Source organism: Sphingomonas sp. S-NIH.Pt15_0812, assembly GCF_003951315.1.
In the GTDB taxonomy this organism is placed as follows: Bacteria; Pseudomonadota; Alphaproteobacteria; order Sphingomonadales; family Sphingomonadaceae; genus Sphingomonas.
The window spans coordinates 167498-223071 of record NZ_QLJH01000003.1 but is presented as its reverse complement, the minus strand read 5'-3'; the positions used below and the strand labels follow the sequence as shown (position 1 = coordinate 223071).

Here is a 55574-nt window from a genome sequence, read left to right as displayed (position 1 = left end):
GAAGCGAAATCCTGAAGGAAAAAGCGCAGTGCCGTCACCGGAAGACCTCTATCGCCGTGGCGAATTCTATCTCGATCGAGTCCGTGGCAAGGACGGCGAGGTCGTCAGCCCGAACCTCTACATCTGCTGGTACGACCCGGTCACCGGCCGGATGCAGCGGCGCAGCACGCGCACGGCTGATCTTCGCCTAGCGATCGAGGTGCTGGATCGTCACTATCTGGCGTTCCACCAGCCTGCGGACGACGACAAGGCGTCCTATACGGTTCATCAGGCGATGACGGACTATTGGACGCTGCACGGCGCCGAGCTGGCGAGCGCCGACGCGATCCATGCCCGGCTGAAACTGGTGAACCGGTTCATCGACCATGAGATCGCGATCGGTGTATTGCGTGAACCCGTGCTGCCGACGGTGCTGGACGCCGAATGGCTGATGCGTTTTCGAAAATGGGGGACCGAGATCGATCCCGTGACCCAGCGGCGACGTGACCCGGAGACCGGCGAATGGACCGTGTCTACCCGCAAGCGGGCGAAGTCGACGGTCGAGGAGAGCATCATCCAGCTGAAGGCAGCCTTGCGGTTCAACGTCAAGCGCATGGAGGCGGTGCCCGAGCTGAAGCACCTGCCCCGCGCTGCCGTGACGCCGGAGCGCAACTTCCGCCTCTCGCTCGACCAGATCGCCGAGATGCTCGACTATACGGCGGAAGGAGACCCGGAACTCAGCCCGGCGCATCCGGCACGATTGATGCCACTGCGCCGCTACCTGATCGGTGCGATCTGCACGCTAGCGCGGCCGGACGCGCTCTACGATATCTCGGTGCGGCCCGACCGGCAGCAATGGCACCGCGACGCCGGCGTGCTCGACCTCAACCCAGCGGGGCGGATCCAGACGCGCAAAAACCGACCGGCGCTCCCCGTCACATCGCTCTTGGCGAACTGGCTGGAGGCGACGGACGACCGGCTGGTCTGTCACGAGAGCGTGGCAGAGGAGGATGAGGACCGTTGGGTGGTTCAGCGGCCCGTGGCGGATGTCAAAAAGGCGTGGAGCGTCATGGCAAGGCGGTTCGGGGTACCGGTCGGCTTCGGTCCCAAGCTGATGCGCCACAGCATGGCGACCCTGATCGCACAGCGCGGCGTCTCGCAGCAGGAGATCCCGCTGGCGCTGGGGCACGTGGTGCTGCCCCCGTCGACGCGGCGCTACGTGATCTTCAGCCCGGCTTATCTCTCCGAGACCCGACAAGGGCTGGAGGACATTGCGTCCGAGTTGGCGCGGAAGATGGCGACGCCGCTTCACGCAAAACCCACGCAAGTCGGTCCCGATGGACGGCGGCGGCAGGTATGATGGCTAGTCGTTTTGACGCCATCGCTGCCGCTCCCAATCCGCTGGCGCAGCCGCCCTAACGCCTCCGAGGCCCCCGTGAGCCCGGATGTTCCACTCGGCATTACACGCAAAAGGCACGCAAAACCGTGACGCGCAACTCGGGGGCCGGAAAACCAAAAACCCCACTAAGCCGTTGGCCTAGCGGGGTTTTCGATGGTGGGCGTGGCAAGGATTGAACTTGCGACCCCTGCGATGTCAACACAGTGCTCTACCACTGAGCTACACGCCCGCCGGAGGTGGCCCTTTAGCCGGGGGTTTGGGGGCATGCAAGCCCCATTTTGCATCGAGGCTCAACTTAGGCCCGACGCGTCGTGGCGGTCGAACAGGCGATCGACCTCCAGAACCAGGTCGCGCAGGTGGAAGGGCTTGGACAAGACCCGCGCATTGGGCATCGCCTGGCCTACCTTGAGCGTCACCGCCGCGAAGCCGGTGATGAACATCACGCGCAGGTCGGGGGCCAGCTCGTTGGCGCGGCGCGCCAGCTCGATGCCGTCCATCTCCGGCATGACGATGTCGGTCAGCAGCAGGTCGAACCGTTGCTGTTCGAGCAGCGGCACCGCCGCCGTGCCGCGATCGACCGCCACCACGGCATAGCCGGACCGCTCCAGCGCGCGGGCCAGATATTCGCGCATCACCTGATCGTCTTCAGCCAATAATATTCGGATCATCACCTTGCCCCGCAATCGGACGCCGTCTTAGTCGATCCAGCTTAACAATTTCAGTCGAATTGGCGCGAAACCCGCTTTAGGATCGACAGGATGATGCCGTCGTTCGACGAATGGGGAAGCACGCCGCCGGCCGGGCCGGTGGTGCTGTCCGTATCGCACGCCGGTGCCGACTATCCTGCCGAACTGCGCGCTGCCCTGCGGGTTCCGCCGGCCGCGCTTCGGGGACTGGAGGACCGCCGCGTCGATGCGGTCGCCCATGCCGCCCGCCGCGACGAGCCGATGCTGGTCCAGCGGCTGGGGCGCGCCTGGATCGACCTCAACCGGTCGGAGCGCGAACGCGACCCGCGCGTCGACGAGGGCGCGCCACCGCTCTGCCGGCCGATCCTGTCGGCGAAGCTGCGCAGCGGCCTGGGTCTGGTGCCGCGGCGGGTGACGGGGGCGGGCGACCTGTGGGCGCGACGCTTCACCGCGGCCGAGATCGAGGCGCGGATCATCGCCGACCACCGGCCCTATCACGACCGGCTGGAGCTGCTGCTGCTCGCCGCCCGGGCCCGGTACGGCGTCGCGGTGCTGCTCGACCTGCATTCGATGCCGCCGCTGGCGGAGGATGGCCCGCAGGTGGTGATCGGCGACCGCTTCGGCCGCACCGCCGCCGGCCGCTTCGCGCGGACGCTGGAGGCGGAGACGCGCGCGGCCGGGATCCGGGTCACCCGCAACGCGCCCTATGCCGGCGGCTTCATCGTCGAGCGGCAGGGCGCGCCGGAGCGGAGCATCCATGCCGTGCAGGTCGAACTGGATCGTCGCCTCTATCTCGATGCCACACTGGACGCGCCGGGCGAGGGGCTGGCGGCGACGGCGGCGCTGGTCCGGCGGATGATCGATGCACTGGCGGCGGAAGCGCTGGCAGGGACGCTGCCCCAGGCCGCCGAGTGACATAAAAAAACCACCTCGCGCGGTGTCGCAGCGAGGTGGCCAAGGTTCAGGGAGGAGACACGCTGAAAGCGTGTCGTACGGCGCCGCGAAAGGGGGGACACGATGCCGTACAGGACCTAAATGGGTGACCCGCGATTTGGTTCAAGCATCGATTGCAAAAAATGTGCGGAACCCTGTCTTACCCGGATCAACCCCGCTGGGATGACCGGTCGAACCAGGGGGCCATCCGCCCCAGCACCCCGTCGCGCAACAGGAGATGATGGCGCAGCGCGGCGGCGGCATGGAGCACGACGAGCGCCAGCATCAGCCAGCCGAGCAGTTCATGCGCCTCATGCCCGAACCCGCCCGCCGCCCGCCCGACCGGCAGGGGCGGCACCTGCGCCAGCCCGAACCAGGAGGTCGGCCGGGGCGTCGGCCCGCCCGACACCATCAGCCAGCCGGTCAGCGGCATCGCGACCATCAGCAGATAGAGCGTCCAGTGCGTGGCATGGGCGGCGGCACGCTCCCAGGCCGGGGTATGCTTGGGCAGCGGCGGCGCCGGGTGCAGCAACCGCCAGCCGAGCCGCGCCGCCGTCAGCGCCAGCACGGTCAGCCCGATCGCCTTGTGCAGCGGCATGCCGCCGATCGCGTCGTGGAGCAGGCCGATCGTCAGGTTGACGATGACCAGCGCCGCGATCGTCCAGTGGAACAGCATCGCCACGCGGGAATAGCGGAGAGCGGCATCGCGGCGATCGTGCATGGACCGGCTCGGACATGGGCGGCGCGGGGATCGGGCCGGCGGGACCGCCAGTCTAGTCGCGCCGGGCGGGCAGGGGAAGGGCGGTGCCGACGACCGCGCCGCCTGGCCGCCGGCGCCGATGCCTCCCCCGGCCAGGCGGCGGGGGAGGCGGCAGGGATCAGAAGCTCGGCTGCATCTGCGGCGCGGCGACCTTGCCGGCCTGCGCCTGACGCGCGAAGATGTCGCGCATCAGCGACAGCGAGAAGAGGTGCGCATAGAGCAGCGGCAACATGCCCGACTGGCTCATCTTGCGCAACTGGTCGCCGCGCAGGTCGGCCAGCTTCTTCTCGTCGATCATCTGGAAGCCGCGATAGATGAAGGGCTGCTCGCCGCCGTCCATCTGGATGGTGACCTCGCCGTCCATCAACAGGCCCAGGTCCTTCAGTTCCTTCATGAACATCTGGGTGCGCTGGCCGGCTTGCTCGAACTGCTCGTTGAAGGCCAGGATGTCCTTGGTCAGCTGGCTGGGCTGGCCATCGGTGAACAGCGGCTCACCCTCGTCGAATGCGCCGATCGTGTCGCTGGTCGGGTCGAAGCAGAGCGACAGTTCCTGGCTGTCGGGCCGCAGCCGCGCCAGCATATAGGGATAGCGGCGGATATAGGCGGGGACGTAGAAGTTCGTCTCGGTCAGCTTGCCGGCATCGTCGACGAAGACGTTGACGCCCTCGTTCAGGCCCATCAGCGCCAGCGGGATCGCATCCTCGCCGACCGAGAAGACGATCGGCATGTGGCGCTGGATCAGCGGGAATTCCTCGATCGTCACCGGGATCGCATGCTGGCCGGCGAGGAAGGGCGCGGTCTCGGCCGGGCGGACCTTCCAGTCCGCATGCGTCTCGCTCGAAAGCGGTTCGAGGCCGTTGTAGAAGAGCGGCAGTTGCGGCGCGCTGGCCATTTTTCGATCACTCCGGGAACAAAAGAACGCCTTGCCCTATTCCGCCGGCCGGAGCGGCGCAAGCAGCTTGCCCGGGTTGAGCAGCCCGAGCGGGTCGAGCGCCGCCTTGATCGCGGCGAGCGCCGCCAGCCGGCCGGGCGGGGCGAGCCGCGCCAGCTCCGCCGACTTCATCTGGCCGATGCCGTGCTCGGCCGAAATCGTGCCGCCCGCCGCCGTCACCAGGTCATGGACGAAGCGGCTGACAATGGGTGCTTCTTCCGCATACCAGCGGGTGCGGTCGGCGTCGCCGGGCGCGCGGACGTGGAAGTGGATGTTGCCGTCGCCCAGATGGCCGAAGCCCGAGGCGCGGGTGCCCGGGAAGCGCGCGTCGCAGGCCGCCGCCGCCTCGACCATGAAGCGCGGCATCGCATCGACCGGCACCGCGATGTCGTGCTGTGCCGCCGGCCCCCGCGCCCGCTCGGCATCCGACAGCGAATCGCGGATCGCCCAGAAGGCATCGGCCTGGGCCTCGCTGGCGGCGATGGTCGCATCGGCGATCCGTCCGTCCGACAGCGCCTCGCCAAGCACGCGTTCGAGCAGCGCCTGCGGCGCCTCGGCGGCGGCGGAGGCGGCGGTCGCCTCGATCAGCAAGTGCCAGGCGTGGCGGCCGGCCAGCGGTGCGCGCGTCTGCGGCCGCCAGGCCAGCGCCGCGTCCAGCGTCTCGGCCGGCAGGATCTCGAAACTCTCCACCGCGTCGCTCGCCCGCTGGAAGCGACGGAGCAGCGCCAGCGCATCGGCGGGGTCGGCCACCCCCGCCCAGGCGACGCCGCGCGCCGCGACCGCCGGCACCAGCTTCAGCGTGGCGGCGGTGACGATGCCCAGCGTCCCCTCCGCGCCGATCATCAACTGGCCCAGGTCATAGCCGCGATTGTCCTTGCGCAGCGCCGCCAGCGTATCGATCACCGTGCCGTCGGCCAGCACCGCCTCCACGCCCAGCACCAGCCCGCGCATCGTGCCGAAGCGCAACACCTGCGTGCCGCCCGCATTGGTGGAGACCAGCCCGCCGATCGTCGCATTGCCGCGCGCGCCGAGCGTCAGCGGGAAGCGCCAGCCCGTCTCCAGCACCGCGTCGTTCAGCCGCTCCAGGATCACGCCGGCCTCCGCCACGGCATGGCCCGCCGCTGCGTCCAGCCGGCGGATGCGGTCCATGCGGCGCAACGAGAGCAGGAACGCCGCCCCGTCCGGCGGCGGCGTCGCGCCACCGACCATCGAGCTGTTGCCGCCCTGCGGCACCAGCGGCACGCGCGCCTCGGCGGCGGCGTGCAGGATCGCCACGACCTCGCCCGTATCGCGCGGCGCGAGCAGGGCGGGGGCATGGCCGCGATAGCGCCGCCGCCAATCCTCTTCCCAGGGGGCGATCAGGTCCCGGTCGGTGACGATCCCGCCCGGCGCGAGCCGGGGCTGGAGGCGGTCGAGCATGGCGGTCTGCGCGGGAGTCATGCCGCGCGGGCTAGACCGAGTTCATGGCGCGTTCAATCTTCGCCGCTAGACCAGAAGGCTGATCCAGCCATGCCGTTTCCCCGCTTTCCCTTCCCCGCGCGAGCGACGCGCCTCGGCCCTGGGCTGGTCCCGCTGGCCGGCTGGTCGTTCGCGACGGCGATGCTGGCCGCGCCGGTCGCCGCCGACCCGCCGGCGATCGTCACCGCGCAGGTGCTGATCCGCGAGCGCATCACCATCCGCCGGGTGCCGCGCATGCCGATGGCCGCCCCCACATTGGCGAGGCCGGTGCCGATGGTTCGCGGCTGGCGCGAGCGCAAGGGGCCGAAATGCGTCCCCGTCGACCGGCTGGCGGGCGCGAGCATCGTCGCGCCGATGGCGATCGACCTGCTGACCGTCGATGGCCGGCGGCTGCGCGCGCGGCTGGACCATGACTGCAGCTCGATGGACTATTATTCGGGCCTCTATATCCGGCCGGGCGAGGACGGGCAGGTCTGCGCGCGGCGCGACTCCATTCGGGTGCGGTCCGGCGCGCGGTGCGGTATCGCGGTGTTCCGCGCGCTCGAACCGGTGCGCTGAGCCGGTCGCCGGGGCGGCCGGGCGCGACCTTCCTTGACTTTTCGCGGTAAATACGACAGCGCCGGGGCGCCTCGACAACGGTCGGCGCACCTTTTACCCGGACATGTTCATGCCCTTTGCCGATCTCGGCCTTTCCGACGAACTTCTCCAGGCGGTCACCGACGCCGGCTATACCGAGCCGACGCCGATCCAGGCGGCCGCCATCCCCTCCGTATTGATGATGCGCGACCTGATCGGCATCGCCCAGACCGGCACCGGCAAGACTGCCGCCTTCGTGCTGCCGATGATCGACATCCTGGCGCATGGCCGCAGCCGCGCGCGGATGCCACGCAGCCTGATCCTGGAGCCGACGCGCGAGCTCGCGGCCCAGGTCGCCGAGAATTTCGAGAAATACGGCCTCGGCCACAAGCTGTCGATGGCGCTGCTGATCGGCGGCGTGTCGATGGGCGACCAGATCAAAGCGCTGGAAAAGGGCGTCGACGTGCTGATCGCGACGCCGGGCCGGCTGATGGACCTGTTCCAGCGCGGCAACATCCTGCTGACCGGCTGTTCGATGCTGGTGATCGACGAGGCGGACCGGATGCTCGACATGGGGTTCATCCCCGATATCGAGGAAATCTGCACCAAGCTGCCCAAGCAGCGCCAGACCCTGCTCTTCTCCGCGACGATGCCGCCGCCGATCAAGAAGCTGGCGGACAAGTTCCTCGACAATCCCAAGACGATCGAGGTGGCGCGCCCCGCCTCGACGAACATCAACATCACCCAATGGGTGGTGCCGGTGCCGGCCCAGTCGACCGAGAAGCGCAAGCGGCTGCGCCAGCTGCTGGGGCAGGACGAGGTACGCACCGCGATCATCTTCTGCAACCGCAAGACGACGGTGCGCGAGCTGAACAAGTCGCTGAAGCAGCACGGCTTCCGCTCGGGCGAGATCCATGGCGACATGGAACAGCCGCAGCGGCTCGCCGAGCTCGACCTGTTCAAGCGCGGCGACATCAACATCCTGGTCGCCTCCGACGTCGCGGCACGCGGGCTGGACATCAAGGGCGTCAGCCACGTCTTCAACTTCGACGCGCCCTGGCACCCGGACGATTATGTCCACCGCATCGGGCGTACGGGTCGCGGCGGCGCGACCGGTGTCGCCTTCACCTTCGTCGCGCCCGACGATGCCGAGAATATCGACAATATCGAGAAGCTGACCGGCCAGTCGATCGCCCGGCTCGAACTGCCGGTCGTCGAGGAGGAGCCGCGTCGCGGCCGCCGCGAGCGCCCCGCTCGCGCGGCGTCGAGCGAGCCGGTCGCGGCCGCCGAGCCGGTCGAGGCCGAAGCACCCCGCCGCGAGCGGTCGGAACGGCGCGAGCCGGCCCGCAGCGACCGCGACCGGCGCGAACAGGCTCCCCGCGAGCAGGCCCCCCGCGACTATGCTCCCCGCGAGCAGGCCAGTCGTGAGCAGGCCAGTCGCGAGCAGGACCGCCCGGCGCGGGGTCGCCGCGACGATCGTGGCTATGCCCGCGACCGCGACGATGGTCCGGATGTCGGTTGGAACGGCCCGATTCCGGCCTTCCTGAACGCCACCATACCGCTCTGAGCGAGGCGCGCGGGCCGCTGCCCGTACGTCGTCCTCAGCGGGGGGAGCGGTCGGGGGGCGGTGCCGAACGGTCCTCCAATGGTGGGCCGTTCGACGGTTCGGGACAGAGGCTGGCCTTGAACCGGGGCATCATCCCCGTGCGGTGCACGGCGCGGACATAGGCCCAGTCCTCGCAGGATGCCTCGCTTCGGTCGACATTGCCGGCACAGGCCGCGATGCCGCCATCCTTAGCCCGCGATAGCGCCTGATCGAGCCGGGCCCGGTCCCGCCGGTTCAGGTGCGCCCGGAAATCGTCGAGTTTCTGGAGCAGGTCGCCGGGGGCGATCGTGCTCCTGTCCGAGGTGGCACGGATCGCGGCCGTGTTGGCGACGTTGCGCGGGGCTTTGACGGCGATCGGCAACGGGACGGGAAGGACGGGCATCGGTGCCTCCGAGGCGATGGCGCATCAGTGATGGGCCGGTGCCCATCCTACGCGCCATCCCGTCTCATCCTACTGACAAGCATGTCATGGCGGCCGCCTGTCGAACAGACAGGGTGGCGGACCAGGGTGGTGGCCTGCCCCCTCCATTGGCGAGGAGGTCGATCTGGATTAAGGGCCCGGCTAGGAATGACCAACCCGGCGACATGCTATGTCCGGCATGGCCGGGCGGCGGAGGGATCGACATGAGGCGCGCGGGGATGGGAATCGGTGCGGCGCTATCGGCTCTTGCCTGCACCAGCCCCGCGCCCGCCGCGCCGCCGTCGCTCGACCTGATCGCCTCGACCGCGTTACCGCGGGGCAGCCGCTTCCAGGGCATCGCGGTCGGTGGCCTGTCGGGTCTCGACCGGCTGCCGAACGGCGATTACCTCGCCATTTCCGACGACAAGGGCGATGGGCGGCCGCCACGCTACTACCGGTTGGCGATCCGGATCGATGCGCCGCGTCATCGCATGCAGGTGCGGATCAAGCAGCAGGTCGTGTTGCGCGACGCCCGGGGCATCCCTTTCCCTACCGACCGGATGGTAATCGATCCCGAAGCCATTCGCCATCTGGCCGGTGGCCATGTCCTCTGGTCCTCGGAAGGGACATGGCGGTCCGATCCCGCAGACCGCACCCAGCCGGCCATGTATGAGGGCGACGCGAAGGGTCGCATCCTCCACGGTTTCGCATTGCCCGACGCCTATCTCCATGCCGACAACCGCACGCGCGGCGCGGAATCCAACGGCGTGCTGGAAGGGCTGGCGGTCACGCCGGACGGCGGGATATTCGCGCTCAACGAGGTGCCGGCCTTCGAGGATCGCCCCGTCGCCGGCGGCGCCACCGCGCCGGCGCTCCATCGCCTGACCCGGTTCGATCCCACGACCCGGCGGCCGACCGGACAATATGTCTATGCCGAGCCGGACTCGCGCTACAGCGTGTCGGAACTGCTGGCGGTCGACGACCACCGTTTCCTGACGATCGAGCGTGCCACGCCGTTCGACATGAAACAGGGCGTTCATGCGCGCATCGTGCTGTCGACCCTCGCGCCGGATACGAGCGACGTGCTGGCCTGTCCGGCCTTGCCGCGCTGCGCTGCCGTGCCGATGCGGCGCGAGGTGCTGCTCGACCTGCCGGGCCGCTACCGTGGCATCATGATCGACAATCTGGAGGGGCTGGCCTGGGGACCGAGGCTGGTGGACGGCCGTCGCACGCTGATCGCCGAGGCGGACGATAATTTCAGCAAGGAGGAACGCTCGCAGTTCCTCGCCTTCGCTTGGTCCGAGCCGAAGGGGTAGGCGGGACCGTCAGGCCCGCGCGCGTTGCAGCAGTTCGTCCCAATCCAGGCCAAGCAGGTCGACCGCCTCCTGGATGCGCGGCCAGTGGGTGGTCATGAAGGTCGCGCGCTCGGCCAAGCGCAGCCGCTCCGCCGCGCCGGGCAGCACGAACATGCCGACGCCGCGCCGCACCTCGACATAGCCGTCGTCCTGGAAACCCTGATAGGCCTTGGCGACGGTCAGCGGATTGGCGCCATGTTCGGCGGCGAAGGCGCGGACCGAGGGCAACTGGTCGCCCGACCGATAGTCGCCACGCAATATGCCCGCCGCGATCGCGCCGCGGAGGCGGAGATAGACCGGGCTGTCCTCGCCGCTAAATGCTGTCATGGTGACTTAATACACCATGAGGCACGCTTGTCGACTCACCAATGTGAAACGATTGCACCCAGATCGGGACGGGGCCGTTCGTCCAGCGGCCGCGATGGCGTGCCGATGAAGACGAAGCCGACGATCCGCTCCGGCGCCGCGCCGAATCCGTCGCGCACCGCCTCCGACATGCTGGGCCAGCCGGTCAGCCAGCCGGCGGCATAGCCATGCGCATTGGCGGCGTGGAGCAGGTTCATGCACGCCGCGCCTGCCGACATCTCCTGCTCCCAGACCGGGATCGGCCGGCCCGGCTGCGGCGTGGACAGGACCACGACCAGGGCGGGGGCCTGGCGCGCGAACTGGTCCAGCCCGGCCAGCTCCGCCTCGGTCGGCGGCGGCGTGGCGGCGCGGCGGGCACCCAGGATCAGCGCGGACAGCCGGTCGCGATCCTCGACGATCACGAACCGCCAGGGGGCCAGCTTGCCATGGTCGGGCGTGCGCGCGGCGATGCCGATCATCGCCGTCAGTTCGTCGGTCGAGGGGCCGGGCGCGACCAGATCGCGCGGCTTGCCCGAACGGCGGGTGGCGAGGAAGGCGAGCGGCGTCGAGCGATCGTTGAGCATCACCGCCCCAGATAGCGTGCCGTCGCCGATATCCTAGGGTCGATCGACCATGGCGGCGATGCCGGTGCGGGGCGGGCATCGCTTCACCCCGCCGGCAGCGTCACGGTCGCGGTCAGGCCTCCGCCCGGCGCGGTGGACAGGGTCAGCGTGCCGCCATGCAGTTCGGCCAGCTCCCGCGCGATCGGCAGACCAAAGCCATGGCCTTCCCCCGCTTCGTCCAGCCGGACGCCGGGGCGCAGCGCCTGGGGGATCGCGTCGGCGGCGATGCCGGGGCCGTCATCGGTGATCGCGATCCGCACCGCCGCATCGTGGCGCTCCGCCCTGATCCGCACCGCCTGCCGCGCCCAACGCCATCCATTGTCGATCAGATTGCCCAGGATCTCCGCCAGATCCTGCGCATCGCAGCGCACGGCCATGTCGTCCGCCACCGCGACCTGGCTGCGGATGCCGCGATCGGCATGGATACGCGCCAGCGCCGCGACCAGATCGGCGACGATCGGCGCGACCGCGATCCGGTCCGCCCCGGCCGGACCATCGCTGGCGGCGCGGGCGCGGCCGAGATGGTGGCGGATCTGCCGCTCGGCCCGGTCGAGCTGCGCGGCCAGCCGCCCGTCCGGATCATGCCCGGCGAGATCGAGGCGCAACGTGGCCAAGGGCGTCTTCAACCCATGCGCCAGATTGGCGACATGGCCGCGCGCCTGCTTCAGTTGCGCGGCATTGTCGTCGATCAGCGCGTTGAGCCGCTCGACCAGCGGGAGCAATTCGGTGGGCGAATCGACCGTGACATGGCGGCGGCGGCCGGCGCGCACCTCCGCCAGCATCGCCGCGATCGTCGCCAGCGGCCGCAGGCCCAGGCGAAGCTGCACCAGGGTCGCGACGCCGAGCAGGCCACCGAGCAGCGCCAGCATCGCCAGCAAGGGGGCCAGCGCCGCCTCCACCGGGCGGGTGATCGCGCGGCGCGGGACGGCCACCGCCACGCGTGCCGGCCCGGCGGCGGTGGGTATCGTCGCCCAGCGGCCATGCACGCCGCCGGTGCCGGTCCGCTGATCGAACGGATGGCCCGCGCCCGGCGATGGCGGCGGCGCGCGATCGGCCGGCGGCGGCTGGCGGCCGGGATGCGGCGGCGGTGGCGGCTTCGGGGGTTCAAAGCCCTCCGGCGGTACCACCGGGGTAGGCGGCGTCCCGCCGGTGGCCAGCGGATCGAGCCATGCCATGCCGGCGCGGGCGCGCGGCGTCACGATCCGCCAGGGCTGGTCGCTTTCCCTCGCCAGCCGCGCCAGCAGCGCCGTATCGAGCGTGCCGTCCTCGCGCACCGCCGCGCCGTACGCCAGCAGCCGGTCGTCCAGCCGTGCGTCGATCGTGCCCGTGACATAGCGGTCGAGGATGCCGGCGATCGCCACCCCCGCCACCGCCAGCGCGACCAGCGTCGCGGCCGCCGCGACCAGCGCCAGCCGTCCGCGCAGCGACCGGGGCACCCGTATCATGCCGCCCCCGCCGTCAGGCGATAGCCGCGCCCGCGCACCGTCTCGATCCGCTCCGCCCCGATCTTGCGGCGCAGGCGGCCGACGATCACCTCCAGCGAGTTGGAATCGACATCGGCATCGCCTTCATAGACCCGCTCCAGCAGGTCGAGCCGCTCCACCACCACCTCGCGGCGCAGGATCAGCGCCGACAGCACGCGCCATTCGAAGGCGGTCAGCTTCAGCGGGAGGCCGTCCAGCTCGACCTGCCCGGTCTGCGCGTCGAAGCTGAGCGGCCCGCAGCGGATCACGCTGGCGGCATGGCCGGCGGCCCGGCGGACCAGCGCGCGCAGCCGCATCACCAGCTCCTCGGTGCGGAACGGCTTGGTCAGGTAATCGTCGGCCCCGGCCTTGAAGCCCTGCACCTTCTCCGCCCAGGCGTCGCGCGCGGTCAGGATCAGGACGGGCAGGGTGCGGCCCTCGGCGCGCCAGCCCGCCAGCACCGACAGGCCGTCGCGACCCGGCAACCCCAGGTCGAGCACCGCGACGTCGTAATTCTCGGTACTGCCCAGATGGCCGCCATCGATGCCGTCCGTGGCCAGGTCGACGGCGAAATGCTCGGCCCGCAGCGCACGCGCGATCCCAGCGCCCAGCGCCGCATCATCCTCCACCAGCAGCACCCGCATCGCATCCCTTTCCATGATCGGCCCTATGCCCCGGGTCTAAACCGAAACTGAACCGCGCGGTTCAGTGGGGGTCGGGGGCGAATCGGTAGAAGGGGTCATCAACAAGGAGACGACCCCATGCCCCCCATCTTCCGCAACAATCTGCGCACCGGCCTGGCCGGCGTCGCGCTGCTCGCCGCCGGCATCACCGGCGGCGCGGTGGTTGCCCGCTCGTTCGAGCCGGCGGTCGAGATGGCGCCGATGCGCGCCACCCCGATCCGATCGCTGACCGCCGGCGACTCGGTCGTCACGGTCAAGGGCCGCGTCGCCGAGGTGTTCGGCAACAAGTTCGTGCTGGACGACGGCAGCGGCCATGCGCTGGTCGATACCGGCCCCAAGGGCGATGACGCCGGGCTGGTCGCTACCGGTGCGCCGGTGACGGTGCAGGGCCGGTTCGACCGGGGCATGATGCATGCCTCGTTCCTGGTCGACGGGTCGGGCAAGGTGGTGGCGCTGGCCCCGCTCGCGCCGCCGCCGCATGGTCCGGGCGGCCCCGGTGGCCCCGGTGGCCCCGGTGGCCCCGGTGGCCCCGGCGGTCCGGGTGGTCCGGGTGGTCCGCGTGACCGCAACGCGCCGCCCCCCCCGCCGCCGGCTGGCGCACCGGCTCCGGCTGGCGCACCGGCTCCGGCTCCGGCCGCAGCGGCCCCCGCGCCGGCTCCCGCCACGGCGGGCTGACCGGAAACCCAGTGATCGTTCGGCGCGTTTCGGGGCTTCACCGCCCTGGAGCGCGCCGATCGTCATGTCGTCCATCCCCACCGTTCCCGTCCAGCGCCTGCCCGTGAAGCTCGGGCCCGACCCGCAGCGGACCGTGATCCGCCCCTTCCTGCCCTCCGATCCCGCCGGCTTTGCCATACCGGGCCATCCGCGCCCCGGTCGCATCATCGCCCGCGTCCTGTCCCTGCCCGAATCGGCGCTGGACGACGAACTGGCCCGCGTCCGGGCCTCGCTCGACGAGCGGCACCGCGATGTCGATGCGGTGCTGCTCCGCCAGTTCGACGCGGTGCGCGACCAGCTGCCCGATCCCGATGCCGTCACCCTTTCGCACCGGCTGCTGATCGGGGCCTATCTGAGTGCGGAATATGCCTTCGAATCGGCGGCGCTGTTCAACCCCAGCATCGTCGGCATGGGCGAGGAGGCGGACGGCGCGATCCGCTTCGTCCTGTCGCTGCGCGGGATCGGCGAGGGCCATCTGTCCTCCGTCGCCTTCCGCACCGGCTGCTGGCAGGCGGACGGCACGCTGGTGCTCGACCCGGCCAGCGAGACGGCCGTGCCGCCGATCGTCGGCCCCGCCAGCGGATGGCACGACCAGGATACGGTGCAGCTCGATTGCCGGGGGAGCCGCGAGCCGTCCGAGACCGTGCTCTTCCCCGTCCTCGACAGCCAGGCGCGCGGGATCGAGGATCTGCGCCTCACCCCGTTCCGCCGCAAGACCGGCGAGACCACCTATGTCGGCACCTATACGGCAGTGGGCACCGACGCGGTGCGGCAGGAGCTGCTCCAGACCGACGACTTCCGCAACTTCAAGATGCATCCGGTGCGCGGCGCGCTGGCGGGCGCGAAGGGCATGGCGCTGTTCCCGCGCCGGGTCGGCGGCCGCTTCTTGGCGATCGGGCGGCAGGACAACGAGAATCTGTGGCTGTTCGAATCGGACGATCCCTTCACCTGGAACGGTGGCCGCAAGATCCTGGAGCCCCGCTACCCCTGGGAATTCGTGCAGATCGGCAATTGCGGCTCGCCGATCGAGATCGACGAGGGCTGGCTGCTGCTGACCCATGGCGTCGGGGTCGTCCGCAACTATTGCATGGGCGCGGTGCTGCTCGACAAGGACGATCCGTCGCGCGTGCTGGGCCGCCTGTCGATGCCGCTGCTGGAGCCGGGGCCGGAGGATCGCGACGGCTATGTGCCCAATGTCGTCTATAGCTGCGGGGCGCTGGTACGCGGGCGGACGATGCTGCTTCCCTATGGGATAGCGGACGAATATACCCGTTTTGCCACGGTCCCCATCGATCCGCTGCTGGCGGCGATGGATAATCAGGCTTTATAACAGCGGATTAACCCGTGTGCTGTAGGATGCGCCGTGGTGATGGAATCAGGGCGAATCGAGGCGGACGGGGTGGCGGGGCGACCGATCAGGACGATATCGGCCGCCGCCCTGGCCTATTGGGCGGTGACGTCGCTGTCGCTCGTCGCGACCGGCGGTCTCGACGGCGCGGCCGCGATGTGGCCGGCGAGCGGCGTTCTGCTGGCGGCGCTGCTGCTGGTGCCGGCCGGCTTCGCGCCTGCGACCCTGCTCGCCTGCGCCGCCGGCAGCACCCTGGCCAATCTGGGCATGGGCACCAACCTGCCGATGGCGGCGGGCATCACCGGCGCCGACCTGGTCGGCGGCTGGCTGGGCGCGGTGCTGATCCGCCGCTGGGGCATCGCGCGACCGTCCTTCATCAAGCCCCGCGATGTCGCGCGCTTCACCACCGCGACCGTGATCGGGGGGGTGGTGAACGCCGCGATCTGGGCGGTGGTCGGCGGCCCCGGATGGCAGTCGATCCTGTCCTGGTTCACCACCGACACATTGGGGATGCTGATCGTCGCGCCGATGGTGCTGACCACGGCGGCCTTGTACGATCCGGCGGAGGCGCGGGCGGGTCGCCCCCGCTCGGGTGGCGAGGCGATCGCCCTGCTGGCGCTGGTCGCGGCGGTGACGTTGGCGGTATTCGCGCAAGACCGCTTCCCTCTATTGTTTCTGCCGATGGTCGCGCTGCTGATCGCGACCTATCGGCTGGGGCCGTTCGGCGCCGCCGGCGGGGTCACGATCGTCGCGACCGTCGCGACGCTGGCGATCAGCCGGGGACTGCATCCGGCGCACCTCCTGGCCGGTTCGCCGGCCGCGACCGCCTTCTTCCTGCAATTCTATCTGCTGGTGCTGTTCGCGACCGCGCTGCCCTTCGCCGCGATCCAGTCGGCGCGGGCGCGACTGACGGCCGAGCGCGCGGAAAGCGAGCGGCACCACCGGCTGCTGGCCGAATGGTCGAGCGACATCATCGGCCGAATCTCGGTCGATGGCGTCGTCGTCTATGCCTCGCCTGCCGTCCAGCGGGTGCTGGGTTTCACCCCGGACGAGGTGCTGTCGCAGGGGCCGATAGACCTGATCCATCCCGACGATCGCGAGACCGTGCTCGCCAACTGGCGGGGCCTGGTGGCCGGCCGCCCCGGCCATGACGTCTGCGTCTATCGCCAGCGCCGCCGCGACGGCGCCTATGTCTGGCTGGAGGCGGCCTATCGGCTGGTCCCGGTCCAGCAGACCGAGGGCCGGCCGGCGGACGGGCAGGGGGCGGAGGTGATCGTGTCGGTTCGCGACATCAGCCGGCGTCGCCAGGCCGAACTGCGCGCCGATGCGGCGATGCACGAACTGCGCGACGCCAACCGCCTGCTGGAGATGGCGGCGCGGATCGCGGGCGTGGGGCATTGGCGCTATTCGATCGCCACGGGGACGTTGGCGTGGAGCGCGGAGGTGTTCCGCCTGCACGGCCTGAACGTCACCGATCCGCAGCCGACGCTGGAGCAGGCGATCGCCTTCTACCACCCGGACGACATGGTGCAGGTGCGATCGGTGGTCCATGCGGCGATGGTCGAGGGCGGCGAGTTCGAATGCGCCGCACGCGTCTGCGGCGGCGATGGCCTGGTCCACCATGTCGTGGTCCGTGGCCGGGGCGAGATGGCGGCGGATGGATCGCCCGCCGCCTTGTTCGGCATCATCCGCGACGTGACCGAGCAGGTCGAATCCGAAGCCGCGCTGCGCGCCGCGCATCTCGCCGCCGAGCAACTGGCCGAGCGCGCACAGCGACTGGTCGACATCGACGCGTTGACCGGCGTGGCCAGCCGCCGCCGCGCGCTGGCCATGCTGGACGAGGCGCTGGCGACCGCCATGGGGCAGGGCCAGCCCCTGGCGGTCGCGGTGCTCGACATCGATCATTTCAAGCAGGTCAACGACCGTTGGGGCCATGGCGAGGGCGACCGGGTGCTGCGCCGCGTCGCCCGCGCGGCGACGGAGGCGGTGCGCGCCACCGATCTGGTCGGCCGGCTGGGTGGCGAGGAGTTCGTGGTGATCTTCCCCGGCGCCGGGCAAGCCGTGGCGCTGACGCTGGTCGAGCGGCTGCGGACCGCGATCGCCACCAGTGCGGCGCACCCTGCGGACGGGCCGCCGGTCACCGCCAGCATCGGCATCGCACTGTACCGGCCGGGCGCGACCGCGACCTCGCTGCTCGGCGATGCCGACCGGGCGCTCTACCGCGCCAAGGCGGAGGGTCGCAACGCGGCACACCTCGCCGCCTGAACCCATCCTGCCGAATACGCGTTCCCCGCGCCGACCACGAACCGGATCGAGAGGAATCGGCATGAGCATCGGCACGTCATTGGGCATGGGCGGCGACGGAACGCAGCAGCGGAAGGTCCGCTATGCCATTGTCGGGCTGGGCGACATCGCGCAGGAGGCGATGATGCCGGGCATCGCGCATACCGGCAATTCGGAGCTGGTCGCGCTCGTCTCCGGCGATCTCGACAAGGCGCGGCAGGTGGCGGAGAATTACGGGCTGGACGCGGTCTATGCCTATGAGGATTTCGCCGAGCTGCTCGCCTCCGGCACGATCGACGCCGTCTATGTCGCGACCCCCAATTGGCGTCATGCGGAATTCGCCATTCCCGCGCTCGATGCCGGCATCCATGTGCTGTGCGAGAAGCCGCTGGAGATTTCGGTCGAGCACGCACAGGCGATGCTGGCGGCGGAGCGCCGCTCCACCGCCAAGCTGATGACCGCCTATCGCCTCCATTTCGAGCCGGCGACGATCGACGCGATCAACCGCATCCGGGCGGGCGAGCTGGGCGAGCTGATCGCCTTCTCCTCCTGCTTCGCGCAGATGCTCGACCCCGCCAACCACCGGGCGCGCAACGGGATCGAGGGCGGTCCGCTGTTCGACATGGGGGCCTATCCGATCAACGCCATCCGCTACCTGTTCGGGGAAGAGCCGGTGGAGGTCGTATCGGCGATCGGATCGCGGCATTCGGAATCGGGCTATGCGCAGGATTTCGACGACACGGTGGCGGTGACGCTGCGGATGCCGGGCGGCGCCATCGCGCAGTTCGTCGTCAGCTATTATGCCAATACCGTCGACAGCCTGGTGATCGCCGGCACCAAGGGGTCGATCCAGATGCGCCCCGCCTATGGCTTCGGCATGGCGCTGCGCCACCAGCGCATCATCGGCGAGGATGAACGCGAGGCGAGCTTCGCCGAGACCGACCAGTTCGGCGGGCAGATGCGCTATTTCTCCGACTGCATCCTCCACGACCGCGCCGTCGAGCCGGATGCCGAGGAGGGACTGGCCGACCTGCGCGTGATCGAGGGGATCGTGCGCGCGCTGGAGACGGGGCAGCCCCAGGTCCTGCCGCCCTTCACCCGCACCCGCCGCATCGATCCCGAGCAGGTACAGGGCCTCAGCCCGGTCAGCGCGCCCGATCTGGTCAAGGTCAGCGACCCGACGCGATAGGCCCTCCCGGCGCATCCCCCGTTTGCACAGGGCTGGCAGCGACGGATGGGGGACGCTAGGAGCCGGGCCATGACCGACGACGCGATGCAGTTGCGAGCCGAGGCGCTCGCCTCCAAGGCCTGGCCCTATGAAGAGGCGCGCAAGCTGCTCGCGCGCTGGCCGGAGGGGAAACCCGGTGATGCGCCGATCCTGTTCGAGACCGGCTATGGTCCGTCAGGCCTGCCGCATATCGGCACGTTCAACGAGGTGCTGCGCACGACGATGGTGCGCAACGCCTTCCATGCCCTGTCCGACCGGGCGACCCGGCTGATCGCGTTCAGCGACGACATGGACGGCCTGCGCAAGGTGCCGGACAATGTCCCCAATGGCGCGATGCTGGCCGAGCATCTCGGCAAGCCGCTGACCCGCATCCCCGATCCCTTCGGCACGCATGACAGTTTCGCCGCGCACAACAATGCGCGGCTGCGCGATTTCCTCGACCGCTACGGCTTCGATTACGAATTCGCCTCCTCGACCAACTATTACACGTCGGGGCGGTTCGATGCCGCGCTGAAGCTGGTGCTGCGCCATTTCGACGCGATCCAGGGCGTGATGCTGCCGACGCTGCGCGCCGAGCGCGCCGCCACCTATTCGCCGGTGCTGCCGATCAGCCCCCGGTCGGGCGTGGTCTTGCAGGTGCCGATCGAGGTGGTCGATGCCGAGGCCGGCCTGATCGCCTTCGAGGACGAGGGCGAGCGGATCGTCCAGTCGGCGCTGGGCGGCCTGTCCAAGCTGCAATGGAAGGTCGACTGGGCGATGCGCTGGGTCGCGCTGGGCGTCGATTACGAGATGGCGGGCAAGGACCTGATCGACTCGGTCATCCAGTCGGGCAAGATCGCCCGCGTGTTGGGCGGCCGCCCGCCCGAGGGCTTCAATTACGAGATGTTCCTCGACGAACATGGCCAGAAGATCTCCAAGTCCAAGGGTAACGGCCTGTCGATGGACGAGTGGCTGACCTATGGGCCGGAGGAGAGCCTGGCCTTCTTCGCCTATCGCGAGCCGAAAAAGGCCAAGCAATTGCACATGGGCGTGATCCCGCGCGCGGTGGACGAATATTGGCAGTTCCGCACCAATTATCGCGGCCAGGAACCGAAGCAGCGGCTGGGCAATCCGGTCCACCATATCCATGACGGGCTGGTGCCGGACGAGACGCTGCCGGTCAGCTTCGGCCTGTTGCTCAACCTCGCCAGCCTGCCGGGCGTGGGCGACCGCGAGACGATGTGGCGCTTCCTCCAGCGCTATGACGCGGGCCTGACGCCGGAGGGCAATCCGGCGCTCGACCGGCTGGTCGGCTATGCGGTCGCCTATGCGCGCGATTTCGTCGCGCCGACGCTCCAGCGTCGCCCGCCGACCGAGGGCGAAGCGGCGGCGCTGCGCGACCTGGACGCGGCCCTGGCCGAGCCGGTGCCGGCCGATGTCGATCTCGCCGCGACGCTCCAGGACCGGGTCTATGAGATCGGCAAGCGCCATTACGGCAAGGAGGCTTTGCGCGACTGGTTCGGCGTCCTCTACGAAACGCTGCTCGGCGCGTCGCAGGGGCCGCGCATGGGCAGCTTCTTCGCGCTCTACGGCGTGGAGGAGTCGCGGCGGCTGATCGCGGAGGCCGTGTCGGCGGATTGACGGGCCCCCGGGCTCCTGTGTTCGCAGGGGCCCGGCCGTGTGCTTTGTCGCGATCCCGCCCGAACCGTCCCGACCGTCAGGTGACATGCCCCGATCCCATCCTCCGCCGCCGCCCGAACCGTCCGCCGATCTCCCCCTGGCCAAGGGCAGCGCCGGTTATCGGCGGCTGACGCTGGCGATGCTGTTCGCCGGCTTCTCCACCTTCTCGCTGCTCTATGCGGTGCAGCCGCTGCTGCCGCTGTTCGCGCGCGACTATGGGCTGAGCGCGGAAGGCGCGTCGCTCGCGGTGTCGCTGGCGACCGGGCCGCTGGCGATCGGCATATTGGTGGCGGGTTTCGTCTCCGATCGGATCGGGCGGCGGCCGCTGATGATCGCGGCGATGTTCGCCGCCGGTCTGCTGACGCTCGCCGTCGCGGTCGCGCCCGGCTGGTATGCGCTGCTCGCGCTGCGGCTGCTCACAGGCCTGGCGCTGGCGGGGGTGCCGGCGGTGGCGATGGCCTATGTCTCGGAAGAGGTGGACGTCGCGTCGGTCGGATCGGCGATGGGCCTCTATATCGGCGGTAGCGGCCTGGGCGGCATGGGCGGGCGGCTGGTCGCCAGCGTCGTCGCCGATCTTGCGGGCTGGCGCTGGGCGCTGGCGGTGGTCGGTTTGGCCGGCCTGGCGATGGCGGAGGCGTTCCGCCGGCTCGCACCGCCGTCGCGGCGCTTCGTCGCGGGGACGGGCGGGCTGGGCGCGGTGGTCGGCGCGGTGCGGCCGCTGTTCGCCGATCCGGGGCTGCGGCTGCTCTACATGGAATCCTTCCTGGTGATGGGCATCTTCGTCACCATCTTCAACTATGTCGGCTTCCACCTGCTGGGCGCGCCCTATCACCTCAGCCAGGCGACGGTCGGCGCGATCTTCCTGATCTATATCCTGGGCTCGATCAGCTCGGCCTGGTTCGGCGGCTTGGCGGGGCGGGTCGGCCGGCGGCGGATCTTCCCCATCCCGGTCGCGGTGATCCTGATCGGCGTGGCGCTATCCGCCGCGCGGCCGCTGGTCGCGGTGATCGCCGGCATCGCCATCGTCACGATCGGCTTCTTCGGCGCGCATTCGATCGCCAGCGCCTGGGTCGGCCGGCGCGGCGCGGCGGCGCGGGGGCAGGCGGCGGCCTGGTATCTGTTCTTCTATTATGCCGGGTCGAGCGTGTTGGGCACGGCGGGCGGCATCGCCTGGACGCGGGGCGGCTGGCCGGGCGTCAGCCTCTATTGCGGCGGGCTGGCCCTGGCGGCCCTGATCGGCGCGGCGTTGCTCACCCGCGTCAGGCCTCTGGCGGTGGAGCCGCCGGACGACGGCCCCACCCTCCCGCTCTAGGCTCAGGCGAGGCGCAGGACGCCCCGGCCCCGTCGCCGCGCCGCCATGCCGACCAGGGCGAAGCCGGTCAGCATCAGCATCCAGCTGGTCGGCTCCGGCACCGCCAGCGCGAACTGGCGGTTCATCTCCTGATAGGCGGCGCGCTGCACCGCCGCGGTCGGATGCGTGCCGTCGAACGAGAAATAGCCGGCGCAGCCCGAGGCGATCGCCGCCGCGCCCGCCGCCTGGCAGGTGGTGGTCAGGTCGAGCGCGGGCAGGCCGAACCGGCCGGGATCGACCGACAATTGGTTGAAGAAATCGGTGAAGCTGAATCGGTACAGCGTCGTGTCGGACGACAGCTTCAGATCGCCCAGCGCCGCGTCCAGATAGGCGTTGGCCTGGGTGTTGATCGCTCCGGCGGTCGCCACCGGAAAGTCGGTGATCAGGATGTTGCGCACGCCCAAGCCGTCCAGTCGCTGCACGCTGGCGGCATATTGGCTGGCGGCGTCCTGCAGATAGCGTTGCGGATCGGCCCCGCCGATCGTCCCGGCGATCGCGCCGAAGACGTCGTTGCCGCCCGCGTTCAGCACATAGAGCCCGTTGCCGTCGGCGGTCCTGCCCAGCGCGACCTCGTACAGGTCGATCTGCCGCGAGAGATCGGGGACGATGTCGCCATTGTCGACGATCCGCGCGCCGCCAAAAGCGAAGTTGCGCCCGCCGAGCAGCGAGGCGGTGGTCGGCCGGCCGAACAGGTCGATGCTCAGCAGGTCGGTATAGTCATAGCCGTTGGTGAACCGGCCCTGGAAATAGCCGGCCGCGGGCGATGGCATCTGGCCACCGGTCAGGGCGTAGATATTGCCCGCATCGACCAGGCTGTCGCCGAACACGGTCAGCGAGGTGTAGCTGGAGGTCATTCGGGTGGCGGCGGCGGGACTTGCCAGCCCCAGCGATGGGGCCACCAGCATGGTGGCCAGGAGTGACGCTTTCATCGGCTTCCTCTCTTGCTGCGGCGTCGTTAACCACGCCTGCCCGCAAAGATGCGCCGTTTCCGCGACTTAGCCAAGCGGTGAGTCGCGCCGATCGTCTCGGAGCGACTCACCCGCGATCATTTCACGCCATGCATCCAGCGCTTGATGAGCGGCGACAGCAGCAGCAGGAACAGGCCGATGCCGACCGCGATCCAGCCGATCGTCCAGAACACGCCGGTATAGGTGTCCAGGCTGACCTTCAGGTTGGTCACCTGCCCGCCCACCGTCTCCACGCTCGCCACCTGCGCGACGATGCCGGCGACATATTGCGCGACCGAGATCGACAGGAACCACACGCCCATCATCATGCCGACGATGCGCGCGATCGACAGCTTGGTGATCATCGACAGGCCGACCGGCGAGATGCACAATTCGGCGAAGCTGTGGATGAAGTACAGGCCGGCCAGCCACCAGATCGCGACCTTGAAGGTCGGGCCGACCATGGTCGCGCCCCAGACCAGGAACAGGAAGCCCGCGCCCACGCCGACCAGCGCGATCGCGAACTTGACCGGCACCGACGGCTCCAGCCCGCGCCGCGCCAGCCCCGTCCACAGCGCCGACATGACGGGGGCGAGCAGGATGATGAACAGCGCGTTGAAGAACTGGGTCTGCCCGGCCGAGATCGAGAAGAGGCCGAACACCGACAGGTCGGTATTGCGGTCGGCGAACAGCGTCAGCGACGAACCGGCCTGTTCGAACAGCGTCCAGAACACGACGTTGAAGACGATCATCACCATCGCCGCCAGCATCATCTGGAATTCGCGCCGGTCGCCCTTCACCGCCGACCAGATCAGGATCGCCGGCACGCCGATCAGGAAGGTGCCGAACAGCAATTTGCCCATCAGCGACAGGCTGGCGATATAGCCCATGATGCCCGAACCGGGCACCGGCGGCGTCGCGTTCATCAGGTTGATGAACAGCAGGTAGAAGATCGGCACGCCGAGCAGCGCCAGCGCATAGATGCCCAGCGCCCGGTCCTTGCCGCCCTGGCGCACCGCCAGCGGCGGCTCGCCATAGCCGCTCAGCTTGCCGCCATCGAACTGGATCAACGCCCAGCTGAACACCATGCCCGCCGCCGCCAGGCCGAAGCCGGCCCACCAGCCGATCGCATCGGCCAGGAAGGGGCAGAGCAGCTGCGACAGGAACGAGCCCAGGTTGATGCCCATGTAGAAGATGGTGAAGCCGGCATCGCGGCGTCGATCGCCCTGCGCGTAGAGCTCGCCGACCATGGTCGAGATATTGGGCTTGAAGAAGCCGTTGCCGACCGACACCAGGCACAGGCCGAGCAGCATGATCGTGACGTAGAGGTCGCTGCGCTCGCCGCCCGCGACCAGCTTGCCGGGGGCCACGGTGCGCGTGACGCGGCCGTCCGCGGCGACCAGCGCGGCGCTGCCGTCCTCCTGGCCCTGGATCTTCAGCCGCTGGCCGTTGTCGATCAGATATTGCGTCTCGCCGCCGCTCGCCGACTGGTCGACCTGCACCGCATAGCGCTGGCCGTCGATGGTCGCGATCGGCCTGGCGCTTTCGCCGCCGAAGCAGAGGATGAAATAGCCGATCGACATCAGGATCGCGCCGAACTTCACCGCGCGCTTGAAGCCCAGATACTGGTCCGCCAGCCAGCCGCCGACCAGCGGCGTCAGATAGACCAGCGCGGTATAGCCGCCGTACAGGCCGGTCGCCTCGCGGTCGCCGAACACGAAATGCTTGGTGAGATACAGCGTCAGGAGCGCCCGCATCCCGTAGAAGCCGAACCGCTCCCACATCTCGGTCGTGAACAGGCGCGCCAGCTGGCGGGGATGGCCGAACCAGCTTTCCTGGGCGGCGGGATTGACATGGGTGATGTCCGGCTCGCGCGGGGTGTCCGCGGTCGGGGTGTCCACCATTCGAGATACGCTCCCTAAATACACGGCTCCGGGCACGGGGCCCGGTCGGTCATCGTCCGTGACCGTTCGATGGCGACGGACCCTAGCGGCAAGCGCGCGCGTGTAAACATCCCGTGCCGCCGGGCATGCCCCGGAGCCGCGGAGGAGGGTGGGGGTGCAGGGGCTTCGAAACGCCTCGCTTTCGTCCCGGCCTGTGCGGGATCGTCGCGAGCGCCGGCGTTCCATCGCGATGGCCATCTGCCCCGACAAGGGTCGGGGTAAGTTGTAGAATGTTTTGAATGCTTTGTGGATGTTGCTCCGTTCCGGGATGGAGGCGGATCAGGGGCGGAAACCCGGTCTCGCGAAGGACCGGCGTCCCGTCAGGCCGTGACCAGAGTCGGTCGCGGGCGTTCGCGCGCGGCGAGTTCCTGTTGCCGGTCGCGTTCGGCCCAGTCGATGATCTCCATCCGGCCATCGCCATGTTCGACCAGCGCGGTGCAGCTCTCCACCCAGTCGCCGTCGTTATAATAGGTGATCTCGCCGAACTGGCGGATCTCGGCCGAATGGATATGGCCGCACACCACGCCCTCCACCCGGCGCTCGGCGGCGGCGTGCGCCACCACCTCCTCGAAGCGCGAGATGAAGGCCACGGCGTTCTTCACCCGCTTCTTCATATGCGCGGCCAGCGACCAATAGGGCAGGCCCAGGCGGCGGCGGCACCAGTTGACCAGGCCGTTGCTCTTCAGGAGCAAGGTGTAGGCCCCGTCGCCCAGAAAGGCCAACCACTTGTGGTAGAGGACGACATTGTCGAACTGGTCGCCATGGATCACCAGCAGGCGGCGGCCATCGGCGGTGACATGCACATCCTCGTCCAGCAATTCGATGCCGCCGAACTCCAGCCCCGTATAGTCGCGGAAATGCTCGTCGTGATTGCCGGGGATGTAGATCACGCGGGTGCCGTGCTTGGCCATCTTCAGGATCGCGCGCACCACGTCGTTATGCGCCTGGGGCCAGTACCAGCCCTTGCGCAACTGCCAGCCGTCGACGATGTCGCCGACCAGATAGAGCGTCTCGCACTCATGCGCCTTCAGGAAGTCGAGCAGCATCGCCGCGTTCGAGCCGCTGGTGCCCAGATGCACGTCGGAGACGAAGATGGTGCGATAGCGGGTCCGGCGGGGGGCGCGCCCGTCCTCCTCGTCGCCGCCGTCCCGGTCGGGCAGGGCGAGCCAGGCGGGCAGCGGCGGTGCGGCGCGTCGGTGCGAGCCTGTATCGCCCACCCGGGCGAACGTCCTGACAGCGTGCATCTCGGCCATGTCCGATCCCCCGATCGCGGGACGCGCGGCTGAGCGCGCGCCCATCTTCGTTGCCGGCAGGGCATAGCAGCGGAGTGGGTCAATCCGATGCCATTCCCGTGAAGCTTCGGTGGCGGATCGATGACGGCGGGCATCATCGAAACATCGCAAAAGTGCAACGCGGCTCTGTCACATATCGCCGACCGTCCGTGACAGGTTTCCGCACGAGGAGTTTCTGGTTGGCGACTCAGATGAACAGTATCGGCGTGGCCAAGGCCTATGATCGTTGGGCGCCGATCTATGATCTCGTGTTCGGGGCGGTGTTCCGCCAGGGCCGATCGGTCGCGATCGACGCGGCGGAGCGGGTCGGCGGCCGCATCCTGGAAGTGGGGGTGGGCACCGGCATCTCGCTGCCCCGCTATCGCCGCAGCAGCCGCATCACCGGCGTCGACCTGTCCGACGCGATGCTGGACAAGGCGCGCGGGCGGGTCGCGCGGCTGGGCCTGACCAATGTCGAGGCGATCGAGATCGGCGATGCCGAGCGGCTTGCCTATCCGGACCATGCGTTCGACGTGGTGGTCGCCCAATATGTCGTCTCCGCCGTGCCGCATCCGTTGCGCGCGCTGGACGAATGCGCCCGCGTCTGCCGGCCGGGCGGCGAGATCGTCATCACCACCCGCGTCAGCGCCGATGGCGGATTGCGCGGCGCGATCGAGCGGGGGCTGATGCCGGTCACCAGCCGGCTGGGCTTCCGCACCGAATTTCCCTTCTCGCTCTACAGCGACTGGGTCGCCAGCCGGCCCGACGTCACCCTGCTGGAGGCGCGGCCGATCGCGCCCTTCGGCCATTTCTCGCTCGTGCGCTTCGGCCGGACGGCCGGCGGCAAAGGACAGGACCAGTGAGCAACTTCCGCGCGCAACTCGCCGAACAGCGGTGGGACGACCATCGCTACTATCATCACAGCCTGGTCAACCAGAGCCTGCATTTCGTCAGCGCCTGCACCTTCATGGTCGCCTATTGCCTGTTGCTGGTCGATCCGGCGGTCGCCAGCCTGCTCGCCTGGGGCGTGGCGATGACCAGCCGGCAGGCGGGGCATTTCTTCTTCGAGCCGAAGACCTACGACCATGTGAACCAGGCCAGCCACGAACATAAGGAAGAGATCAAGCTGGGCTACAACCTCTTCCGCAAATGGGTGCTGATGAGCGTCTGGGTGTCGGTGCCGCTGGTGCTGCTCGCCACGCCGACGCTGTTCGACACGCTGGAGAGGCCGGCGGGGGTGATGGATTATCTGCGCCATGTCGGGATCGGCTGGCTGGTCCTGGGGATCGGCGCGATCATCGTCCGCTCGCTCCAGCTCTTCGCGCAATATGACGTGGAGACGGGGCTGGTCTGGGCGACCAAGATCGTCACCGATCCGTTCAACGACTTCCGCCTCTACAAGGGCGCGCCGTTGCGGCTGCTCAAGGGCGAGCGGATCGATCGCCACGAAGCGGTGTGAGATCGGCCTCCCATGTTCCGGCGAACGCCCGAACCCAGGGCCGAGGGCGACAACGCCTGTTGCATGTAGCAACCCTGGGCTCCGGCGTTCGCCGGAGCGCATGGCGCTTCAAGCCACGCCCCGCCCCAAGCGCACCGCGATCATCTCGCGCAGCAGGCGGCGGCGGACGCTCTTGTCGGTCGCGCCCGCCGGGTGCCACCACCAGCCGCCATCGCGCATCGCCCGTCCGGCGGTGACGAACCGCTCGACGATCTCCGCGAACAGCGCGTCGTCGATGTCGAGGCTGAAGATCAGCCGCCCCGTGCCCACCCAGCTCAGCGCCAGTCCCGCCGCCCGGAGATGATATTGCAGCATCCAGTTATAGGCGGAGGGGGCATCGTGCAGCACCGTCCACACCGTGGTCAGATGCGCGACCCGCAGCGGCAGGCCCTCGGCGGCGAGGCGGGCGTTGAGCTGCTCGGCCCGGCCGCGCCAGCGCGCATCCATGTCCGCATAGAGCGCCCGCACCGCTGGCGTCTCCAGCCGGCGGAGAAAGGCGTTCATCGCGGCCATCACATAGGGGTGCGCGTTGAACGTGCCGCGTGCGAAGCAGATGTCGCCGGGCCGGTCGTCGCGCCAGCGCTTCATCAGCGCCGCGCGGCCCGCCAGCACCCCGACCGGCAGGCCGCCGCCCAGCGTCTTGCCATAGGTGACCAGGTCCGGCTCCACCCCGAAATATTCCGCCGCGCCGCCGGGGGCGAGGCGGAAGCCCATGAACACATCGTCCAGGATCAGCACGATGCCGTTCGCCCGGCAGGTCGCCGCCAGCCGCTGGAGCCAGGCGGCATAATCGGCGCGCGCCACCTGGCGCCCGCCGCCGCGCCCCGCGACCAGCTGCCCGTCGGACGGCGCGCCGCCATTGGCGTGCAGCGCCTGGAGCGGGTTGACCAGCACGCAGGCGATGTCGCGCCGGGTCGCCAGCACCTTCAGCGTCCGTTCCGACAGGTCGGCCAGCGTCAGCGTGCCGTCGGCGGGCACGGGGTTGCCGACGCCCGGCTGCACATCGCCCCACCAGCCATGATAGGCCCCGGCGAAGCGCACCAGCCGCCGCCGTCCGGTATGATAGCGGGCCAGTCGCACCGCCTGCATCACCGCCTCGGTGCCCGACATGTGGAACGACAGCTCGTCCATTCCCGACAGTGCGCGCAGCCGCGCGACATTATCGGCCACCACCGGATGCAGCGCGCCGAGCACCGGTCCCAGCGGCTCGGCCATCTCGACGCCCTCGCGGATCGTCTGCTTGTAGAGGTCGTGGCCGAGCAGGTTGACGCCGTAGCTGCCGGTCAGGTCGATCAGCCGGTTGCCGTCCAGATCCCAGACCAGCGGCCCCTCCGACCGGTCGAGAAACGCACCGACGCCGAGCGCCTCGCGCACGCGCCGGCTGAACTGGAAGGGCACGCGGTAGCGGCCGGTGAATTGCAGGTCGGACAGGCCCTCGCGCGTCTCGCGGGTCAGCGCCAGCGTTTTGGGAAAGCGTTCGGCGAAGAGCGTCGCCAGCGCCTCGAACGAGGCGCGCCGCCGCGCCGCGATCTCAGCCGGCGCGCCGTCCGCCTCGAAGAAGCGGTCGTCGCCGTAATCGTAGAAGGGCAATTGCCCCGCCACTCGCTTCGCCATGCGGACATGGCCGCCGAGCGAGGGATGCTTGGCGCGCGACAAAGCGAGCCGGCGGCGGCCCTGGGTGGCGGCGAGCAGGCCGGTGGCGGCCGCGAGCGGAAGCAGGAGCGGATGCATGGCGCCACCAACCCCATCGGCGTGACGCGGCGATGACAGACATGATCGGGACAGACGGGATCGACACGATGACGACAGCCAAGGCGCCGCGCGGATGGATGCGGCTGCTGATGCAGGAGGATATCAACTTCCTGCTGACCAATCGCCTGCCGCGCCGCTGGGCGACGCAGCTGGTGGGGCGGATCGCGCAGGTTCAGCATCCGCTGGTCCGCATCCCGGCGCTGGCGCTGTGGCGCACGTTCGCCGGCGTCGACCTGAGCGATGCGGCGACCCCGCGCTTCCGATCCCTGCGCGACGGCTTCACCCGCGCGCTGAAGCCCGGCGCGCGGCCCTATGATCCCGATCCGGCGGTGATCGCCAGTCCCTGCGACGCGATCGTCGGCGCGCATGGCCGGATCGCGGGCGACCGTGCCTATCAGGTGAAGGGTTTCCCCTATCGGCTGGGCGACCTGGTCCCCGACCCCAGGCTGGTCGAGCGGTTCCGGGACGGATCGTTCGTCACGCTGCGGCTGACGGCGGGCATGTACCATCGTTTCCACGCGCCGCACGACCTGCGCGTGGAGGGCGTCACCTATCGCTCGGGCGACTGCTGGAACGTCAATCCGATCGCGCTCAAGCGGGTCGAGCGGCTGTTCTGCCGCAACGAGCGCGCGGTGATCGAGGCGCGGGTGGAGCCTTTGGGCCTGCCGATCCTGCTGGTGCCGGTCGCCGCGATCCTGGTGGCGAGCATCCGCCTGCACCTGGTCGATACCGAGCGGTCGATCCGCGACCTGGGCGGCGCGCGCCTCGCCTGCGACGCACCGGTCGCCAAGGGGGAGGAGATGGGCTGGTTCGAACATGGCTCGACCATCCTGGTCTTCCTGCCCGCCGGCGTCCGCCTCGCACCCGAACTGGTGGAGGGGCGGGCGATCCGGGCGGGGCAGCCACTCGCCCGCCTGCCCGGCTGATCCGGCGTCAGCGCGCCAGCGGATCGATCGCGTCGTCGGCCGGGTCGGTCGGGCGGGCCAGCGCCTCGACCCGGTCCATCAGCCGCAGGATATTGCCCTGCGCCAGTCCCGCCAGATCGGCGTCGCGCCAGCCGCGCCGCGCCAGTTCGGCGAATAGCGCCGGATAGCCGTCGACCCCGGCCATGTCGGCGGGCGCGGTGCCGTTGATCCCGTCATAATCGCCACCCAGGCCGATGCCGCCGCGCCCGGCGAGGCGGGCGACATGCTCGACATGATCGGCGGCGGTGGCGGCGGTGACGCGCGGCATCGGATGCGCGGCGTCCCAGGCGATCAGCGGCGCGGGGCTGCGCGGGCCATAGACATCCGCCGGCACGCCGACGCTCTTGGCATAGTCGGTCCGTGCCCGGTCCCAGCCGCGCCAGTCCGTCGACAGGAAGGCGGGGTAGAGATTGACCATCACCACCCCGCCGCGCGCGCCGATCGCGGCGAGCAGGTCGTCGGGCAGGTTGCGCGGCGCATCCGCCAGCGCCCGGGCCGCGGAATGCGAGGCGATCACCGGCGCGCGCGACACGGCCAGCGCCGCGCGCACCGTGGCGTCGGCGACATGGCTGACATCGACGATCATGCCGATCCGGTTCATCTCCGCCACCACCCGCCGGCCGAACGGCGACAGGCCGCCGCTGATCGGATCGTCGGTCGCGGAATCCGCCCAGGCCAGGCTGCGCGTATGGGTCAGCGTCAGATAGCGGACGCCGAGCGCATGATATTGCCGCAGCACCGACAGCCGCCCGTCGATCTGGTGGCCGCCCTCCACCCCGATCAAGCTGGCGATGCGACCGCCCCGCATGACCCGCCGCATTTCGGCAGCGGTGCCGGCGCGCGCCAGGTCGCGCGGATGGCGATCGACCATGCGGCGGACCAGGTCGATCTGCTCCAGCGTCATCTCGACCGCGCGCGGGCCGGTCACCTCGGGCGGAATCCATACCGACCAGAACTGCCCGCCGACATGCCCGCGCCGCAGCCGGGCGAGATCGGTCTGGAGCGGATGCGGCAGCGCGCCGCCGTCGCGGTCGATCGCGGTCACGTCGCCGCCCTGATGCGCACGGAGTTCCCAGGCGAGGTCGTTATGCCCGTCGATCACCGGCGCGCGCGCGAGGATGCGGTCGACACGGGCGGGGACGGTATCGGGTGCAGGCGCGGGCACGGCGGCGAGTAGCAGGGCGAGGATCATGTCCGCGTCTCCCATATCGTGATCCTCATGTCCCGACGCTCCACCGGAGAGATATCGCGCAGGGACAGCATCAGCATTTCCGAAGCCCGCGCCGACTTCAAGAGCGTGGTGGAGCGGGGCGTCGCCGATCGTGCGCCGCTGGCCATCACGCGGAAGAAGGCTGAGGGCGTGGTGCTGATCGCAGACAGCGAATGGGCGTCGATCAAAGAGACGCTGTACCTGTTATATTCGCCCAACAACGCCAAGCGGTTGCTGGAAAGCATTGCTGGATACAAGCTAGGCGAACAAGCCTATTAGATTTCTAATAACCTCTGTGTTTGTATATAGCGTAGCTATACAGAATAATTTAAAATGTCTTTAAAAGCATGTAGCTTCAAGCGCACAGGCCGAGTCGTTCTCCCTCCAACGAGGGAATAGCCCCCTCTGGGTCTGTATGTATCGTTGCGGGGCAAATGTTTCCTCGCTGTTGTGGGGCTTATTGTGTCGCCGAAGTTTTGAAGCCGATTTTGAAAGGCTTTCGAAAATTCGGTGGCAAACGAAATGGGCCGTCGCGCTAACGACGGACCCATCCCGGAGGCAGGCATCCCACCTCGCACTCTTGTCGGAGCGTGTTTATTTTACGGGGCCTCCATCACCCGGTCAACGGCGCAGATGCCTGCGCGCCGTTGGCCTTGTTGACGGAAGGATGAAGACATGCCGCAAACCGCGCAAATCTATTGCATGAACAAGACGAACCGATACAGCGCCCATGATCGCATCTCTCATGTGGGCGGGGCGTCCCCATCTCCCTGGAAGGTGACGCAGGAATGGGCGATTGCCGCGATCGAATCCGGAACGTGGCAATTCTACACCATGGTCGGTGGTTCGATCGCCTGGGTGGTCGTCGCTCGCAGTGCGGCGGGCAATAAATATCTCAAAACGCAGAATGACGGCGAGTAGCCGAACAATCTGCTCAGCCTGCCGGAATGTCCCTGAAGTATTAAATAGGGTGGTATCCGTGTCTTGAAATAAGGACCGGGTGCCACCCACGCGCAGGTCCGGGGCCAGTGAACGAACGACCCTGGTACATCACCAGCGTCCCCCAACTGGACCCCGGCCTTCGCCGGGGTGCAAGAAGTAAAGCGTAGTCCGGGACGATGTTGGTCTGATATCGGCGGCCCCACCCGGAAGCGGGGCCACCCATCACGTCACTCCGCCGCCGGCAGATACACCTCCCCGCCCTTGGCGCGGAACGTCTCGCTCATCGCCTGCATCCCCGCCTCGGCCTCTTCCGCCGCGACGAAGCTCTCGACCGGGGCGTTCTGCTTGGCGGCGAATTCCCGGACTTCCTGCGTGATCTTCATCGAGCAGAATTTCGGCCCGCACATCGAACAGAAATGCGCGGTCTTCGCGCCCTCCGCCGGCAGGGTCTGGTCGTGATAGGATTCCGCCGTGTCGGGGTCGAGCGACAGGTTGAACTGGTCGCGCCAGCGGAACTCGAAACGGGCGCGGCTCAGCGCGTCGTCGCGCAGCTTGGCGGCCGGATGCCCCTTGGCCAGATCGGCGGCATGGGCGGCGAGCTTGTAGGTCACCACGCCGACCTTCACATCGTCGCGGTCGGGCAGGCCCAGATGCTCCTTGGGCGTGACGTAGCAGAGCATCGCCGTGCCGTACCAGCCGATCATCGCCGCGCCGATGCCGCTGGTGATATGGTCGTAGCCCGGCGCGATGTCGGTGGTCAGCGGGCCCAGCGTATAGAAGGGCGCCTCGCCGCAGACCTGGAGCTGCTTCTCCATATTCTCCTTGATCTTGTGCATCGGCACATGGCCGGGCCCCTCGATCATCACCTGCACGTCCTCCTTCCACGCGCGGTGGGTCAGCTCGCCCAGCGTGTAGAGTTCGGCGAACTGCGCCTCGTCATTGGCGTCGGCGATCGAGCCGGGGCGCAGACCGTCGCCCAGCGAATAGGCGATGTCATAGGCCTTCATGATCTCGGTGATCTCGTCGAACCGCTCGTAGAGGAACGATTCCTTGTGATGCGCCAGGCACCATTTCGCCATGATCGAGCCGCCGCGCGACACGATGCCGGTGACGCGCCTGGCGGTCATCGGGATATAGGGCAGGCGCACGCCGGCATGGATGGTGAAATAGTCGACACCCTGCTCGGCCTGCTCGATCAGCGTGTCGCGGAAGATGTCCCAGGTCAGCTCCTCGGCGATGCCGCCGACCTTTTCCAGCGCCTGGTAGATCGGCACCGTGCCGATCGGCACCGGCGAGTTGCGGATGATCCATTCGCGCGTGTCGTGGATGTTGCGCCCCGTCGACAGGTCCATCACCGTGTCCGCGCCCCAGCGGATCGACCAGACCAGCTTGTCGACCTCGGACGCGACGTTGCTGGCGACCGCCGAATTGCCGATATTGGCGTTGATCTTGACCAGGAAGTTGCGGCCGATCGCCATCGGCTCCGATTCCGGGTGGTTGATGTTGGACGGGATGATCGCGCGGCCGCGCGCCACCTCGTCCCGCACGAATTCGGGCGTCACATAATCGGGGATGCTCGCGCCGAAGCTCTCGCCGTCGCGGGCATATTCGGCGCGCCGCGCCCGGCCGAGATTCTCGCGCGCCGCGACATATTCCATCTCCGGCGTGATGATGCCGGCCTTGGCATAATGCATCTGCGTGACGTTGCCGCCGTTGCGGGCGCGCAAGGGGCGGCGGACCGGGTTGGGGAAGGGCTGGACGCCGCCCGACCGGTCGGGGCCGAGCTGGCCGTTATCCTCCGGTCGGACGCTGCGCGCATCATAGCTTTCCACGTCGCCGCGCTGGCCGATCCAGCCGGCGCGCAGCCGCGGCAGGCCGGCATCGATGTCGATCCGGACGTTCGGGTCCGTATAGGGGCCGGAGGTGTCGTAGACGCGCAGGGGCGGCTCGCCCGAGGCGGGATCGAGCGTGATCTCGCGCATCGCCACCTGCACGTCGGTGCCGGGGACGGGGACGTGGATCTTGCGCGATCCCCGGATGGGGCCGGTGGTGACACCGATTTCGGTACGTGCGGGCAGATCGGCCATGTGACTCTCTCCAAGCGCCGGAAAGCCGGGCTCGGGCCACGCCAATCCTCCGGACTGGCTGCGGTCTTGCCCTCCCTCCGCCGGTATCAACCGGATCAGGTTCAGCGGGTCGGGGGCTGCAGCCCCCCTCTCAAGCGCGCATCAGCGCTCCCCCGGGGAAGTGGACAGCATAGAGGCCTGGCCATGGCCGACAAGCGAAAAGGGGCCGCGCCGATCGGCGCGACCCCTTCCCGTTCGACCCACGGAGGGGGAAATCAGGTCGAACGAACCGTTCCGTTGACGCCGGCGGGGAAGAAGCCGCCGCTGGTCGTCGAGGGATTGGCATTCAGATAGACGATGTTGAGCACCTGCTGCGGCGAACGGACGAAGGCGATGCCGTTCGAATCGGTCGGCACGATGTTCGACTGGAGCTGGCCGTTGACCGTGGTCGCGGCGATGCCCTGGTCGCGGCTGCCGCCCTGGTTGAGCAGGCCGGTGTTCGCCGTGCCGTCCAGCGTGTCGCGCGCCGCGCTGATCTGCCCGGCCGCGGTGACCAGCGACGAGGTCGTCACGCCGCGCGAATAGAGCAGGGTGCGCACCAGGCCGGCATGATAGGCCTCGACCGCGTGGATGCCGGCCGCCGCCTCGATCGTCGCGGGGGTGGAGAGCAGTTGCACGCCGCCCATATAGGCGGTGACGCCGACATCCTCGAACAGATAGGCCGCGAGCAGGAAGTTGTTGTCGCTGGCATAGGGGTCGAACACGTCGTTCGCGCCGATCACCTGCGCCGCACGCGCGGCGGCCGTGAACGCACCGGTGGCATCGCCCGAGATGTTGATCGCCGGCATCGCCGCCGCCGAGCTGCCCAGCGCGGTGCGCAGGAAGCGGACATGGGCGATCTCGTCATAGGCGATCTCGCGTGCATATTGCGCCACCGTCTGGTCGGTGAACTGGATGCCGCGCGGCTGGCCGCTGGTGCCGGTCGCGACCGCGCCCTGATTGCCGGTGCCGGTCATCAGATTGGCCGCCAGCCCGGTGCCGAAGGCGGCATAGCTGTAGAAGCTCGCCTCCAGATATTCCAGGTTGAGCGCGAAGTTGAGGACGTCGGCCTCGCTCACCGCGCCGGGGGTGGCGGTCGGCGTCGGAGTCGGCACCACGACCGGCGGATCATTGTCGTCGTCGCCGCAGGCTGCGAGCAGCGACAGACCGCCGGCCATCGCCGCCGCGCCGCCTGCCGTGCGCAGGAAGGACCGTCGCGCGTCGCGCCGGGCCTTGGCCTTCTCGATCAGGTCGAGAACGGTTTGTTCGTCTTGCATGGAAGTCATTCCCTTGAAGATGGTTCTCGCTGACGGATCAGGCGCTGACGCCCGCGCGGATGGTGCCGTTGACCCCGTTGGGGAAGAAGCCGCCCATCGTCGCCGCCGCACCGAGATAGACGATGTTCAGCACCTGCTGCGGCGTGCGGCTGAAGGCGATCGCGGTGGTCGGATCGGCGGGCACGATGTTCGAGACCAGCTGGCCGTTGACCGTGGTGGGCGAGATGCCCTGGTCCAAGTCGCCGCCATTGGTGCCGCTCGTGCCGTCCAGCGTGTCGCGCGCGTTGGAGATGGCGTCGGCAGCGGTGCGCAGCGAGGGGGTCTGCACGCCCTTGGCGTAGAGCGTCGTGCGGACGATCGCGGAGTGATAGGCTTCGGCGGCCAGGATGCCGGCGGCGGCTTGGAGGAAAGTCTTGCTGGTCACCAGCGGCGACGCGCCCTTATAGGCGGTGACGCCGACATCCTCGAAGATGTACGCGCCCAGCAGGAAGCTGTTGTCGTCGGCATAGGGGTCGAACACGCCATCGGCGGCGACCACGCCGGCCGCGCGGGCGGCGGCGGTGAAGGGGCCGCTGGCATCGCCGGAGATGTTGATGTTGGGCATCGCCACCGCCGAACCGCCCAGCGCGCCGGCGCTGCGCAGGAAGGCGACGTGCGCCACCTCGTCCGCCGCGATCTCACGGGCATATTGGGCGACGACCTGGTCCTGGAAGCCGACCTTGCGCCCACCGGTCACGGTGCCGCCGGCCGTGCCGCCGCCGCTGGCGGTCATGCTGGCGGGCAGATAGGTGCCGTTGGCGGCGATCTGGTAGAATTGCGCTTCCAGATACTCAAGGTTGAGCGCGAAGTTCAGGATGTCCGCATCGGTCAGGGCCGTGGTCTGCGCACCCGCCTTGCCGGAAAAGCTGAGCGCCGCGGCGCCGCCGACCGCGAAGGCCCCGACGCCGAACGCTGCCTTGAAGAATTCCCGACGCTCGTCGCGTCGACGGACACGATTGTCCATCGCCGCGATCAACTGTTCGCTCTCGGTCATGGTACATCCCCTCGATAGCCGGCGCAGGGAGGCGGCGGCGGGCATTCCTCTCGGCGGCAACGTATCGTCTAGCTCCCGGAACACGGTGCCAGACAAGGAACGTGTCGCGCTAAGTTCCGGACGCAGGGGGAAAAGATTAAATTTGGACCGGGATGGTGCGACCGCTCGCGGTCACGGGATACCCTATCCTCCCTCCAATCGGGGAGGGCCGCCATGGGGTGGCGGAGGGGTATGACGGTCGGTGCGAACCGGTTCCGGCACCCCCGCCACGCCCCTCTTCGTCAGGCCTCGGGCCTGCCGCCTCCCCAGCGGGGAGGCGCTGCGTTCAGAACGTGTATGCGACGCCCAGGAGGCCCAGCCACTGGCTGCGCGACCCGGCGGTGCTGACCACCGGGCTGTCGGCGTAATCGTTCAGCATCTTGCGATAGTTGATGCCGCCCACCGCCTTCCATCCGCCCAGCAGGTCGCCGGTCAGCGAATAGGTGCCGAGCGCGCCCAGCGACCAGTTCTTCCACCCGCCGCGCGGATTATAGGGCGCCAGGCCGGACGCGACGCTTTCCGCCTGGTCGATACCGAAATAATAGCGCGCATAGCGGCCCTCGGCATGTTCGGCCGAGGCGAACAGGCCGACCGCCGCCTTGCGGCTGAGCGGGGTGAAATAGGTCACGGTCGGCTGCCAGATGCCGCTCTTGTGCGCGCCCGCCACGTCGTAGCGATAGCTGAGCGATACGGCGATCCGGTCATAGGGGCTGGTGACGACACCGGTCTTGCCGATGCCCACATAGCCGCCCAGTTCGATCGCGGTGTCGCGCTCGCCCAGCGCCTTGATTCGCGGATCGTCGATCTGCTTGCGGCTGGTGCGGTTGAAATTGACCACGGCGATCGGCCCGGCCTGCAGGTCGATGGTCTGGCCCGGCTGGTTGCGGATCAGGTCGACCGAGACGCGGTTGCCCGCGAGCGTGAAGGCATAGCCGTTGATCGAGCCCAGCGCGCCGGGGGCGGGGACGACGCGGTAATCATCCGACCCCTCATAATCGGGCAGGTAGACGCCGGCGACGCCGACCGTCACCGTGTCGCGATCGAAATCGGCGGAGACATCCGCGGCGGCGGCCGCGCTGTTCTGTTGCGCCAGCGCCGGGGCGGCGGCGGCAAAGGTCGCCGTCAGCGCGGCGGCGGCGAGGATGGACGTACGCAAAAGGGGGTCTCCCGGAACCTGTTTCGGGAGCGCAACGCCGCGTGGTCCGGTTCGGCTCCCTGCCGCCGGGTCAGAGGATGTAACGCATTCGAATCTGTTGCGCTTCTGCATCACTGTCGATGGTGAAACGGGCCGCGGTGAAACGCGGCGGACCGAAGGCGATCGCCGGATTGCGCGAGAAGCCGAACCCCTCGCGCGGGATGCCGGCGAACGTATCCAGCTTCGAGTTGCTGTTCTCGTCATGGATCACCGCCACCGCGTAATTGCCGTGCGGCAGGCCGGGCAGGGCCAGGCTGTGCTGGCCGGCGGGGATCGAACGGGTGATCGCGCGCGCATCGTCGACGCAGGAGGGGAAATTGTCCGGATCGTTGGTCAGGCAGACGCGGATCAGCCCCTTGGCGGAGCGGATATGGTCGATGCCGACATCCAGCCGCGAGATCGGGGCCGCGCCGATCAGCAGCGGCAGCAGCGCCAGCGCCGCCAGTCCGCGATCAACGCGCGGCGCGCTTGGCGGCACGGGCATGGTCGCGGGCGAAATCGCCGATGCCGCGGTCGGTGCCGCAGAGACGATCCCAATGGCGGAAGTACAACCCATAATTACACCCGTACAGCTCATGATGCCGCTGATGATGGCTCGCGGTGATGAGCCAGTTCCCCAATGGCCCCTTCCACATGAACCGGGGGAAAATCTCCCACCCCATATGGTTGGTGACGCCCATAATCGTCATTATAGCCAGCACGAAGCCCAATGCGGTGGTCGAGATCGGAATCACGAACACGAGTAGCGGAATTACCACAGCGCCGGTCAGCGCCTCGATCGGATGGAATGCCATCGCCGCCCAGGCGGTCGGCGGGCGGCTGGCATGGTGGAGGGCATGGGCCAGCTTGAACGGTTTCGGCCGGTGCATCCAGCGATGCGTCCAATAGAACCAGGTATCGTGCGCCAGCAGGTAGAGCAGCACCGACACCGGCGCATACCAGAGCGGCATGGCCGCGCTGTCGGTATAGATCCGCGTCCAGCCATGATTGTGCCAGCCCCAGGCGACGATGCCGGCGGGGATGCCATAGATCGCCGCCGAGGCCAGGCTCCAGACGATCTCGCTGCGCATCTGCGGGTCGAGCCCGCGATAGAGGCCGGGATGCTTCACCCGCGTCGCGGCGGCGAAGGCCCCCGACACGATCAGGTAGCGGACGCCGACGATCAGCGTCATCGCCAGCGCGGACAGGAGGATGGCCAGGATCACGGACATGCTTCTACAGCAAGCCGGCCCGGCCGGGAACCGCCCGTCAACGCGCCAGAATCTGGGCCAGGGTGAGCAGCGGCAGCGGCGCGACGAAGCGGAAGCCGAACTGTTCGCCCTTCACCCACCGGACCTTGCCGAACAGCGCCATGTCGAAATCGGCCAGCATCATCTGCCCGGTCTGGTCCGCCTGGACGGGACGCTCCGCCATCAGCTTCGCACCGCCCGCCGAGATGTCGAGCAGGGTGGCGGGGAACCGCGCGCCATCGAGTCGCAACACCGCCGCCGCCTGCACCGCGAACCGGGGCGGGCGGGCGACCAACCCGTCGTCGCGCCGGATCTGGAAGACATTCTCCACCGCCTGGGGTTCGGCGAACTGCATCCCCGCCTTGTGCCCCCGCACCCAGCGGATGACCGCCCGCGCCGGGGCCAGCCCGCGCACCTCGACGATCAGCGTGTCGCCGACCGATGGCGGCTGGGGGAAGCGCGCCATCATGCCGTTGCGCGAGATGTCATGGACCAGGCAGGCGGTATCGGTCGTCCCGATCCGCGCGCGTCCGACCAGCAGCACCGACTGGTGCCGCTTGCCGCCCGCGCGTCGGTCGCCTGCCGCTGCGTCGGCCGGCAGGGGAAGGCGCGAGTCCGCTGCCGTCACCATGGCTGTTCGATCCCCGTCTGGGTCCGGGGCAATATCGGTTCCCGGACGCTATGAAGCAGTAAAGCCGACAGGTTGCCAAATACTTGCGGGTAACTCCGGAAGCGGAGCGATGCGACGAACGGCGGTGATTCCACCATGGCCGGTGCAACCCGAATCGGCCCCTGTGCATTCCCCATGAACACCACGCGACGGTCGAACGCGCGTGGTGACCCCCCAAAGCATCAGGAGACGGCACGATGGGCCTGTTCAGCAAGGACATTGCGACGCTGGAGGACCTCTACGTCCACCAGCTCCAGGACATTTATTATGCCGAGCAGCAGATCGCGAAGGCGCTGCCCAAGATGATCGAGAAGGCGACCGATGCCGAACTGCGCCTGGGGTTCGAGACGCATCTGCAGGAGACGCGCGGCCAGATCGAACGGCTGGAGCGGGTGTTCGAGCTGGAAGGGCTGAGCGCCAAGGGCGTCACCTGTCCGGCGATCGACGGCATCATCAAGGAAGCCAACGAGGTCGCGGGCGAGGTCGCCGACAAGGCCGTGCTCGACGCGGCACTGACGGCGGCGGCGCAGGCGGTCGAACACTATGAGATCAGCCGCTACGGCACGTTGATCGCCTGGGCGCGCCAGCTCGGCCACGACCAGTCCGCGAAGCTCTATGCCGAGACGCTGGCCGAGGAAAAGGCGACCAACGACAAGCTGACCAAGCTCGCCGACAACAAGGTCAACGCGGCGGCGGAGCGCGCGACGGCCTGACGCACGGCATTGCCGTTCACGCGGAGGGGCGGAGACGCGCGGTCGCTTTCAAAGTGTGACGACGTGATCTTGGCCTAGGAATCGTCGTTGCGAGCGCAGCGAAGCAATCCAGGGCGTCATGCGCGCTTCTGGATTGGTTCGCTACGTTCGCAATGACGGCCTGGGTCGACCCGATGTCACCCTGCTCCAGCTGCAGTATCGCGGCGTCTCGGCGTGACGTGTTCCCCTTCAATGAACCGTCCGGTCAGTCCTCGAACGCCTCCACCATCTCGCGCTCGCCGCGCAGGAAGGCGTCGGCGACCAGGCGCAGCGGAGCAACATCGACATCGCTGCGCGTCTCGCGGACCAGCGTCGCGAAACGAGCATAGAGGCCCGGATATTCGTGATCGTCGCGTCTCTCGGTGCCGCTGGGCAGCGTCAGCACCGATCCGCCCTTGGACAGGTGACACTCACCCGCATCCGTCTCGACCAGGATGTCCCAGGTCTGCGGCCCGGTCTGCCGCCAGTCCAGGTCCATCGCGATCGGCGTGCCGCGCGAATCGCTGAACGTCATGCGCGCGGCGATCGGCGCGGCGCGGTTGGCGGGCAGCGACAGCACGGCCTGGCGCAAGAAGAAGGGGCGGGGCAGGATTCGCGTCGCGATCGACAGCGCGTTGATGCCGGGATCGAACACGCCCAGCCCACCGGCTTCCCAGATCCAGGCCTGGCCCGGATGCCAGACGCGCACATCCTCCCGCCAGGTGATCGTGACCCGGTCGATCCGGCGATCGGCCAGAAAGGCGCGCGCCGGCTCGACCCCGGCGGCATAGCGCGAGTGCCAGCTGGCGAACAAAGTCGCCCCCGTCGCCGCCGCTTCCGCCTCCAGCGCCACCACCTCGGCCAGGGTCGCGCCGGGCGGCTTTTCGAGGAAGACGTGCAGGCCCGCCGACAGCGCCTGGACCGCGATATCGTAGCGGACCTGGGGCGGCGTGCAGAGCGCCACCGCATCGACCGGGGTCCCGGAGGCGATCAGCGCCTCCAGGCTGGGGAAATGCGGCACGTCGTCCAGCCCCGCCCCGCGCGGCGAGACGGTGGCGGCCAGCGCGAAGTCGGGATTGCCGGCGATGGCGGGCAGGTGCTGGTCGCGGGCGATCTTGCCCAGCCCCACGATGGCGACGCGGATCGGCGCCACCTCAGAGCACTCCGACCGTGGCGATCGAATCGGCCGGCGCCGCATCGCGCGCCAGCGGGTTGCGCAGCGGCAGGGTGAAGGGGGCCGCGGCGATCTCGAACACGTCGCCTTCCTGCGTGGTCACGCCATCGGCGAAGGACAGGGTGGCGGTGCCGAAGAAATGGACATGGACGTCGCCCGGCCGGCGGAACAGCGGATATTTGAAATGGTGATGCTCCAGGTTCGCGAAGCTGTGCGACATGTTCGCCTCGCCCGACAGGAACGGCTTTTCCCAGACGGCCCGACCGTCGCGCAGGATGCGGCTGGTCCCCTCGACATGGTCGGGGGTCAGGCCGACGATCAGCTCGGGGCCGAGCGACGCCTGCCGCAGCTTGGAATGCGCGAGCCACAGATAATTCCACCGCTCGGTGACATGGTCGGAGAATTCATTCGCCAGGCAGAAGCCCAGCCGGTGCGGCTGCCCGTCTGGCCCGATCAGGTAGATGCCGGCCAGCTCCGGCTCCTCGCCGCCATCCTGGGCGAAGCCGGGCATGGTCAGCGCCTCGCCCGGCCCGACCAGCTGCGTGCCGTCGCCCTTGTAGAACCATTCCGGCTGCTGCCCGACCGCGCCCGCCGCCGGCTTGCCGCCCTCGACACCCGCCAGGAACATGCGCATCGAATCGGTCTGGGTCGCGGCCGCCGCCGCGTCGCGATGCATCTTGTCGCGCCCCTCGGCCGAGCCGAGATGGGTCAGGCCGGTGCCGGTCATGATCAGATGCGCCGGATCGTCATGATCGATCGGCGCGATCAGCCGCGCCTGCTCCGCCGCCAGATCGAAGGCCGCGCCCTCGCCACAGGCCGCCACCGCGCTCGCCAGGTCCTGCCCGGCGGCGATCGCGCGCTCGGCCAGTTCGCGGATCGAGGCGACGCCCGGCACGACATGGGCCGCGTCGCCCCGTGCGGCGATCACCGATCGCGTACCATCGGGGCCACGATGCTGCAGGAGTCGAAGGGTCACGCTGTTGCTCTCCACCGTTTGGCTCTATTAGTCTGACAACTAGCGCCGGGAACCGAGGCTGGCAATCGTCCCCGGTTCCCGGTCGATTTTTCTGTCGCGTGCGGGCACAGTCGTCGCAATGACCGATTTCAGCGAAGCCAGCCCGCCGCCTTCTCCCCCCGCCGCGCGCCGGAGCGGCCGGGACACCGGCCGGCGGCTGCGCGGTGCGATCGCACACCGGCTTGGCGTCGCGATCCTGTCGGGCGAGTATAAGCCAGGCGAGCGGATTCCGGGCGAGGTGGCCTTCGCCGCCGAGCTGGACGTATCGCGCAGCGCGTTCCGCGAGGCGATCCAGGTGCTGACCGCCAAGGGGCTGGTCGAAAGCCGTCCCAAGGCGGGGACGCTGGTGCTGCCGCGCGACCGGTGGAACCTACTCGACCCCGATGTGCTCGGCTGGGCCTTTACCGGCGCGCCCGACATCGACTTCATCCGCAGCCTGTTCGAGCTGCGCGCGATCGTCGAGCCGGGGGCGGCGGCGCTGGCGGCGGCGCGGCGCGACCGTGCCGACCTGAAGGCGATGCGCGACGCGCTCGCCGATATGAGCCGCCATTCGCTCGGAACCGAGGCGGGGCGGGCCGCCGACCGCGCCTTCCACACCGCGATCCTGGCGGCGACGCGCAACGATGCGCTGGTGGTGCTGAGCGCCAGCATCGGCGCGGCGGTCGGCTGGACGACGCAGTTCAAGCAACGGCTGCGCGCCCTGCCGCGCAATCCGATCCCCGACCATCGCCGCGTCTATGACGCGATCGCGGCGGGCGACGGCGCGGGGGCGAGCGAGGCGATGCGCCTGCTGGTCCAGCAGGCGCTCGACGACACGGCGGCGGCGGTGGAACGGGTGCGGAGCGAGGGGGCGTGAGACCCGCTCTCCGCGCGGCCCTCGCCGCCGCATGGCTCCCCTCGTCGTCGTCGCGAGGGCAGGGAAGGTGGCGATCCGCCTATTTCGCCATGACCGGCTTGGCGCCCCACAGCGCGTAGAACAGCACGTAGAGTTCGCATGCCGCCGTCAGCAGGAACGAGGCCTGCAGGCCGTAATGGTCGGCCAGCCAGCCCTGCACCACCACCAGCGCGCCGCCGGCGATCGCCATGATCAGTAGGCCCGAGCCTTCCTCGGTCAACGGGCCCAGGCCACGGATGCCGAGCGTGAAGATGGTCGGGAACATGATCGAGTGGAACAGCCCGACCGAGATCAGCGCCCACATCGCGACATGGCCGGTGGCGACGCTGGCGATCAGCATGACGGCGGCCGCGCCGATGCTGGCGATGGCCAGCGCGTGGCGCGCGTCGATCCGCTGCATCGCCGCCGCGCCGACCAGCCGGCCGATCATCATCCCGCCCCACAGCAGGAACAGATAGTTGGACGCCTGCTGGTGGCTGAGATTGCCGATATTGGGCTGCGACACGAAGTTGATGAACAGGTTGCCGACGCCGATCTCCGCGATCAGGTAGATGAAGATCGCCGGGATGCCGAACACCAGGTTGCGGTGCTTCCACAGGGAATGGCCGCGCCGTTCCTGCTTGGCCGCGCGCTGGGTCGCCGCGCCCATGGCCGGCAGCGGGAAGCGGGCGATGACGATCGCCAGCACCGCCAGCACGGCGGCGACGATCAGATAGGGCAGCACCACCGCCTGTGCGTCGGCCAGCCGCTCCGCCTGGGTCAGCACCGTGGTGGTGCCGGCGGCGGCGGTGCCCGAGGTCGAGCGGCCGAGGATCAGATAGCCGCCGAACAGCGGCGCCAGCGTCGCGCCGGCCGAGTTGAACGCCTGGACCAGGTTGAGCCGCGACGAGGCGGTCTCCGGCGGGCCGACCACCGCGACATAGGGATTGGCCGCGACCTGGAGCAGCGTGATGCCGCTGGCGATCACGAACAGCGCGAACAGCGTCACGCCATAGGACGGGATTCGCGCCGCCGGCACCATCAGCAATGCACCCACCGCCATCATGCCCAGGCCGATCACCATCGCCCGCTGGTATCCGACCCGCTCGATCAGCTTGGCCGAGGGGATGGAGGCGAAGAAATAGGCGATGAACCAGACGCTCTCGATCAGCGTCGTCTGGGTGTAGCTCAGGTCGAAGACGCTGCGCAGATGCGGCAGCAGCGTGCCGTTGATGACGGTGATGAAGCCCCACATGAAGAACAGGCTGGCGAGCAGGGTCAGCGCGGGCCGGTAGGTGCCGACGGCACCCGCCGATGGGACGGCGGCGCCGGCCGTCATGCTGCTGGGTAGGGGCGCAGGCATCGTCTCTCTCCTTGGCACCGGACGGCCGAACCCGGCCCCGGCTTTTGTTGTCAGACTAAACCTACCAAGGCCGGTGTCAATCGACCGTGCGGTGCCAATGTCGGAGAGATCAGTGGGCGTGCGGCAGGGTGCGCAGCGCCTCCAGCACCTCCTCGGCGCGCGCCGGGTCGCCGATCGCCAGCACATGGCCCTCGCTGTCGGCGGTCAGCGGGTCGCCGTTCCAGTCGCACATCCGGCCGCCGGCGCCCTCCACCACCGGCACCAGCGCGGCGAAGTCGTGCAGTTTCAGCCCGCTCTCGCAGACGATGTCGAGATGGCCGCTCGCGACCAGTCCGTAATTATAGCAGTCGCCGCCATAGACCGGCCCCTGGCGCGGTCGCCCGCCGCTCGCCGCGGTGACCAGCGCCATGAAGTGCGGCACGTCTTCGTCGTCGAACAGATGCGGACTGGTGGTGGCGACGATCGCACCGTCCAGCGCCGGGCAGGCGCGCGTCCGGCAGGGCACGCCGTTGAAGGTGGTGGGGCGGCCCATCACCCCGACCCAGCGTTCGCGCTGCACCGGCTGGTCGATGATGCCCAGCACCGGCCAGCCATCCTCGACCAGCGCGATCAGCGTGCCGAAGATCGCCCGGCCGCTGGCGAAGGAGCGGGTGCCGTCGATCGGGTCCAGCACCCATTGCCGGCCGGTGACGCCCGCCTTGACGCCATATTCCTCGCCATGGATGCCGTCGCCCGATCGCTCCGCCTCGATCAGCCGGCGCATCGCCGCCTCCGCCTCGCGGTCGGCACGGGTGACGGGGGACTGGTCCGCCTTCAGCTCCAGCCCGGCGGGGCGGCGGAAATAGGGGCGGATCACCGCGCCCGCCGCATCGGCAAGGCTGTGGGCGAGGGCGATATCGGAAGAATGGACAGGCATGGCCGAAGCCTATCGCGGCGGCGGCCATCGCGCTACACCGCAGGGGACAGAACGATATGTGAGGATGTTACCATGCGCCTGATACCGATCGCCCTTCCCCTGCTGGCCGGTGCGCTGGCCTGCGCCGCCCCCGTCCTCGCCGCGCTCGCGCCCGGTGCGGCCGCGCCCGACTTCACGACCCGCGGCGCGATGGCGGGCAAGGTGTTCCAGGTCCATCTGAAGGAACAGCTGAAGAAGGGGCCGGTCGTGCTCTATTTCTTCCCGGCGGCCTATACCGGCGGCTGCAACGCCGAGGCCCATGCCTTTGCCGAGGCGATCCCGCAATTCCGGGCGGCGGGCGCGACGGTGATCGGCATGTCGAGCGACGACGTGCCGACGCTCCAGCGCTTCTCGGCGGAGAAGTGCGCGGGCAAGTTCGCGGTGGCCAGCGCCGGCCCGACGGTGGTGCGCGGCTATGATGTCGCGCTGGGTCGGCAGATGGCGGGCCGTGATCTCACCAAGCGGACCAGTTACGTCATTGACCGTGCTGGACGGATTGCTTTCGTCCATGATGACATGAACCCTGCCGATCACGTGGCGCAGACTTTGGCGGCGGTGCGTAAACTGTCGAAAACGCAATAATAAAACCAAATTGGATCGGCTAACACCAAACGCTAACGATTTTCCGCCTATAACGAGGGCCTCAGGGGAATCGCGGAGGGTGATATGGGGGACGCCGGCTTGGTCTGGCGGCGCAGGAGCAAGGGAAAGGACGATTTGTACGCGCAGATCGGCCTGTTCCTGGCCGATCACCGCCTCAGCCCGGATCCGTTGCACTATGCGTTCGTCCACGCCGTGCTGTCGGCCCCCGATAGCCCCCTGGCCCGCGAGGTGCGCGAACTGGTCGATGGCGGTGTCCGCCTGACGCATCAGGAAGTAGAGCGGCTGGGTGGGCGCGTGATGATGGGAGCCGATCCCGTTCGCCGCCTGCGCGACCTCGCGCCGGTGCCGAATCGCGAGGCGGACCGGCTGGTCAGCGAGACCGCGGCGCAGATGGACAGCTTCGCGATGCTGACGCGCACGATGCATTTCGAGACCCGCGATTTCGGCCGCGACCTGGCCGAGAGCGCGGCGATGATCGAGCTGCAATCCTCGACCAGCGCGATCGATGAATTGTCGCGACTGGCCGGTGCGATGATTTCCCGCGTCCGCGAGAGCGAGGACAAGCTGGCGGAGGCGACGCAGGAAGCGGAGATGCTGCGCGGCAAGCTGGCCGAGGCGCGCTCGACCGCGCGGCGCGACCCGATGACCGGCCTGGCCAACCGGCTCGCCTTTACCGAAGCCTATGAACAGCGCGCCACCTTGCCCGCGCCGCATTGCATCGCGCTGTGCGATGTCGACCGATTCAAGCGGATCAACGACGTGCACGGCCATATGGTCGGCGACCGGGTGCTGAAGGTGCTGGGCGACACGCTTCGCGAATCCTGCTCCGACCATCTCGTCGCCCGCCATGGCGGCGAGGAATTCGTATTGCTGCTCAACGGCCTGCAACTCAGTGCCGCGGCCGAGCTGCTCGATTCGGCGCGCCAGTCGGTCGCGGGCAAGCGGTTCCGCAACCGCGAGACGGGGGCGGCGCTGGGGGTCATCACCTTCTCGGCCGGCGTCACCGCCGTTCGCGCCGAGGAACCCGTCGATGTGGCGATCGAGCGCGCCGATCGGCTGCTCTATGCGGCCAAGGCGCAGGGGCGCGACCGTATCTGCGTGGGGTGACGGAACGGGAGACGGATGGCCGGCATCACCTGGGGGGTGATAGGCGCCGGCTCATCTCTGGCTGTCCCGCTTCGCCGCCGGCAGCGTCGAATGCCCCTCCTCGATCGAAGCCTCGGTATCGATCCGCGCCTGTTCGACCAGTTCCGCAGTGGCGAGGCGCGCGGCGGCGGGATCGCCTTGCGCGATCGCCTCGAACAGCGCCTGATGCTGCGGGATCGGATCGCGCGGCGGCCGGGCGCTGCGATATTTGAAGAAGGTCGTCCAGTGGACCGCCGCCGCGATGCTGGCGGACAGGCTGACCAGCAGTTCGTTGCCCGTCGCCTCCAGGATCACGGCGTGGAAGGTCCGATCCGCCTCGCGACCGGCATCGGTGCCGAGGCCGTGCCGCTCCATTTCCTGCAATGCATGGCCCAGCCGGGCGAGCTGGCGCGCGGTGCGCCCCAGCGCGGCGAGTTCCGCCGCCGCCGGCTCGACGATCATGCGCAGCTGGAACAGGCTGCGCACGAAGGGCACGGGCGGCGCGCCCTCCAGCATCCAGCCGAGCAGTTCGGGGTCGAGCAGATTCCAGTCGGCGCGCTCGCGCACCCGCGTGCCCGCCTTGGGCTTGCTCTCGACCAGCCCCTTCGCCGCCAGCATCCGCAGCGATTCCCGGATGACGCTGCGCGAGACACCCAGACGTTCGGCCAGTTCGATCTCGCCGGGCAGGATGCTGCCCGGCACATGGGTGCCGGTTACGATCGCCACGCCGATCTGCCGTGCAAGCGAGATATGCGCGGGTTGTGCCCGCTTGCCGGCCGCCATCCATTCATCCTCTGATTTCGCGGAAACCTAGGCCCAGTCCGTACCCTTTCGCAAGCAGGCCGTTCGGATCCGGGCCCGATCGCGGGTCAACACGCTTGACCTTGCCGATAGCTTGTCTGACAAGAGCCGGAAAGGGAGAGGAGTTTTCATGCGTCGGCGCGCGACAGGCCTGATCGTTCCGGCGGCATCGTCCGCCCCGTCCCGGATATCCGCCGACATCGGCACCACCCCCGAACAGGCGCGGGCCCCCCGCGCGACGGAGATATGATGAAGCCAATGATCTTCAGTGCGCTGGCGCTCGTGCTGGCCGCACCGGCAGTTGCGCAGGCGCCCACGGCCGCCCCGGCGGGCGAGAATGTGGTGACGGTGCACGGCGACACGCCCGCGCCCAAGTTCGATCGAAGGCTGTTCGGCCAGTTCGCCGAGCATCTGGGCACCGGCATCTATGGCGGCATCTGGGTCGGCAAGGGGAGCAAGATCCCCAATGTCGACGGCTATCGCCGCGACGTGATCGACGCGCTGAAGGCGATCCGCACGCCGGTGATCCGCTGGCCGGGCGGCTGCTTCGCCGACGAATATCACTGGCGCGAGGGTGTCGGCCCGCAGGCGAAGCGCAAGATCAAGATCAACACCAACTGGGGTGGCGTGACCGAGGACAACAGCTTCGGCACCAACGAGTTCATGAATTATTCGGAGCTGGTCGGCGCCGAACCCTATGTCTCCGGCAATATCGGCAGCGCGCCGCCCTATGAGCTGGCGGAGTGGGTCGAGTACATGACCTCGCCGACCGGATCGAGCCTGGCCAAGGAGCGCGCGGCGAACGGCCGCAAGGCCCCGTGGAAGCTGTCGATGTTCGGCATCGGCAACGAGCTGTGGGGCTGCGGCGGCAATATGCGCCCCGAATATGCGGCCGACGTGACCCGCCGCTATTCCACCTTCATCAAGATGCCCGAGGGGCAGAAGGTGATGCGGATCGCCAGCGGCGCCAATTCCGAGGACTATAACTGGACCGAGGTGATGATGCGCGACGCCAGCGCGCAGTTCGACGGCATCGGCGTCCATTACTACACCGTCCCCGGCACCTGGGAGCATAAGGGCGCGGCGACCGGCTTCGACGAGGATGGCTGGGCGCGCACGCTCGCCAAGACGGTGAAGATGGAGGAGCTGGTCAGCCGCCACGCCGCGGTGATGGACAAATACGACCCCAAGAAGCGCGTGGCGATGCTGGTCGACGAATGGGGCACCTGGTACGATCAGGAGCCGGGCAGCCATCCGGGCTTCCTCTACCAGCAGAACTCGCTGCGCGACGCGCTGGTCACCAGCCTGAACTTCGACATCTTTGCCCGCCACACCGATCGCCTGCGCGGCGCCAATATCGCGCAGATGATCAACGTGCTCCAGGCGATGATGCTGACCGACGGCAACCGCATGGTGAAGACGCCGACCTATTGGGTGTTCGACCTGTACAAGGACTATCAGGACGGCGTCGTGCTGCCGGTCGACGTGCAGTCGCGCTGGTACAACAAGAACGAGTGGACGCTGAAGGCGGTCAGCGCCAGCGCGGTGCGCGGCACCGACGGCGTGGTGCATATGGGCCTGACCAATGTCGATCCGAACCAGCCGGCGACGGTGACGGTCGCGCTGACCGGCGTGACGGGCTCGGGCGTGACCGGCCGCATCGTGACCGCGCCGACGATGGACGCGCACAACACGTTCGACGCACCCAATGCGGTCGTCCCGGCGGCCTTCACCGGCGCGACCCTAGCCGATGGTCGCCTGACCGTGACCCTGCCGCCCAAGTCGGTGGTGATGCTCGACATCCGTTGAGGATGGACCGGAGGGAGCGGGCCATCGCTTCCTCCGGCATCCGGTATCGGCCGCCCCGCGTGGCGCGCCGGTATCAGACCAGGATGGACGATGGCGGCATGTCCGCCGCCGCGACCCGGTTCCGCCCCGCCCGCTTGGCGGCATAGAGCGCCTGATCCGCCGCGCGCATCAGCGCCTCCAGTCCATGGCCTTCGCCTGTGGTCGTGGAGACGATGCCGGCGCTCACCGTGACCTGCGGGGCGATCCGCGATTCGGGATTGGGGATGGCGCGGTCGGCCAGCGCCTGCATCAGCGTCGCCACCCACTGGCGGGCTCCGGCCCCATCGGTATGGGGCAGCAGGATCAGGAACTCCTCACCGCCGATCCGGCCGCAGACCGCCCGGTGTGCGGCGGCGAGATCCTGCAACAATGTGCCCATCGTCCGCAACGCCTGGTCGCCGACCGCATGGCCCAGGCTGTCGTTCAGTCGCTTGAAATCGTCGATGTCGATCATCGCGACCGACAGCGGCGCGTCCGCCGCCATCTCGCCAGTCAGGCGGGCGAAGGCATCGGCCATCGCCTGCCGGTTGTAGAGGCCGGTGAGCGGGTCGGTGGCCGCCATGATGCGCAGCCGGTCATAGGCCTGCACCAGCATGTGGCGATGCCGGGCCTCGCTCAGCCGCGCCAGCGTGCTGCGGACCTGCCGCCGGATCATATGCATCCGCGTGTAGATCAGGGCGATGCTCAGGATGCTGAAATAGAGGGTGTAGAGCAGCCCGTTCGCATCGCCGATGGCGGGATTGACATATTGGCTCGCCAGGAACGCCAGGCCGAGCACGGCCGCGGTCCAACTGGTCCACCACAGACTGAGCGGCAGCAGCACCAGCCCCACCGCCAGGCCGAAAAAGCCGATGTTCAGCAGCCGCTCGAAATCCTGTCCGCCCAGTTCCGACCCGGTATAGATCGCCGACAGCATGACGACGAAGGTGAACAGGCAGGTGGTCAGGCCCTGCCACCGCTCATGCCCGATATCCCGCCACGCCCGTCGGGCGAGCAGATAGGTGCTGGTCGACAACACGCCGTGTCCCAGGACGATCGCCGTCAGCGCCTGGGGCGCGACGATATAGTCGAAGGGCATGGTCAGCCACAGGATGGCCGTCACGTTGCGGAACCAGCCGAGCGCGATCCGGCGATTCTCCGACCAGGTCACCATCCGGACGATCCGCGCCAGGGCGGGGGACAGGGGCATCTTGCGGATGGTGCCCGTGCAGCGGCCACTGACCTCGTCCCACAGTCCCTCGGCCTCTATCCGGCCGAGGGCGTCGGTGATCATGGGCGGATCGACGACCGTGGGCATGAGCGTCAGCAGCATGGGAGACCTAGCACGGAGGAGACGACGCAATCACCTGTCAGGCTGGACGCGTTCGCGACGTCGCCTGCAACAATAGTGATCCCAGGAGAAGCTCTATCCTATATCATGGAACCACCAAGGATTTTACCGTCCATTTTCGAGGTGATCGACCCGATGGCCTGGCAATGGTCCATCCGGCTGCCGCGCACGCACCACCCATTATAGGAGCCGGTTCCGATATCCTGTCCAGGCGGATACGGATACGGATAGGGACGCGAGGGCCGCGCCAGGGACGACAGGTCTTGCAGCCGCCGAAAACCACGCTATTCGGCGGTTTCCCCGAGAGGGGCGCTTAGCTCAGTTGGTAGAGCATCTCGTTTACACCGAGAGGGTCGGCGGTTCGAGCCCGTCAGCGCCCACCATTTGCATCCGCTGTCGGGCGGGTTGGGGCCGATCCTGATCTGAATCGTTGGTTCGCGCAGCCATGGGACGGAGCAGGACGTGAAGCATCCCTCGATTTACGACGGCGCGTGGCATTGAGCCCCGCCATGTCGTCGCCCGCCGCCATCCCGGCCGCAGTGTCGCGTCGCTCGATGGCGGTGGCGGCGCTGTCGACCGTGGTGGAATGGTATGATTTCACTCTTTATCTCTATCTGGCGACCGTTCTGTCGCGCGTCTTCTATGGCGGCGGCGCGGTGGCGTTGGGGACGACGCTGGCGGGGTTCGCGCTCGCCTATCTGATGCGACCGCTCGGCGCGATCGCGTTCGGCCATATCGGCGACCGATATGGCCGGCGGCGGATGATGCTGCTGTCGATGGCGGTGATGACGGCGGCGATGCTGGCGACCGCGCTGTTGCCGACCCGCGACCAGATCGGGCCGATGGCGGGCTGGCTGTTGCTGCTTCTCCGCTGCGTCATGGCCTTCTCGGTCGGCGGCGAATATACCGGGGTCGTCGCCTATCTGCTGGAAGGCGCGCGGCCGGAGCGGCGCGGACTGGTGACCTCCACCGCCGCTGCCGCCAGCGAGGTCGGCGGGCTGCTGGCGGCCGGCGTGGCGGCGCTGACCGTCGGGACGATGAGCGTCGTGGCGCTCGATGGCTGGGGCTGGCGGATCCCGTTCCTGTTTGGTGCGGTGCTGGCGGCTTCGGTGTGGCTGGCCCGGTCGACGATGCAGGAGTCGCCGGAGTTCGAGCGTCAGGCGACGCAGGGCAGCGTGCCGCGCAACCCCCTGCGCATGAGCCTGGCGCGGCATCGTGTCGGCATCCTGCGCGGCTTCGCGATCTCGGCGCTGGGATCGATCACCTATTATGTCGGCATCACCTATGTTCCCGCCTTCCTGACCGAGACGGGCGGGGTGGGTGAGGCGACCGCGCTGTGGCTGTCGACGGGCGCGGCGCTGGTGGTGGTGATGGTGACGCCGCTAATCGGGCTGCTGACCGACCGGGTCGGGCGGCGGCCGGTGCTGCTCGGCCTGTGCGGCGCGGCCGCGTTGCTGCCGGCGGCGATGTTCGGGATGATGGCGAGCGGCGGCCTGGCGCTGGCGGTGGCCGGTACGATGATCCTCGCGATGCTGGGCGGCGGCGTCAGCGCGGTCGGCGCGGTGGCGACCGCCGAGCAATTCCCCGGCGAGGGACGGCTGACGGGACTGGCGCTGGGCGTGACCAGCGCGACCGCGATCTTCGGCGGCCTCGCCCCCTATGTCGCGCACCGGCTGATCGCGTGGAGCGGATCGCCGCTGATGCCGGGGCTGATGATCGCGGTGGTGGCGCTGGGGTTGGCGCCGATCCTGCTACGGATGAACGAGACGCGCCCCGCCTAGAGCGAGCGGACCAGCCGAACGGGCAGCGCCAGCCAGGCCGGCGGCTGGATCGGGCGGAGGCCTTCGCCCACTGGCAGCAGCGTCGGCGGAGCGAGCGCGACCAGCCGGCCGAACAGGAATGCGCCGCCCGGCATCGGCGCCAGCACGTCGCGGTTCATCGCCTGCGCGAACTGGTCGGGCGTCAGCATCGCGCACCAGAGCTGGTCGCCGGCGCGATAGTCGCCCGTCGCACCGGCGACCGTGATCGCGACCATGCCCGCATCGATCCGAGGGCAGGTCACCACGCTGTCATGACGCGGCGCGGCCGCCGTGCCGCCGTTCAACACCGCCACCACCGGCAGGTCGCTGCGATCGGGCAGGCGGACCAGATCGGCCGCCTCCACCCCCAGCGCGGCGGCGATCCGGTTCAGCCAGGCGACCGAGACGGTGCGCGTGCCCATTTCCAGCCGGCCGATCGTTTGCGCCGTGGTCGGCGGCACGCAGGCGCGCGCCACATCGTCCAGTGTCAGCCCCTTGGCGCGGCGCACCTCGCGGATCGAGGTTATCATGTCGGCCTCCGAAAACCAGATAGGATCAAGGCTGTCCTACAAACCATCCATTGTGGCAAGCCCGATTCGGACTAACCATGGGCAAGGAGCAGCCGTGATGCGCGATCTGGTCGAACGGGTGGTGGATGGACAGGGCGTGGCGGTGCGGGGGCCGGCCGCGCGGGGACGTAGGGTGACGGTGAACCGGGCGGAATCGCCCTTGGGCTGGCTGGCGTCGCGTGGGCTGGTGAGCGAGCGGCAATGCGCGGCGGGCGAGCGGTTGCGCGCCGATTGGGAGCGGGCGCAGCTCGCCCCGTCGGTGACGATGCGCTGGGGCGAGCGGGTCGATGGCGGGACGGGCGATCGTGACGATCCAACCAGCGCGCAGATCGCGGCGAAGCGGCGGTTCGAGGCGGCGGTGGCGGCGGCCGGACCGGGACTGTCGGACATATTGTGGCGGGTGGTATGCGCGGGCGAGGGGGTGCCGGACGCGGAAAAGGCGCTGGGCTGGCCGGCGCGGGCCGGGCGGCTGGTGCTGACACTGGCCCTGGACCGGGTGGCGACCTATTACCGCTGCATGTGACGCGGGCGACGGGCCGGCGGACCCAGGGGATCACCGCCGGCTCATGCGCTTCGCCTTCATCAAATGCCACGGTTCGGGCAATGATTTTCCGCTGATCGACGCACGCGGGCTGACGCTCGGCGATGCGGAATGGACGGCGGTGGCGCGCGCGCTGGCGGACCGGGCCGGGCCGGTCGGCGGCGACGGCCTGCTGCTGATGCCGGACGGCACGGAGGCGCGGCCGATCGGCTTCCGCATGTTCAACAGCGACGGGTCGGAGGCGGAGACCTGCCTCAACGGCCTGCGCTGCGTCGCCCGGCTGGGGTTCGAGGCGCTGGGCGTGGATGCGGCGGGGGTACAGCTCAACGGATCGGTCGCGACCGCCGCGCGCGATCCCGATGTCGCGCCCGGCGTCTATACGGTGCGCGAGACGGCGGGGCCGGTGTCGCTCGACGCGGCCGCCTGGCCGCTCCGGGCGGGCATGGACCGGATCGTCGATGCGCCGGTGCCGGGGCTGGGCGACCATCGCTTCACGGCGGTGGCCATCCCCAATCCGCATCTGGTGACGTTCGTCGACACGATCGACGAGGACGAACTGGTGCGCGTGGGTACGATCTGCGAGGCCGCGCCCGACTGGCTGCCCAACCGCGCCAATGTCAGCTTCGTGACGGTGAAGGCGGATGCGCTCTTCGTTCGCACCTTCGAACGCGGGGTCGGGCTGACCGACAGTTGCGGCAGCGCGATGGCGGCGTCGACCTATGCCGCCTGCCTGAACGGTCGCAAGGCGTTCGACATGCCGGTGACGGTGCTCAACCGGGGCGGGCTGGTGCGCGCGGTGGCGGGCGCGGACGGGATGGTGACGCTGTCGGGCAACGCCACATTCGAATGGGCCGGTGAAGTGACGGTGACGGACGGCGTCGCCAGCGATCTGCTGGTGACGAAGCGGTTCGACGCCGAGGTCGCGGCCTGGGCCGAGGTGGTGGCGATGGCGCGGGCGGCGGGGTGATCCCGCCGGTTAGAAGATTCCCA

Annotated in this window: 53 protein-coding genes, 2 tRNA genes and 1 riboswitch (1 of these 56 cut by a window edge); of the genes, 25 read left to right on the top strand and 30 right to left on the bottom strand. The window is 68.9% G+C overall.

The genetic code is table 11. The features are described from left to right. The first annotated feature begins 28 nt into the window (after positions 1-28). A complete protein-coding gene (locus tag BRX43_RS03595; RefSeq protein ID WP_241214736.1) occupies positions 29-1339 on the top strand; it encodes a hypothetical protein in 1311 nt (436 codons plus the stop codon). A gap of 193 nt (positions 1340-1532) precedes the next feature. Here BRX43_RS03595 and BRX43_RS03590 read toward each other — a convergent pair. Together BRX43_RS03590 and BRX43_RS03585 are read right to left on the bottom strand one after the other, a co-directional pair. Beyond that, a tRNA-Val gene (locus BRX43_RS03590) sits at positions 1533-1607 on the bottom strand. 61 nt (positions 1608-1668) lie between these two features. Further along, entirely contained in the window at positions 1669-2046 is a 378-nt protein-coding gene (locus BRX43_RS03585) for a response regulator (RefSeq protein ID WP_125993448.1), read from the bottom strand. Positions 2047-2136: 90 nt separating this feature from the next. On the opposite strand from BRX43_RS03585, the gene BRX43_RS03580 reads away from it, so the two are divergent. Beyond that, positions 2137-2979 (top strand): N-formylglutamate amidohydrolase, encoded by an 843-nt coding sequence (locus BRX43_RS03580; RefSeq protein WP_125993447.1) that lies wholly within the window; start codon positions 2137-2139, stop codon positions 2977-2979. Between the two features lie 187 nt (positions 2980-3166). On the opposite strand, the gene BRX43_RS03575 is transcribed toward BRX43_RS03580, so the two are convergent. From BRX43_RS03575 to BRX43_RS03565, 3 genes are all read right to left on the bottom strand, one after another. After that, entirely contained in the window at positions 3167-3718 is a 552-nt protein-coding gene (locus BRX43_RS03575) for a cytochrome b (RefSeq protein ID WP_125993446.1), read from the bottom strand. A 157-nt stretch (positions 3719-3875) separates the two neighbouring features. Then, entirely contained in the window at positions 3876-4649 is a 774-nt protein-coding gene (locus BRX43_RS03570) for a SapC family protein (RefSeq protein ID WP_125993445.1), read from the bottom strand. 36 nt (positions 4650-4685) lie between these two features. After that, a complete protein-coding gene (locus BRX43_RS03565) occupies positions 4686-6128 on the bottom strand; it encodes an FAD-binding oxidoreductase (RefSeq protein WP_164523509.1) in 1443 nt (480 codons plus the stop codon). A 69-nt stretch (positions 6129-6197) separates the two neighbouring features. Between BRX43_RS03565 and BRX43_RS03560 the strand changes: the two genes are divergently transcribed. Further along, positions 6198-6704, top strand: coding sequence for a hypothetical protein (locus tag BRX43_RS03560; RefSeq protein ID WP_241214735.1), 507 nt, complete (start codon positions 6198-6200; stop codon positions 6702-6704). 109 nt (positions 6705-6813) lie between these two features. Beyond that, the gene (locus BRX43_RS03555) at positions 6814-8289 is read left to right on the top strand and encodes a DEAD/DEAH box helicase (protein WP_125993486.1); all 1476 of its coding nucleotides are present in this window, start codon (positions 6814-6816) and stop codon (positions 8287-8289) included. Positions 8290-8323: 34 nt separating this feature from the next. Here the strand turns inward: BRX43_RS03555 and BRX43_RS03550 are convergent, their stop codons facing one another. Beyond that, complete coding sequence (locus BRX43_RS03550) at positions 8324-8710, bottom strand: hypothetical protein (RefSeq protein WP_125993444.1); 387 nt, start codon at positions 8708-8710, stop codon at positions 8324-8326. A 242-nt stretch (positions 8711-8952) separates the two neighbouring features. Between BRX43_RS03550 and BRX43_RS03545 the strand changes: the two genes are divergently transcribed. Beyond that, complete coding sequence (locus BRX43_RS03545) at positions 8953-10044, top strand: esterase-like activity of phytase family protein (RefSeq protein ID WP_125993443.1); 1092 nt, start codon at positions 8953-8955, stop codon at positions 10042-10044. A 9-nt stretch (positions 10045-10053) separates the two neighbouring features. On the opposite strand, the gene BRX43_RS03540 is transcribed toward BRX43_RS03545, so the two are convergent. From BRX43_RS03540 to BRX43_RS03525, 4 genes are all read right to left on the bottom strand, one after another. Next, the gene (locus BRX43_RS03540) at positions 10054-10410 is read right to left on the bottom strand and encodes a GntR family transcriptional regulator (RefSeq protein WP_125993442.1); all 357 of its coding nucleotides are present in this window, start codon (positions 10408-10410) and stop codon (positions 10054-10056) included. 35 nt (positions 10411-10445) lie between these two features. After that, a complete protein-coding gene (locus BRX43_RS03535) occupies positions 10446-11012 on the bottom strand; it encodes a nitroreductase (protein ID WP_125993441.1) in 567 nt (188 codons plus the stop codon). Between the two features lie 83 nt (positions 11013-11095). After that, entirely contained in the window at positions 11096-12496 is a 1401-nt protein-coding gene (locus BRX43_RS03530; protein WP_125993440.1) for a HAMP domain-containing sensor histidine kinase, read from the bottom strand. Further along, positions 12493-13158, bottom strand: coding sequence for a response regulator transcription factor (locus tag BRX43_RS03525; RefSeq protein WP_125993485.1), 666 nt, complete (start codon positions 13156-13158; stop codon positions 12493-12495). The genes BRX43_RS03530 and BRX43_RS03525 overlap by 4 nt, the downstream gene beginning before the upstream one ends. A gap of 117 nt (positions 13159-13275) precedes the next feature. Between BRX43_RS03525 and BRX43_RS03520 the strand changes: the two genes are divergently transcribed. The 6 genes from BRX43_RS03520 to BRX43_RS03495 all read left to right on the top strand — a co-directional run bounded on the left by BRX43_RS03520 (position 13276) and on the right by BRX43_RS03495 (position 21741). Beyond that, a complete protein-coding gene (locus tag BRX43_RS03520; RefSeq protein WP_125993439.1) occupies positions 13276-13872 on the top strand; it encodes a hypothetical protein in 597 nt (198 codons plus the stop codon). A 103-nt stretch (positions 13873-13975) separates the two neighbouring features. Then, the gene (locus BRX43_RS03515; RefSeq protein ID WP_346962844.1) at positions 13976-15241 is read left to right on the top strand and encodes a glycoside hydrolase family 130 protein; all 1266 of its coding nucleotides are present in this window, start codon (positions 13976-13978) and stop codon (positions 15239-15241) included. 39 nt (positions 15242-15280) lie between these two features. Then, positions 15281-17524: a sensor domain-containing diguanylate cyclase gene (locus tag BRX43_RS03510; protein ID WP_125993437.1), complete on the top strand. Its 2244-nt coding sequence runs from the start codon at positions 15281-15283 to the stop codon at positions 17522-17524. Positions 17525-17585: 61 nt separating this feature from the next. Beyond that, complete coding sequence (locus BRX43_RS03505; protein ID WP_125993436.1) at positions 17586-18731, top strand: Gfo/Idh/MocA family oxidoreductase; 1146 nt, start codon at positions 17586-17588, stop codon at positions 18729-18731. A 69-nt stretch (positions 18732-18800) separates the two neighbouring features. Then, the gene (locus tag BRX43_RS03500; protein ID WP_125993435.1) at positions 18801-20390 is read left to right on the top strand and encodes a lysine--tRNA ligase; all 1590 of its coding nucleotides are present in this window, start codon (positions 18801-18803) and stop codon (positions 20388-20390) included. A gap of 85 nt (positions 20391-20475) precedes the next feature. After that, entirely contained in the window at positions 20476-21741 is a 1266-nt protein-coding gene (locus BRX43_RS03495; RefSeq protein ID WP_125993434.1) for an MFS transporter, read from the top strand. Positions 21742-21743: 2 nt separating this feature from the next. Here BRX43_RS03495 and BRX43_RS03490 read toward each other — a convergent pair whose 3' ends face one another. The 3 genes from BRX43_RS03490 to BRX43_RS03480 form a co-directional block, all read right to left on the bottom strand. Then, positions 21744-22709, bottom strand: coding sequence for an SGNH/GDSL hydrolase family protein (locus BRX43_RS03490; protein WP_125993433.1), 966 nt, complete (start codon positions 22707-22709; stop codon positions 21744-21746). Between the two features lie 116 nt (positions 22710-22825). Then, positions 22826-24631, bottom strand: coding sequence for a peptide MFS transporter (locus tag BRX43_RS03485; protein WP_125993432.1), 1806 nt, complete (start codon positions 24629-24631; stop codon positions 22826-22828). Positions 24632-24990: 359 nt separating this feature from the next. Further along, on the bottom strand, positions 24991-25923 hold the full coding sequence (locus BRX43_RS03480) for a UDP-2,3-diacylglucosamine diphosphatase (RefSeq protein WP_241214734.1): 933 nt from the start codon (positions 25921-25923) through the stop codon (positions 24991-24993). A 230-nt stretch (positions 25924-26153) separates the two neighbouring features. Between BRX43_RS03480 and BRX43_RS03475 the strand changes: the two genes are divergently transcribed. Both BRX43_RS03475 and BRX43_RS03470 read left to right on the top strand, forming a co-directional pair. Beyond that, positions 26154-26804 carry a methyltransferase domain-containing protein gene (locus BRX43_RS03475; RefSeq protein WP_125993483.1) on the top strand — a complete coding sequence of 217 codons (651 nt, stop codon included), beginning with the start codon at positions 26154-26156 and terminating at the stop codon, positions 26802-26804. Next, positions 26801-27400 (top strand): hypothetical protein, encoded by a 600-nt coding sequence (locus BRX43_RS03470; RefSeq protein ID WP_125993431.1) that lies wholly within the window; start codon positions 26801-26803, stop codon positions 27398-27400. The genes BRX43_RS03475 and BRX43_RS03470 overlap by 4 nt, the downstream gene beginning before the upstream one ends. Before the next feature lie 108 nt (positions 27401-27508). On the opposite strand, the gene BRX43_RS03465 is transcribed toward BRX43_RS03470, so the two are convergent. After that, complete coding sequence (locus tag BRX43_RS03465; RefSeq protein WP_125993430.1) at positions 27509-29170, bottom strand: aminotransferase class III-fold pyridoxal phosphate-dependent enzyme; 1662 nt, start codon at positions 29168-29170, stop codon at positions 27509-27511. A gap of 68 nt (positions 29171-29238) precedes the next feature. Here BRX43_RS03465 and asd point away from each other — a divergent pair, with 68 nt between their 5' ends. Beyond that, entirely contained in the window at positions 29239-30117 is an 879-nt protein-coding gene (gene asd, locus BRX43_RS03460) for an archaetidylserine decarboxylase (RefSeq protein WP_241214733.1), read from the top strand. A 7-nt stretch (positions 30118-30124) separates the two neighbouring features. On the opposite strand, the gene BRX43_RS03455 is transcribed toward asd, so the two are convergent. Beyond that, the gene (locus BRX43_RS03455) at positions 30125-31363 is read right to left on the bottom strand and encodes a dipeptidase (protein ID WP_241214732.1); all 1239 of its coding nucleotides are present in this window, start codon (positions 31361-31363) and stop codon (positions 30125-30127) included. A 12-nt stretch (positions 31364-31375) separates the two neighbouring features. On the opposite strand from BRX43_RS03455, the gene BRX43_RS03450 reads away from it, so the two are divergent. Then, positions 31376-31645 (top strand): type II toxin-antitoxin system prevent-host-death family antitoxin, encoded by a 270-nt coding sequence (locus tag BRX43_RS03450; RefSeq protein ID WP_125993429.1) that lies wholly within the window; start codon positions 31376-31378, stop codon positions 31643-31645. A gap of 396 nt (positions 31646-32041) precedes the next feature. Next, complete coding sequence (locus BRX43_RS03445; protein ID WP_125993428.1) at positions 32042-32287, top strand: DUF3892 domain-containing protein; 246 nt, start codon at positions 32042-32044, stop codon at positions 32285-32287. Between the two features lie 248 nt (positions 32288-32535). On the opposite strand, the gene thiC is transcribed toward BRX43_RS03445, so the two are convergent. From thiC to BRX43_RS03410, 7 genes are all read right to left on the bottom strand, one after another. Next, entirely contained in the window at positions 32536-34395 is a 1860-nt protein-coding gene (gene thiC, locus BRX43_RS03440; RefSeq protein WP_125993427.1) for a phosphomethylpyrimidine synthase ThiC, read from the bottom strand. 55 nt (positions 34396-34450) lie between these two features. Beyond that, positions 34451-34559: riboswitch (TPP riboswitch) on the bottom strand. A gap of 90 nt (positions 34560-34649) precedes the next feature. Next, positions 34650-35690 carry a ferritin-like domain-containing protein gene (locus BRX43_RS03435; RefSeq protein ID WP_125993426.1) on the bottom strand — a complete coding sequence of 347 codons (1041 nt, stop codon included), beginning with the start codon at positions 35688-35690 and terminating at the stop codon, positions 34650-34652. Between the two features lie 37 nt (positions 35691-35727). Beyond that, the gene (locus tag BRX43_RS03430) at positions 35728-36723 is read right to left on the bottom strand and encodes a ferritin-like domain-containing protein (protein WP_125993425.1); all 996 of its coding nucleotides are present in this window, start codon (positions 36721-36723) and stop codon (positions 35728-35730) included. 325 nt (positions 36724-37048) lie between these two features. After that, positions 37049-37918 carry a MipA/OmpV family protein gene (locus BRX43_RS03425; protein WP_241214731.1) on the bottom strand — a complete coding sequence of 290 codons (870 nt, stop codon included), beginning with the start codon at positions 37916-37918 and terminating at the stop codon, positions 37049-37051. Between the two features lie 70 nt (positions 37919-37988). Next, positions 37989-38441, bottom strand: coding sequence for a DUF2141 domain-containing protein (locus tag BRX43_RS03420; protein ID WP_206433087.1), 453 nt, complete (start codon positions 38439-38441; stop codon positions 37989-37991). Then, complete coding sequence (locus BRX43_RS03415; RefSeq protein ID WP_206433086.1) at positions 38410-39168, bottom strand: sterol desaturase family protein; 759 nt, start codon at positions 39166-39168, stop codon at positions 38410-38412. Before BRX43_RS03415 ends, BRX43_RS03420 begins: the two co-directional genes overlap by 32 nt. 37 nt (positions 39169-39205) lie before the next feature. Further along, positions 39206-39817 (bottom strand): PilZ domain-containing protein, encoded by a 612-nt coding sequence (locus BRX43_RS03410; protein WP_125993423.1) that lies wholly within the window; start codon positions 39815-39817, stop codon positions 39206-39208. Positions 39818-40053: 236 nt separating this feature from the next. Between BRX43_RS03410 and BRX43_RS03405 the strand changes: the two genes are divergently transcribed. Continuing rightward, positions 40054-40569: a DUF892 family protein gene (locus BRX43_RS03405; RefSeq protein ID WP_125993422.1), complete on the top strand. Its 516-nt coding sequence runs from the start codon at positions 40054-40056 to the stop codon at positions 40567-40569. A gap of 244 nt (positions 40570-40813) precedes the next feature. Here the strand turns inward: BRX43_RS03405 and BRX43_RS03400 are convergent, their stop codons facing one another. Both BRX43_RS03400 and araD1 read right to left on the bottom strand, forming a co-directional pair. Continuing rightward, positions 40814-41740 carry a Gfo/Idh/MocA family oxidoreductase gene (locus tag BRX43_RS03400; protein WP_125993421.1) on the bottom strand — a complete coding sequence of 309 codons (927 nt, stop codon included), beginning with the start codon at positions 41738-41740 and terminating at the stop codon, positions 40814-40816. Between the two features lies 1 nt (position 41741). Next, complete coding sequence (araD1, locus tag BRX43_RS03395; protein ID WP_125993420.1) at positions 41742-42737, bottom strand: AraD1 family protein; 996 nt, start codon at positions 42735-42737, stop codon at positions 41742-41744. Between the two features lie 118 nt (positions 42738-42855). Here araD1 and BRX43_RS03390 point away from each other — a divergent pair, with 118 nt between their 5' ends. Then, on the top strand, positions 42856-43632 hold the full coding sequence (locus BRX43_RS03390; protein ID WP_125993419.1) for an FCD domain-containing protein: 777 nt from the start codon (positions 42856-42858) through the stop codon (positions 43630-43632). A gap of 79 nt (positions 43633-43711) precedes the next feature. Here BRX43_RS03390 and BRX43_RS03385 read toward each other — a convergent pair whose 3' ends face one another. Next, on the bottom strand, positions 43712-44989 hold the full coding sequence (locus BRX43_RS03385; RefSeq protein ID WP_241214742.1) for a sugar MFS transporter: 1278 nt from the start codon (positions 44987-44989) through the stop codon (positions 43712-43714). A 133-nt stretch (positions 44990-45122) separates the two neighbouring features. Then, positions 45123-45929 carry an inositol monophosphatase family protein gene (locus BRX43_RS03380; RefSeq protein ID WP_125993417.1) on the bottom strand — a complete coding sequence of 269 codons (807 nt, stop codon included), beginning with the start codon at positions 45927-45929 and terminating at the stop codon, positions 45123-45125. A 72-nt stretch (positions 45930-46001) separates the two neighbouring features. On the opposite strand from BRX43_RS03380, the gene BRX43_RS03375 reads away from it, so the two are divergent. Then, positions 46002-46550, top strand: a complete 549-nt coding sequence (locus BRX43_RS03375) for a redoxin domain-containing protein (RefSeq protein WP_125993416.1) — start codon at positions 46002-46004, stop codon at positions 46548-46550. Between the two features lie 84 nt (positions 46551-46634). After that, positions 46635-47678, top strand: coding sequence for a GGDEF domain-containing protein (locus BRX43_RS03370; protein ID WP_125993415.1), 1044 nt, complete (start codon positions 46635-46637; stop codon positions 47676-47678). 51 nt (positions 47679-47729) lie between these two features. On the opposite strand, the gene BRX43_RS03365 is transcribed toward BRX43_RS03370, so the two are convergent. After that, entirely contained in the window at positions 47730-48479 is a 750-nt protein-coding gene (locus BRX43_RS03365) for a FadR/GntR family transcriptional regulator (RefSeq protein WP_125993414.1), read from the bottom strand. A 264-nt stretch (positions 48480-48743) separates the two neighbouring features. On the opposite strand from BRX43_RS03365, the gene BRX43_RS03360 reads away from it, so the two are divergent. Then, the gene (locus BRX43_RS03360) at positions 48744-50306 is read left to right on the top strand and encodes an alpha-L-arabinofuranosidase C-terminal domain-containing protein (protein WP_241214730.1); all 1563 of its coding nucleotides are present in this window, start codon (positions 48744-48746) and stop codon (positions 50304-50306) included. Between the two features lie 73 nt (positions 50307-50379). On the opposite strand, the gene BRX43_RS03355 is transcribed toward BRX43_RS03360, so the two are convergent. Beyond that, the gene (locus BRX43_RS03355) at positions 50380-51657 is read right to left on the bottom strand and encodes a GGDEF domain-containing protein (protein WP_125993412.1); all 1278 of its coding nucleotides are present in this window, start codon (positions 51655-51657) and stop codon (positions 50380-50382) included. Positions 51658-51982: 325 nt separating this feature from the next. On the opposite strand from BRX43_RS03355, the gene BRX43_RS03350 reads away from it, so the two are divergent. Next, positions 51983-52058, top strand: a tRNA-Val gene (locus tag BRX43_RS03350). A gap of 171 nt (positions 52059-52229) precedes the next feature. Next, on the top strand, positions 52230-53456 hold the full coding sequence (locus BRX43_RS03345) for an MFS transporter (protein WP_125993478.1): 1227 nt from the start codon (positions 52230-52232) through the stop codon (positions 53454-53456). On the opposite strand, the gene BRX43_RS03340 is transcribed toward BRX43_RS03345, so the two are convergent. Further along, positions 53453-54004 (bottom strand): helix-turn-helix transcriptional regulator, encoded by a 552-nt coding sequence (locus BRX43_RS03340; RefSeq protein ID WP_125993411.1) that lies wholly within the window; start codon positions 54002-54004, stop codon positions 53453-53455. The two genes, BRX43_RS03345 and BRX43_RS03340, sit on opposite strands and share 4 nt — an antisense overlap. Positions 54005-54101: 97 nt before the next feature. Between BRX43_RS03340 and BRX43_RS03335 the strand changes: the two genes are divergently transcribed. Beyond that, a complete protein-coding gene (locus BRX43_RS03335; protein WP_125993410.1) occupies positions 54102-54566 on the top strand; it encodes a DUF6456 domain-containing protein in 465 nt (154 codons plus the stop codon). Positions 54567-54609: 43 nt separating this feature from the next. After that, positions 54610-55551 carry a diaminopimelate epimerase gene (gene dapF / locus BRX43_RS03330; protein ID WP_125993409.1) on the top strand — a complete coding sequence of 314 codons (942 nt, stop codon included), beginning with the start codon at positions 54610-54612 and terminating at the stop codon, positions 55549-55551. Between the two features lie 9 nt (positions 55552-55560). Here dapF and BRX43_RS03325 read toward each other — a convergent pair whose 3' ends face one another. Beyond that, a protein-coding gene (locus BRX43_RS03325) for an AsmA family protein (RefSeq protein WP_125993408.1) crosses the window boundary here: on the bottom strand, positions 55561-55574 show its final stretch. It continues 2065 nt past the right edge of the window; the window shows 14 of its 2079 coding nt (coding positions 2066-2079); its start codon lies off the right edge, out of view — the gene reads right to left on this strand; it ends in the stop codon at positions 55561-55563.

Bases quoted from the DNA above. Each gene is read 5' to 3' on its own strand.
- BRX43_RS03495 (WP_125993434.1), top strand. From the start codon at position 20,476: ATGCCCCGATCCCATCCTCCGCCGCCGCCCGAACCGTCCGCCGATCTC.
- BRX43_RS03415 (WP_206433086.1), bottom strand. From the start codon at position 39,168: ATGTCCGTGATCCTGGCCATCCTCCTGTCCGCGCTGGCGATGACGCTG.
- BRX43_RS03565 (WP_164523509.1), bottom strand. From the start codon at position 6,128: ATGACTCCCGCGCAGACCGCCATGCTCGACCGCCTCCAGCCCCGGCTC.
- BRX43_RS03555 (WP_125993486.1), top strand. From the start codon at position 6,814: ATGCCCTTTGCCGATCTCGGCCTTTCCGACGAACTTCTCCAGGCGGTC.
- BRX43_RS03355 (WP_125993412.1), bottom strand. From the start codon at position 51,657: ATGCTGCTGACGCTCATGCCCACGGTCGTCGATCCGCCCATGATCACC.
- BRX43_RS03575 (WP_125993446.1), bottom strand. From the start codon at position 3,718: ATGCACGATCGCCGCGATGCCGCTCTCCGCTATTCCCGCGTGGCGATG.
- BRX43_RS03385 (WP_241214742.1), bottom strand. From the start codon at position 44,989: ATGACGGCCGGCGCCGCCGTCCCATCGGCGGGTGCCGTCGGCACCTAC.
- BRX43_RS03420 (WP_206433087.1), bottom strand. From the start codon at position 38,441: ATGCCCGTGCCGCCAAGCGCGCCGCGCGTTGATCGCGGACTGGCGGCG.
- BRX43_RS03335 (WP_125993410.1), top strand. From the start codon at position 54,102: ATGCGCGATCTGGTCGAACGGGTGGTGGATGGACAGGGCGTGGCGGTG.
- BRX43_RS03450 (WP_125993429.1), top strand. From the start codon at position 31,376: ATGTCCCGACGCTCCACCGGAGAGATATCGCGCAGGGACAGCATCAGC.
- BRX43_RS03455 (WP_241214732.1), bottom strand. From the start codon at position 31,363: ATGGGAGACGCGGACATGATCCTCGCCCTGCTACTCGCCGCCGTGCCC.
- BRX43_RS03345 (WP_125993478.1), top strand. From the start codon at position 52,230: ATGGCGGTGGCGGCGCTGTCGACCGTGGTGGAATGGTATGATTTCACT.
- BRX43_RS03540 (WP_125993442.1), bottom strand. From the start codon at position 10,410: ATGACAGCATTTAGCGGCGAGGACAGCCCGGTCTATCTCCGCCTCCGC.
- BRX43_RS03405 (WP_125993422.1), top strand. From the start codon at position 40,054: ATGGGCCTGTTCAGCAAGGACATTGCGACGCTGGAGGACCTCTACGTC.
- BRX43_RS03500 (WP_125993435.1), top strand. From the start codon at position 18,801: ATGACCGACGACGCGATGCAGTTGCGAGCCGAGGCGCTCGCCTCCAAG.
- asd (WP_241214733.1), top strand. From the start codon at position 29,239: ATGACGACAGCCAAGGCGCCGCGCGGATGGATGCGGCTGCTGATGCAG.
- BRX43_RS03505 (WP_125993436.1), top strand. From the start codon at position 17,586: ATGAGCATCGGCACGTCATTGGGCATGGGCGGCGACGGAACGCAGCAG.
- BRX43_RS03465 (WP_125993430.1), bottom strand. From the start codon at position 29,170: ATGCATCCGCTCCTGCTTCCGCTCGCGGCCGCCACCGGCCTGCTCGCC.
- BRX43_RS03380 (WP_125993417.1), bottom strand. From the start codon at position 45,929: ATGCCTGTCCATTCTTCCGATATCGCCCTCGCCCACAGCCTTGCCGAT.
- BRX43_RS03490 (WP_125993433.1), bottom strand. From the start codon at position 22,709: ATGAAAGCGTCACTCCTGGCCACCATGCTGGTGGCCCCATCGCTGGGG.
- BRX43_RS03365 (WP_125993414.1), bottom strand. From the start codon at position 48,479: ATGGCGGCCGGCAAGCGGGCACAACCCGCGCATATCTCGCTTGCACGG.
- BRX43_RS03430 (WP_125993425.1), bottom strand. From the start codon at position 36,723: ATGACCGAGAGCGAACAGTTGATCGCGGCGATGGACAATCGTGTCCGT.
- BRX43_RS03585 (WP_125993448.1), bottom strand. From the start codon at position 2,046: ATGATCCGAATATTATTGGCTGAAGACGATCAGGTGATGCGCGAATAT.
- BRX43_RS03480 (WP_241214734.1), bottom strand. From the start codon at position 25,923: ATGGCCGAGATGCACGCTGTCAGGACGTTCGCCCGGGTGGGCGATACA.
- BRX43_RS03560 (WP_241214735.1), top strand. From the start codon at position 6,198: ATGCCGTTTCCCCGCTTTCCCTTCCCCGCGCGAGCGACGCGCCTCGGC.
- BRX43_RS03340 (WP_125993411.1), bottom strand. From the start codon at position 54,004: ATGATAACCTCGATCCGCGAGGTGCGCCGCGCCAAGGGGCTGACACTG.
- BRX43_RS03530 (WP_125993440.1), bottom strand. From the start codon at position 12,496: ATGATACGGGTGCCCCGGTCGCTGCGCGGACGGCTGGCGCTGGTCGCG.
- BRX43_RS03570 (WP_125993445.1), bottom strand. From the start codon at position 4,649: ATGGCCAGCGCGCCGCAACTGCCGCTCTTCTACAACGGCCTCGAACCG.
- BRX43_RS03390 (WP_125993419.1), top strand. From the start codon at position 42,856: ATGACCGATTTCAGCGAAGCCAGCCCGCCGCCTTCTCCCCCCGCCGCG.
- BRX43_RS03435 (WP_125993426.1), bottom strand. From the start codon at position 35,690: ATGCAAGACGAACAAACCGTTCTCGACCTGATCGAGAAGGCCAAGGCC.
- BRX43_RS03550 (WP_125993444.1), bottom strand. From the start codon at position 8,710: ATGCCCGTCCTTCCCGTCCCGTTGCCGATCGCCGTCAAAGCCCCGCGC.
- BRX43_RS03485 (WP_125993432.1), bottom strand. From the start codon at position 24,631: ATGGTGGACACCCCGACCGCGGACACCCCGCGCGAGCCGGACATCACC.
- BRX43_RS03580 (WP_125993447.1), top strand. From the start codon at position 2,137: ATGATGCCGTCGTTCGACGAATGGGGAAGCACGCCGCCGGCCGGGCCG.
- BRX43_RS03510 (WP_125993437.1), top strand. From the start codon at position 15,281: ATGGAATCAGGGCGAATCGAGGCGGACGGGGTGGCGGGGCGACCGATC.
- BRX43_RS03475 (WP_125993483.1), top strand. From the start codon at position 26,154: ATGAACAGTATCGGCGTGGCCAAGGCCTATGATCGTTGGGCGCCGATC.
- BRX43_RS03370 (WP_125993415.1), top strand. From the start codon at position 46,635: ATGGGGGACGCCGGCTTGGTCTGGCGGCGCAGGAGCAAGGGAAAGGAC.
- BRX43_RS03445 (WP_125993428.1), top strand. From the start codon at position 32,042: ATGCCGCAAACCGCGCAAATCTATTGCATGAACAAGACGAACCGATAC.
- thiC (WP_125993427.1), bottom strand. From the start codon at position 34,395: ATGGCCGATCTGCCCGCACGTACCGAAATCGGTGTCACCACCGGCCCC.
- BRX43_RS03410 (WP_125993423.1), bottom strand. From the start codon at position 39,817: ATGGTGACGGCAGCGGACTCGCGCCTTCCCCTGCCGGCCGACGCAGCG.
- BRX43_RS03520 (WP_125993439.1), top strand. From the start codon at position 13,276: ATGCCCCCCATCTTCCGCAACAATCTGCGCACCGGCCTGGCCGGCGTC.
- BRX43_RS03535 (WP_125993441.1), bottom strand. From the start codon at position 11,012: ATGCTCAACGATCGCTCGACGCCGCTCGCCTTCCTCGCCACCCGCCGT.
- BRX43_RS03360 (WP_241214730.1), top strand. From the start codon at position 48,744: ATGATGAAGCCAATGATCTTCAGTGCGCTGGCGCTCGTGCTGGCCGCA.
- BRX43_RS03525 (WP_125993485.1), bottom strand. From the start codon at position 13,158: ATGCGGGTGCTGCTGGTGGAGGATGATGCGGCGCTGGGCGCTGGGATC.
- BRX43_RS03545 (WP_125993443.1), top strand. From the start codon at position 8,953: ATGAGGCGCGCGGGGATGGGAATCGGTGCGGCGCTATCGGCTCTTGCC.
- BRX43_RS03375 (WP_125993416.1), top strand. From the start codon at position 46,002: ATGCGCCTGATACCGATCGCCCTTCCCCTGCTGGCCGGTGCGCTGGCC.
- dapF (WP_125993409.1), top strand. From the start codon at position 54,610: ATGCGCTTCGCCTTCATCAAATGCCACGGTTCGGGCAATGATTTTCCG.